Consider the following 57,671-nt stretch of genomic DNA (forward strand, 5'->3'; position numbering starts at 1 on the left):
CGTCATCTGAAATAAATTCTTTGACAACATCCCCTACTTCCTCAAATTCACCGATAGACATATCAAGGCCAGCAGTGATATTCACCAGAATTCCGCGAGCGCCCGAAAAATTAACATCTTCTAACAGTGGGGAAGCGATTGCTGCTTCAGCTGCTTGACGAGCTCTTTGCTCACCCGTAGCACTACCGGTGCCCATCATGGCCATACCCATTTCAGACATTACTGTACGAACGTCAGCAAAGTCCACGTTAATAAGGCCAGGGCGAGTAATTAAATCAGAAATGCCTTTTACTGCCCCAAGAAGAACATTATTAGCGGCTTTAAAAGCATTTAATAGACTAATATTTTTTCCCAGAACGCTAAGTAGTTTATTGTTTGGAATAGTGATTAATGAATCAACATGCTCACCTAAACGACGAATTCCCTCTTCAGCAGCCAAGGCGCGTTGCTTACCTTCAAAAGAGAAAGGTTTGGTGACAACTGCTACCGTGAGAATACCCAGTTCTTTCGCTACTTCAGCAAATACAGGGGCGGCTCCCGTTCCGGTCCCTCCCCCCATACCAGCGGTAATAAATACCATATCAGCACCAACTAATACTTCCTTAATTCTATCTCTGTCTTCTTCAGCAGCTTCACGACCTATTTGAGGATTAGCCCCAGCACCCAGGCCTTTGGTTAACTCTTCACCCAACTGAATATGAATTTTAGCATTTGAATTTTTGAGTGCTTGGGCATCAGTATTGGCACAAATAAATTCAACACCATCAATATTCTCAGCCACCATGTGTTGAACTGCATTACCACCACCGCCGCCAACACCAACAACTTTTATTACGGCATTGTCTGGTTGACTTTCCGTTAATTCAAACATTTGACCTCTCCCCTCAAAAATTCTGCCAATAACGAGGTTCTATCCCAACAAAATAATATCATTGTAACCTATCTGGATTAAACCTACTAGAGCACCTAATGACTTAAATTTAAACAATATTTCTCACTGCCCCACTTCCAGTAGCTTGACCGGGAAATCCATAATTGAATGTTCCCAATGCTTAATGATTTATTTTTGTTGTGCCTATTTTAATCATAAAGTATCTAAAAATTACCATTAAACCATTCTTTCATACGCGCCCACATTCCTTTACCGCTATCATTTAAATGGGCTACATTGTAACCACCTTCATATTGTTGCTGAAAACCATGTAACAATAAACCCACACCTGTCGTCATCGATGGATTAACTGTGGCCTCTACCAATCCTGAGACATGGTGAGCACAACCTTGACGCACAGGCATTTCAAAACACATTTCGGCCAACTCAATAGCCCCTTGAACACAAGAGCCACCGCCTGTCATTACCATACCAGCGGCAACACGAGATTCAAAACCGCTTCGTCGCAATTCATTGCGTACAAGAGAAAATAATTCTTCATAGCGCGCAGAGACTACTTCGGAAAGAACCTTAGTAGAAATTTTTCGGCCAGGCCGTTCGTTGACACTTAGTACTTCTATCATTTCGTTCGCATTACACATCTCAGGCATGGCGCAAGCGTGCTTCACTTTAATTGCTTCTGCTGCCTTGGTAGGTGTCCGTAAAGCCATGGCAATATCATTGGTCACTTGATCGCCTGCAATAGGAATCACAGCTGTGTATTGAATAGCACCTTCAGCAAACACTGCGATATCCGTAGTACCACCGCCAATGTCAATTAAACAAACGCCCAGTTCCTTTTCATCTTCAGTTAACACTGCATGGCTGGATGCTAATTGCTCAAGAATAATATCATTGACTTCTAGACCGCAGCGCCGTACACACTTAGCTATATTTTGTGCAGCACTCACAGCCCCAGTTACAATATGCACACGAGCTTCGAGACGCACGCCAGCCATACCAACCGGTTCACGAATGCTACCCTGGTTGTCAATAATGAATTCCTGAGGAAGGATATGTAAAATTTTCTGATCGGCAGGTATTGCTACGGCTTTCGCGGCATCAAGTACGCGTTCCACATCTATTTGGGAAACTTCCAGATCTTTAATGGCAACGATACCATGTGAATTTAAACTGCGTATATGACTGCCAGCAATCCCTGCATACACTGTACGTACTTCACAACCTGCCATTAATTCTGCTTCCTGCACAGCCCGCTGGATAGAGTTCACCGTTGCTTCAATGTCAACAACCACACCTCTTTTTAATCCGCGGGAGGGATGACGCCCAATACCTATAATCTCAATTGCACCATCCGCAGCTACTTCGCCGATAAGAGCTACTACTTTTGAAGTACCAATATCTAAACCGGTGATGATATTTTTTTCTAATTTTTTTGCCATTATTTTCCCGCTTATTTTTTCCATTGCACCGCCATGCCCCGTGGATAACGCAAATCTACACTTACCAACTGCTCCGATTTTTCTGCAAAAACAGCAGGATACGCTTTACAGAATCGGATTATTTTTGTTTCCAAATCGCGCTTCCCCAAGCGTAACTGCACACCATTCGCTAAAGTAAGCTCCCAAGCCCGATTATCACGCCACTCTAATGAGGCTGCATGCAACCCATATACTGATAATATCTTACTCATTTTTTTATAAACTTGTAAGACTTCCTTCTGTTGATTCACAGGACCGCTTAAGTGAGGAAGAGAAGTATCCAGTCTCCCCCCTTGATTGAACAGCTCACCCTTCTCAGTAATCATAGCGTTATTCCATGTCGCTACCGGCACTTTTTCTACTAATATTATTTTTAATGTATCCGGCCAAATGCGTTCCACTTGAATTTTGTTTGACCAATCAAAAGCGCTAAGATCAGCATATAGTTTACCAACAGGTAATGAAAAGAAGCTGGAGTTTAAATATTTGGTCAATACCGATTCGAGATCTTTATGAGTAATATGATGGTAGCTTGCAGCGATTTTAACGGTGCTGATAGGAAATCTTTTTGGATCCGCCAGGTATAAATAAACTAATCTGGCAGCCAAAAAGAGAGCAACAATGATTAATAGCGTTAAAAAGCTTGCGTAACGCAACTTTCCTGTATCAGCATCCATCCACGTATCCTATCACCTCTTACCTTATCGTTGCTTAGCCTTTGGTTTGTTTACTGATAATCCGTGACTAATTGTTGTCGACAATGTTGATGGCTTATCGCCAAGTTAATTAGTTCATCTAGGAGTTGTGGATATTCAAGGCCACTAGCCTGCCACATTTTGGGATACATACTAATGGGTGTAAATCCAGGAATAGTATTAATTTCATTAAAATAGATTTTGTCTCGTTGTTCATCGACAAAAAAGTCTACCCTTGCCATCCCTTTACATTTTAAACGGGTAAAAATGTCGGCAGCAATTGTTTGTAAACGTTTTATCATTTCTGGTGAAAGTTGGGCAGGAACTTCAAGTTCTGTCTGGTTGCTTTCTAAATATTTGGCCGAGTAAGAGTAAAACCCATCCGTATGATGAACGCAAATTTCACCTGGCAGACTGACTCTAGGTCTCTCACAAGGTGAAGTATTTTCCAATACGGACAACTCAATCTCTCGTCCGGAAATACCTTCTTCAACCAGAATAGTTTCATCATAGCGTAAAGCATCTTCTACTGCTGCAGTTAATTCTGCCATGCCCTTAACTTTATGGATACCCACACTCGAGCCTAATGAACAGGGTTTAACAAACAAAGGCCAGTTTAAATCGGCTGCAGTTTGCCGACAGAATTGCTGTCTTTCGGAAGGAGAGCTATACCAAGATAGCGTGCGATAACGTGCTGATTGAATTGTTTCATTACAAGCCAAACGCCTTGCTATATCTTTATCCATACCAATTGCAGATGCCAATACATTGCAGCCAACATAGGCGACACCAGCTAACTCCAAAAGACCCTGCAAGCACCCATCTTCATACAACGGACCATGGGCCACAGGAAAAACCACCTGTGCATCAACGGCCAAACGGCCATTCACCAACAGGCTAGGCATACTACGCGATTGAGCTGTTTTTACAGGTAAACTTTCTTTGAAAGTTTTTAATTCTTCATAATTATTAAGGTAGAATTGCCCTGCTTTATCCATTCCAACAGGAATAATATTGTATTTATTGGCATCCAACTCTCTTAAGACAGAAGCAGCAGAAACTAATGAAACTTCATGCTCACCCGACTTTCCACCATAAAGTAATAATAAATTAATCAATTTAGCCATTAAAGGTCTCCGATGATATGCACTTCGCGAATTAATTCGACATTGGTTTGTTGATGAACAGTATCACGCACGAATTCAATTAATGATTCAATGTCGCTAGCTAAGGCAACACCATGTTGGTTAATTATAAAATTGGCATGTTTTTCTGAAACAATTGCCCCTCCAATCTGCTTTCCTTTAAGCCCACAAGACTCAATCAAGCGAGCAGCAAAATTACCAGGAGGATTTCTAAACACCGAACCACAATTAAATTCGCTGGTTGGTTGTGTATTGGCTCGATGTGTTAATAACTCCTTAATCAGGTTTAAGGATTTTTCCTTCTCACCCTTTATCAATCGGCAGGTTGCTGCAACGAACCATTCATCTTGTAATCCTGCCACATGACGGTAGGCTATTTCAAATTCTTCAGGTTTTCGTATGCGCAATTCACCATGGCGAGTTATTGTTTCTACTTCCACTACAGACTGCCAGGTTTCCCCCCCAAAACAACCTGCATTCATTCGTAAAGCGCCTCCCATTGTCCCAGGAATACCAGCCCAAAATTCACCGCCCGTCAAATTGGCCCGAGCACAAAATCTGGCCATCGTAGCGCACGAGACACCAGCCTCAACATGAACCAGTTCCTCGCTAATCAAGCGAATTTCTTTAAGGCAGCCCTGAGTTAAGATAACGGTCCCTTTAAATCCTTTGTCTCTAATTAAGGAATTGCTTCCCAATCCTAACCATAGTAAAGGTTCATTCTTGGGTAACTGCCTAAGAAAAACAGCTAAATCAGCAATACTGGCAGGCTTATACAATTTACTCGCAAGGCCACCGACTCGCCAAGTTGTATAATCAGCCAGTGGTTCATTAATCAGCAACTGTCCCTTGTAGGCTTCTGTATTGACGATGTCTATCGTTTTCATGCGGATTCTCGCACTGAAGTCTGCATTAAATTAAGTGCCAACTGTCCAATATTACCGGCGCCTTGCATTAAAATAACACTATCATCCGTAATTAACTCATCTAATATCTGGGTAAGGTTTTTATCATTTACCAGCCTGGCATTAGGATTATTTTGACTAATCTGTGTGAGCAACGTTTCGCTGGTTAAACCAGGAATTGCCTGCTCCCCTGCTGAATAAATATCCATCAGGAGTAATTCATCTGATAAGCTGAGGGCATCGACAAACTGGTTGAACAATGACTGTGTACGACTGTAGCGATGAGGTTGAAATACATGCACTAACCGTTTGTTGGGCCAAACACGACGAAATGCGTCAATCGTGGAACGGATTTCTTGTGGATGGTGGCCATAATCATCCACAACAATAGCGGAACCCCGTTCGAAGCGACGTTCACCAAGCATTTGAAAGCGTCGGCCGACTCCCTGGAATTTCATTAATCCTTTAACAATCGATTCATCATCAACGCCTAGTTCCGTGGCAATCGCAATGGCAGCTAATGCATTTAAAACATTATGGCGCCCTGGCCATTGGAATTGTATGTTCAAGGGTTTAAAAGGAGCTGGCCTTTGTACTGTAAATTCACTTAGTAAGCCATTTTGCGTCCAATTAAGCGCTCGATACTGCGCTTCTTCACGAAATCCATAAGTCCGTGTTGGTCGTTGCACTGCAGAAAGGATGCGATGAACTTCCGGGTCTTCTATGCACAATACCGCCAAGCCATAGAAAGGCAGATGATGCAAAAACTCAATGAAAGTATTGCGTAATTTATCGAAGTTATCATCATAAGTACCCATGTGGTCAGCATCAATATTAGTAACCACCGCCATCATAGGCTTTAAAAATAAAAAGGAGGCATCACTTTCATCTGCTTCTGCAACAAAGTAAGCCGAGGTGCCCAATTGAGCATTGGTACCACAGCTATTCAATTTTCCACCAATAACAAAGCTCGGATCAAGACCACCTTCAGCCAGGAGGCTACTCACTAGACTTGTTGTGGTTGTTTTTCCATGAGTACCTGCAATAGCAATACCATGTCGAAAACGCATCAACTCTGCAAGCATGGCAGCGCGCGGGATCACCGGAATCAGTTGGTCATTAGCTGCAGTAATTTCTGGATTGTCTGTGCTAACGGCCGTTGAGCGCACAACCACATCCGCACCAACAATATTGTCCACCCGGTGGCCAATAAAAACTTGAATACCCAACGATTGTAATCGCTGTACTGAGCGGCTTTCGCTGAGATCAGAGCCTGTTATGCGATAACCCTGGTTATGCAACACTTCGGCTATTCCACACATTCCAGCGCCACCAATCCCAACAAAATGTATTTGTTCTACTCGTCCCATCCTTGGTGATAGAAACTGCCCTATGTTATTCACAAAATTCCCCTTTAGTATGAACAGTATTCGGTTGCACAACAACATTTAACCAATACTGTCCTCTGTTGTTAGGTTGGCGCTCTTAATCCTAAAGATTGCCAACGATTTTCATGATCAATACGCAATAACAGTGCCATAACTACACAATTTACTACCATACTAGCGCCCCCATAACTTAATAGCGGCAATGTCAATCCTTTTGTAGGCAGTAGACCCGAATTGACTCCCATGTTAATTGCTGCTTGCAACCCTATCCAGAATGTTAGTCCATAAGCCGTAAAAGCGGCGAACAAACGATCCTGGCTGTAAGCAGTAAAACCAATAGCCATACCCCTTATCACCAGTATACTATACAAAATTAATACCAACAGTACGCCAACCAAACCTAATTCTTCAGCTAATACCGCAAATAGAAAATCGGTATGTGCTTCTGGCAGGTAAAATAATTTTTGCACACTATCACCTAAACCGACGCCAAGCCAACCTCCACGCCCAAATGCGATCAATGATTGGGTCAACTGATACCCACTATTAAATTGATCAGCCCACGGATCCAGAAAAGCAGTGATGCGTGCCACGCGGTAAGGGGATGAAAGTGCAAGCATCGCTAAGCAACAAATCACAATAACTAACAGCCCAACATAATAGCGAAATTTTACGCCCGCCAAGAATAAAAGGGCCATAACAGTACCTGAAATAACAACCGTGGCTCCAAAATCAGGCTCTTTTAATAGTAACAGCGATACTAAACCTAAAATTATCATGGGCTTGATAAAGCCTATGATACTGTGTCGTACACTCTCTTGCTGGCGTACCAAATAACCCGAAACATAAAAAACCATGGTTAACTTGGCTAATTCAGAAACTTGAATCCCTATAGGACCAAATGCAAGCCAGCGTCTTGAACCGTTGACGATACGACCGATTCCAGGGATTAAAACCAGCAGTAACATCAATAGACAAATGAGTAGTAGGGGAACACCCGCTTTTTCCCAAAACGTGCTATCTATACGCATGACTACCAGGGCTGCTAGAAAACCGGCGAAGAGATAGCACGCCTGTCTAATTAAAAAATGGAAAGGCTGATGATAATATTTGGTAGAAATCATAATAGAACTGGAAGCTACCATCATTAGACCAATAATAATTAACCCCAGAACAGCCCCCATTAACCATTTGTCATAAAGTGCTATGGGCTTGTGAGTGGGTTTACCACGCAAGTTGTAATGTCGAGGATGCATCGTACTCACAATTTTCCTACTAACTCAGTAAATACTTCACCACGGTGATTAAAATCACGAAACATGTCAAGGCTTGCACAAGCCGGTGATAACAGTACCACATCTCCTGGTTTGGCTTGCTCCTTCGCCATTACTACAGCACCGTCCAAGGAAGGGGCTCGCAATACAGGCACCACATCAGCAAGCGCTGCTTCAAGTTTATCGGCATCTTCGCCAATAAGCACAACGGAGCGGACATAATCAGCTACTGGCGTGCGTAATTCAGTAAAATCTGCTCCCTTTCCTTGCCCACCGGCAATCAATACAATTTTTCCTTGCATGGATCCTCCTATCCCAGAAATGGCAGAAAGAGTAGCTCCAATGTTGGTGCCCTTAGAATCATTAATCCAATTAACCTGATTTAAAGTTCTAACCCATTGACACCGATGAGGTAGACCCTTAAACGATTGGAGCACGCTAATGATAGGTTTAAAATCTATGCCTGCTGCACGAGCCAAAGCACAAGCAGCTAATGCATTCTGCCAATTGTGTTTTCCTTTAATACGTAATTCATCCACTGCTAAAAAACAGTATTCACCCTGTGCAAGATAATTAATACCCTCTTTCTCCACAATTCCCCAATTTAAAGCATCAGGCTTATCCAGACCATAATTGGCTTTGCTACCTTGATTTAATATCTTGCTAGGGTAGGTATGCTCATCTTGTCGATTGTATAAAAGAAATTGTGCGTTCTGATAAATTCGTTGTTTTGAATCAATATAGGCCTCATACGTATGATGCCTGTCTAAGTGATCAGGAGAGAGATTTAAAATAGTGGCAGCGACTGGCTTAAGAGAATGGGTTAGATCCAATTGAAAACTGGATAATTCCAATACCCAAAGCTCATACTCTTGATCATTATCCAAAAGGTCAAGAACCGGTAAGCCAATATTTCCAGCGACTGCCACTGATAATCCAGCCGCTTGAGCCATTTCACCCACCAGAGTGGTGACGGTTGATTTACCATTGGTTCCTGTGATTGCAACAACTGGAGACGTAGTTTCTCGAGCCAGACATTCAATATCTCCAAACACAGGAATATTGAGGCGAAAAGCTTCCTGGAGAAAAGGTTCGTCCAGTGATATTCCCGGACTTGTGATAATGCCTGCCAACTGTTGATAAATGGTATTAGGTAATTTTTCTAAAAAGACATCAACACCTGGAAACATCGCAGTAAATTCAGTCAATCCCTTTACTTCTGGACGGGTATCAAAAACTACAAAAGGCAAATTTCGCCGTCGCAAATAACCGGCGATGGAATGCCCTGTTTTTCCTAAACCTGCAACTAAATAAAGAGATTGGTTCATGATAGCACCTAACGAAGTTTTAAGGTTGCCAACCCACAGAGCACAAACACGACTGTCATAATCCAAAACCGTACGATAACTTTAGGTTCAGACCATCCTTTCAATTCAAAATGATGGTGTAGTGGTGCCATGCGGAACAAACGCTTACCGCCTGTATATTTAAAATAACCGACTTGTAAAATGACGGATACCGTTTCAATTACAAACAATCCCCCCATAATCAAAAGCACCAGTTCCTGTCTTACTATAACCGCAACCATTCCAAGAGCAGCACCAAGGGCTAAAGAACCAACATCCCCCATAAATACCTGGGCTGGATAACTGTTATACCATAAGAAGCCTAACCCCGCCCCCACAATTGCCGAACAAAAAATAGTTAACTCACCAGTATCGGGGACAAAGGGAATCGCCAAATAATGCGCATAGATTGAATTGGAGCTTGCATAGGCAAAAATACCTAATGCCCCTGCTACCATTATAATGGGAACAATTGCCAAACCATCTAATCCATCTGTAAGATTAACAGCATTACTACTGCCAACAATGACAAAATAGGCCAGCACGGGAAATAATGGCCCCAGATCAATTAGCAACTCTTTAAAAAAGGGGACCGTGAGTTGTGTTTGCACAGGAATTTCGGCATTCAGGTAAAGATATAACACTGCACCAAGCGCAATGAGTGATTGCCAAAAATATTTCCACCGCCCAGGCAACCCTTTACTATTTTTACGTACCAACTTACGATAATCATCAATCCATCCCACGAGACCAAAACCCGTGGTCACTAATAATACCAACCATAAGGCAACCTGCCTTAAATCTCCCCACAATAAGCAACTTACAATAATGGCCAACAGTATTAACACCCCTCCCATTGTAGGAGTGCCTGCTTTGGATAAATGGGTTTTCGGCCCATCATCACGCACCATTTGTCCTATTTGTAAATTTCTTAGCCATTTAATCATCAGAGGGCCACAAAACAGCCCTACAAGTAATGCCGTTAAAGCAGCCAAAATAGAACGAAAGGTTAGGTACTGAAATACTCTAAACGCATGATACTGTCCTTGTAATAGCTGCGTTAACCAGTAAAGCATATTATTAATACCTCATAAAAAAGTTAGGATGTCACCCGAAATATCCACGAGTATTCCAGGCCGCGCAAAAAGCTGCCAAGCATATCATATTCTTAGTAGTTCAACCCACCAGTCGATGCACAATTTTTTCCATTGCTGCAGAACGCGAACCTTTTACTAATACGGTTGTATTGGCATCAAGTTTGTTGAGCAAATCTAAAGCCAGCTCTTCTTGACTTGCGTAGTGTCTGGCGCTATCTCCAAAAGCTTTACTGCTATGAGCACTATGGGTACCACAAGTCATTAACAAATCAATTCCTTGGCGCTGGGCGGCATAACCTACTTCTTCATGATGTTCTTGAGTCCAGTTGCCAAGCTCCCCCATATCCCCTAAAACCAGAATGCGGCGACCCCGGCGTTTAGCTAATACAGAAACAGCTGTTAATACGGAGCGTAAATTGGCGTTATAAGTGTCATCAATGACCAACGATTGATTTTTACCGGGCAGAAAAGTCATGCGCCCAGGAACTCCACGAAATTGGTTTAAACCCTCAGTGATATCGGTCAAACTGATACCAGCAGCGTAACAACAACTTGCTGCCGCCAATGCATTGGCAATGGTATGTTCTCCAGGAACTTGCAGCATCACCTGTGCATGGGCTGTAGGCAATACTAACTCAAACCTAGCACAATCTTGGTCATTAAACTGAATATTTCTTGCATAAATATCAACTGGCTTGCCAAGGGAAAAACGTAAGACTTTTTTATCTACCAGGTTGTCATCCCAAAAATGAGCATAGTTATCATCTTCGTTAATAACGGCTATACCACCGGGTGGCAATGCCTGATAAATTTCACCTTTCGCACGCGCAACCCCATCAATTGAACCAAATTCGCCAATATGAGCAGGCGCAATATTGTTGATTAGCGCCACCTGAGGTCGTACGATGGCTGCAGTATAGGCAATTTCCCCCACATGGTTAGCCCCTAACTCAAAGACAGCATAACGATGGTTGGCATTTAACTGCAGCACACTCAATGGCGCACCAATATGATTGTTTAAATTACCAGGGGTTGCATGCGCAGGTTTAGGCAAAATGGAGGCAATCATTTCTTTTACAGTAGTCTTGCCATTACTACCTGTTAACGCAATGATGGGGCAATGAATAGTTTGGCGATGGGAAATCGCAATTTTTGCCAAGGCTTTTAACGTATCAGGGACGTTAAACTGTGGTATAGGTATTTCTTCATTCGATTTACTGCATATAATCGCTATTGCCCCTTTTGAAGCAGCCTCAGCCATAAAATCATGTCCGTCAAAACGCTCTCCTTGAACAGCGATGAATAGATTACCGGGCCGGACTTGGCGACTGTCAATACAAAAGCCAGTAACTGATTCGTTGCTAGCACAAGGCACATTAAGTAAGTTCGCAATATTTTTTAGATTCATAGCAGTCTAAAATAGTTAAAACCTTAGTGTACTGATTATTAGCCGAAGTCACCAGAGAGAGCTCTAATTTTATACAATTTTTATAATTATATAATCCTTCATGGTTTCCCGCTTTCAGGTATCGATCCGTCAAAGGCATGAAAGTTCATATTATCTTGATATACCAAGTAAAATTTCAATTAATCTATCTTGTTCCATCGTGGGGATTTTTATGCCAATCAGCTTATTGCGTGAGGTGGTACCATGAAGAAGAGATATTTGTTTTTGTGGGACGCGCAATAGTTTTGCTAAATAAACTACAAGCATTTTATTAGCCTTGCCTTCCTGGGGGCTCGCTTGCAGGCTAATCTGCAAGCCTCCAGTTGTGTTAAAAGAGATTTTATTCTGTTTGGCTCCAGGTTTAACTTTAACTCGTAGTGTAAGTTGCTCAGCACTACGTTTAAGCCAAAGCGGGCAACTCATAAGATTCACTAAGATTAAGGATCCGATAATATCGCGCTAAACTTGCTTCCGTTAAAGGCTGCCGTTGATCATCTAACAAGTAGGTATCCAGACCCTCACATAGTTGTTTCGCAGTGTCATACATAATACCAAAACGCTCTGCATCAATCGTTGGGCTACCTGATGATTGCATGAAAAGACAAAGTCCTCTTACGCTAAACGCGCCAATATTTTGTAAATCAAACACACCATTTGCAGTCGCTGCTGCAAGGCTACAAAGAACAGGGCCTTGACCATTTGCATACTGATGCCTATGGAACAATTGTCCTTCGCCAAAACGCAAACCCGCAGATAATACTGTTTGCAATAGTTCATAGCCGGCCAATTGACGATTTTCTTTAGCGAGTAAAAACATCATTAAAGATTTGCCAGATTCATTGGTTGAGATAGAATCCTCTTCGATTTTCCCCATCATTGGCCTTTTGTGTGCGCCATTAGTTTCATTAGGTTCTGTCGTTTCTGTGGGGAAATCCTGGTTTACTTTACGCACCGCAATAATGTCATCAAAATGCTTGCTTTCCGTTTGCCCTAACGAGGGTTGGTAATTAATGGGATTTAAGCTTTGACGTCTTGCCTTCATTAAGCGTCCTATGGCAATCACAACCCCAATGAGCAATAACACATTAAGGATAAGACTCCAATTTGCCTGCATTTTTAACTCCTCAATTAAAGAACTCTTACCATCATCAGGACGAGCTCATAGACAAAGCCTGCTCGACATCTACTGCAACCACTCGGGAAACACCTGGTTCACGCATGGTTACCCCAATCAAGTGAGCTGCCAATTCCATAGTTACTTTGTTATGGGTAATAAACAGGAATTGTACGAATTGTGACATCTCTTTTACTAAAGTACAAAATCGACCAACATTGACATCGTCCAGTGGCGCATCCACTTCATCCAACATACAAAATGGAGATGGGTTTAATTGAAAAATAGCGAATACCAACGCCACAGCAGTCATTGCTTTTTCACCCCCCGATAACAAGTGAATCGTACTATTTCGTTTGCCTGGGGGTTGAGCCATGACTAAAATACCCGCTTCCAATAGATTATCACAGGTTAACTCTAACATAGCACGCCCGCCTCCGAAAAGACGTGGAAACAGTGTCTGAAATGCCGTATTGACTTCGTCAAATGTTGTTTTAAAGCGCTGCTGCGTTTCTTTATCCATTTTCTCAATCGCAGCTTCAAGAGTGGCTAAAGCCTCCGTTAAATCTTGATATTGCTCATCCAAATGCTGTTTACGTTGTGATTCACTGTCATACTCTTCAATAGCAGCCAGGTTAATTGCCCCTAAACGTTTAATTTTTTCAACAACATCCCCCAACATTTGTTCGCGTACTCCCTGAGACATACCTTCTGGCAAATTAGCAATTAAATCGTGTAATTGCACATTCAGTTCAGCCAGCGACTCAATAATCCCACTCGCCCGAACCGAAAGCGCTTGTTCTTGCATTTGCTCTTGCTGCATTTTTTCTTGGATTACCTGCGCCTGCTTTTCTTCAGTACGAACCAAGCTTTCAAAAGAGTCCAACTCTTTTGAAAGTGCATTTAAATGTTCTCTGCAAACCGTTAATTGCGTTTCTAACTCATTATGTTGCAGAATTTTTTCTTGCAATTTTTCTTCGAGTTGCATTCCAGGTGTTTCCAAAGCCATCAGACGGGCAGCCAGAATTTCCCTCCGTTCTTTTAGCGTGTCCAGACGTAGCTGTTCACGTTTTATATTTTCCTCAAGCTGTTGGATTTTAGTTTTTTCCCTGTCATAAACCAGTTGGTTTTGATGCAGAGCCGTTCTTGCTTCCTCAAGCGCATTATGATGGGATAATAAGGTGTCATCCCAAACACTTTTTTGTGCACTTGTATTTCTTTGCTCTTCTTCATAGCGGTTTACTGCTTCAATTGCCAGTGCTAGGGACGTCTCTGCTTTCTCTTTCTCGCTTGCAAGTTCTTCCAGTTTTATGGCAAGTTCTTCCTGCTCAATGAGTAATAAGTTTCTTCTTGCTTCCACTTGTTGAAGTGAACGTTCTTTATTATTAATCACCACTTCGCAGGTTTTATGATCATCCCGTACCTTTGACAAATCCTGTTTGGCCATTTCCAGATGCTTCTCAAACTCTTTAAGCTGCTCATGCAATTGATCGCGAGTATTTTTTAACTCAGACTGTTGTTTTTGTGCTAAAGCAAGGCTTTCATTCAGCGTTAGTAACTCCTCCTGTCTTAGCAATAATCCATGTTGTTCTTGCTGGTGGGTAGGCACGCCAATTTTGGCCCAGGTTTTAGCTAACCAATACCCATCAGGGGTAATAACTGATTCTGTATCGAGCAAATTAGGTAGCCACCTTAATGCTTCGTCCAAATCTGTAGCAGTATAGATATTATCGAGCGAAAACAATCCCTCCGGTAAAAACCCTGTGACTTTTTCACTTAAACGTGGATAACGGCTTATTGAGGAATGAGCTGTTTTAGATGTTAGGAATATTGCTGAGGCCGTAGGCCGTTCTTTTAGTGTTGGCCAAAACTCTTCGATAGAATCAAGAACTATTGCCTGTAAATTGTCGCCTAACACCAATTCGCAGGCATATTGCCATTCTTTAACAACCGTCAGTTTCTCAACTAACCTGGGACTTTCTTTCCAAAGCGCCAGGTTAGAGGTCGTTTGAGCACGCCCCAAGGCCGCCTGCTGCATGGCCAATACCGTTGCCTGTTTTGTTGCTAAAGAATGAATCTCATCTTGAGTCTTTAACACCAATGTTTCAGTTTCTAAAAATTGTTCTCGACATCGGGCAAGCGCTGTCGAAGTTTGATGATAGACATGTTCTCTATGTTGTATTAGTGTAGCCAGCGTTGTTAGTGACTCTTGTTGGGCTTTGATCTCTTCAACAAGCGTATCAATTTCATTAACTTGCTGTTCCTCGGTAATTTTTTCCAGTCGAGTTAACACCTGTTGACGTTGTTCCGCAATATGTTGTAGACGCATTTGCTCCATCTGCATTTCTCGCAGGGCTTTATTAAATTCAGCCTGAATAGTCTGTATCTTGCCATTCCAGATTGTTTGCTGTGCTTGCGCCCCTAACAATTCTTGTTGCTTGCCATTAAATTCTGCTTGAAATTTTTCTCCCTGCTCAAGCAAAGCTTTCAATGAGTTTTCACTCTGCTGCAACACGTCTGTGTCTTGCTGTATTTGACTATTGGCTGCTTGCCAATCTACTTCTATTTGCTGCTTATCTGCTTGTAACCGTTGTTTTTCACGCTGATTTTGTTGAATAGTTTCTTCCAGACGAGCGATATCGGTCGCTAATTGATAGAAACCCGTCTGAATTTGTTGGAAAATGTCATTATCATCTTGAAGTTTTTCCCGAAGCGCGGTGCTTTGTTTAAAGGCCTCAGTGGCATTAGCCTGATGTTTTTCATAATCTGCCATAAGTTGCTTTATCAACGCTTGTTTAATGGCTTGTTCCTCAGTCAGTGATTGCCACTTAAAGGCTAAAATTTCGGCCTTGTACAGTCGCTCTTCTGCTTTTAAAATTTTATACCGTTCAGCAGCTTTTGCTTGTCGTTCAAGTCGTTGTAATTGCTTATCCAGCTCGTCTCTTATATCTGCTACCCGTGCCAGATTTTCCCGAGTGTGGTTGATGCGCAACAGTGTTTCCCGGCGTCGCTCTTTGTACTTTGAAACGCCTGCTGCTTCTTCCAAATAAGCCCTTAGCTCTTCTGGTCTTGCTTCAACAATGCGGGAGATGGTTCCCTGACCAATAATGGAGTAGCCTTTGGCTCCGGCACCCGTCCCTAAAAATATATCGGTAATATCGCGACGTCGACAGCGGCTACCATTTAAGTAATAAGAAGACTCTCCATCGCGGGTAACCACTCGTTTTACTGAAATTTCCTGGTAACTGCCATACTGTCCGGTTAAACGTCCCAGACTGTTATCAAAAACCAGTTCCACGGATGCCTGCCCCACAGCTTTTCGCTGTGTTGAGCCATTAAAAATCACATCGGTCATCGATTCCCCGCGCAAATTTTTGGCGGAGCTCTCCCCCATAACCCAACGCACAGCGTCGATAACATTGGATTTCCCGCAACCATTAGGACCAACAACAGCCACTAATTGACTGGGAAAAGGTATAACGGTGGGATCAACAAATGATTTAAATCCTGCTAACTTTAACTCTTTTAGCTGCATTTATTAGGCAATAAAAATAAATTGGCTGAATTGTAACCTACAAATAGTGCGCAGGAGAAGAATTGTTATTTAACTTTAAAACAAATAATCTAAAATTCAAAAATCGTGGTGCCCCAAGTATATCCAGCACCAAATCCGCACAACAATACCAAATCTCCTCGCTTGATTTTTCCCTCCTGATACGCTGCATTGAAAGCAAGTGGAATCGAAGCTGCTGAGGTATTGGCATGTTTATCGAGAGATACAATAAATTTTTCCATAGGTATATTTAGGCCAGTAGCCACTGCTTGTAAAATGCGGATATTGGCCTGATGGGGGATATAGTGCTGGACATCTGCAACAGTTAAATGCGTACTCTCCAAAGCTTCCTTGATTTCCTGCGTAAAACGAGAAACTGCATGTTTAAAGACTTGTTTGCCATTCATAGTAATAAAAGGCTTTTTTTCTGCAACAGCCTTTATGCCTTGACCAATTCCCCAGGGAATGTATAAATCATTAATACCTTGCCCATCGGAACCTAATCGGCAATAAAAAATTCCTTTCTTGCTCATATTTTTTGAGCGCTTCAGTAAAAAAGCTCCAAAACCGTCCCCAAAAAGGATTCCTGTTGTTCTATCGGTATGATCGATCACATTGGAAAAAGCATCACACCCTAAAACCAAAGCATATTCAAACTGAGAACTCGCTTCCATCAGGTAATTAGCAGTACCTAATGCATAGATAAACCCTGAACAGGCTGCTTGCATGTCAAAAGCCACACAATTAGCTATTCCAAGCTTTTGTTGAAGCATGGCTGCTGTGCTGGGCATAAGCTGAAAGGGGGTTGTGGTTGCAACAATAATCAAGTTAACCACCTGGGGTGAAACTTTTGCCTCCATAAGGGCTGCGAGGGCTGCTTTGTAACTACAATCTAAAAAATCTTCATCTTCAGAAAGCATATGGCGCTGTTTAATACCCGTCATTTGAGTTATCCAGGCATCCGAGGTAGCCATTGATGATTCAAGATCTTGATTAAAAACTATTTTTTTTGGTAAATAACCACCGCATGCTAAAAGCTCTATATTATTACTCATTATCAACTCCTTTGGCATGGTCATGCTAAAATAGTTGTCAACATCTAAACCAAAATCTGGTATAAATCTTCTAATACTTAGGTTAAAAAGACTTTCTTAGTTCCCATTTGGCAATACTGCCACTAAAACCCACCCCAAAAGAAATCAATAAAAAATTACCCTGTTTTTTATCTTTATTCAGTGCTTCCTCAAGCATAAATCCAATGGAGCATGACGATAAATTTCCAAAATTATTAATGATTGAATAGGAGTGTGATACTTTCTCGGTTTCTTCTAAACAAAAGTTATGTCGAATCCCGTCAATAATTTTTTTACTTCCGGTATGTATTAGAAAAAAATCAATATCATCGATGTAATCCTCTCTAGAATCGCTACAAAGCTTTTCAAATAAGCATTTGCTGTAAAAAAGTCCTCTAGCAGGCACTACTTTACTTAAAAAATATTGAGGAAATCCATCATACAGGGGCTTATAGCTACCGCCTTCATCCATATGCAAAATCTCCGTATCTTTACAAGAGTAATTAGTTAGGTGGTAACATTTGAAATTTTGTTCTTTATCAGCAGCTTGTAGCAATATTGAAACTGCGCCGTCACCAAACAAATAACTATTAATTAGATTGTTCAATTTAAGTCTGGCAGTTTCTTTTTCTTCCCCATCAGGCATTGCCTTTATCTCATTAAAACCAATTGCATTTTCCGTTAAAGTGGGCGGAAGCATCGCCGTGTGGGCCTCAGCGATGGTAATTAAGGCTTGTTTCCCGGGATTTGTTATTAAAAAAGATTGAGCGATTTCAATAGCCTTAACCATCGAAGAGCAGCCCTGATTTTGCATATTAATAACACTGACCTCTCGAGGAAGGATTGCGGGATTTACTTTAGCGATAACTTCATAAGCCATACAAGGCAAAGGCCTTAATGCCGTATTGGTGACAGTAATAAATAGGCAAATATCTAGTGTCTTATTAGCTGCATCCACGCATTTATGAATGGATTTCACCGCGAGCTCATTGATGTCTTCAATTAATTTTCTGGGTTTTTTCCCTGTTAAATAGCGTGGATAATCGTCCACCACTGCGTAACGTTGGTTGATAAACATTGAGTCAAGCATATTGTGAATCTCAGGACTAAGGTTTCCATTCGCTTCACGAATTATTTCTTGGCTAGAGACAGATTGCTCGGGTACAACCGAAGCTATACTTAAGATATCAACTGCTTTCATAACTGAATTATTATTATCCAAAGTGGTTAAGTAATTTTCAGTGTAGAAGAGAGAGTTCTACTTTTCAATGGTGACTGGACTTAAATCTCGAATCTAAAAATATTTCTTGACGAGCACTACCTGGCAATCTATTGAATTAAAAACAAAAATAAACTTTTATCGCTTAAAAATAAGCATCAGAAATAAAAAAATAGACTATATTTTGAATTTATCTCGATAAATATACTATTTTTAGAGATAAATTTAATTTTGCATTTATTCAGCTTTTGTTAATATAAGTTTAACAATTTGTAGGAGCTCGGATGACCCACGATACAGAACTTAGTGATCTCATGCACTCTGTTGCAATGAAAAGCCTTCAATTAATCGATGGAATGAAGAAACAACCGGCGCAGTTTCCTACGCTTATCAAGCAATATATGGATCTCACCACCGATTTTCAGGCTTTACTAACAGTCATGTTAAAAAATCCTGAACAAATTTGGGAAATGCAGCTTGCTTATTGGCAAGACGCCATGAGCTTAATGCAGGAGCAGTTTAATCATTGGCTGGAAGGGAAACCAATGCCAATTGAGGACAGACGCTTTAATAGTGAAGAGTGGATCAACAATCCCTTTTTTAACTTGCTAAGCCAACATTATCTTTTAGCAAGTGAGCATTTAAATTCCCTCTTTGAACATTTAGATTATGGTGATAAACAACTTGCTAAAAGAGTACAGTTTTTTACTAGACAATATCTTGATGCCTTATCACCAGCAAATTTTCTCCATACCAATCCCCAATTAATGGCAGAAACCATTCAAAGTCATGGCAAAAATTTATTACGTGGCTTGCAAAATTTACTAACGGATTTGGAAACAGGCTCTTCCCGTTTGATTATTAAAATGACTGATACTGATGCGTTTAAAATTGGGGAAAATATAGCTACGACACCTGGAAAAGTTATTTTTCGTAATGAAATGATGGAACTTATCCAATATAGTCCTCAGACTGAAGAGGTGAATGCTATACCTTTATTGATTGTCCCTCCCTGGATTAACAAATACTACATTCTTGATTTAAGTCCAAATAATTCATTTATTGGTTGGCTAGTTAAGCAGGGAATCACTGTATTTGTGATCTCCTGGATCAATCCTGATTCCAGTTATGCTGACAAGGGTTTGTTTGATTACTTAAATGAAGGCCCTCTTACTGCAATTAAAACCATCCAAAGACAACTCAAGGTAGAGCAAGTTAATTTGCTTGGATTTTGCATAGGTGGAACATTAATTGCTTGCTTACTTGCCTATTTGAATGCATTGAATGAACATCCTGTTCGAAGTGCGACGTTTCTTGCCTCAATGATTGATTTTAGCGACCCAGGTGACATTTCTGTGTTCATTGACGAACAGCAGATTCGGCGCATTGAAGAAGAAATGCATGCCAAGGGATTTTTAGATGGCCGCTTTATGGCAAGTACTTTCAATTCACTACGAGCCAATGACCTGGTTTGGTCTTTTTTTATTAAAAATTACTTGCAAGGGAAAAACCCTGTGCCTTTTGATATCTTGTATTGGAATGCAGATGCCACGAATATGCCTGCAAAAATGCATTCCCAGTACTTACGTTGGATGTACCTGCACAATAATTTAATTAAGCCTGGTAAAATTCATTTAAATCATGTGCCTTTAGATGTGACCCAAATTAAAGTGCCTACTTTTTTCGTGTCTACCCAAAAAGATCATATTGCCCCTTGGCAAACTACTTATTTGGGATTCCAACTGATGAAAGGAAAAAAACGCTTTTTACTTGGGGGTTCAGGACATATCGCGGGTATTGTCAATCCGCCCAGCAGCGAAAAATATGGCTTCTATAGTAATACAAGAACTGACCAAACGGCGGAAGATTGGTTGGCGAATGCTGTTCACTATCCTGGTTCCTGGTGGCCTGAATGGTTGGATTGGTTGAAAAAAGAATCAGGTCGTCTTGTAAAAGCCCTTGATTTCGACAAGCTGCCTTTTAAACCCATTATCGATGCACCTGGCAAGTATGTTTTTAAAACCTACAAGACAGCACCGCAAGAAGCAGAGCAAAATAAAAATAGTTTTAGTCCTGGGGCATTCATAGATAAGACTGCCTCTGCACCTGAAGAAGAAACGGTCTCTTGAAAGTAGTGCTTTAAATTCTTCGTGAATTATCACCACGAATTTGAAGCGAACTCTATCTAAAATACGGAAAATTACTCTTTAGTAATTTCATTTAGAAATACCACTGGCAAAATCTTTGAAAACGCATATTAATCGGGGCGTGTTTATCATTTACTCTATTGGTAAACATAAATTGAAGATTTTTTACATTGCTTAAATTTCGGGAGGAAAAAAGCTACTACTTTCGTAGTAGCTAACACATGGACTATTACTTTTTAATATCTGTCTTATTTTTTACTTCTTGGACAAGAGACAGCATTGTCTTTTCCATGATTTGGAATGATTTTTGTAAATAGTCCAATGCCTTATGTCCGTTCTCGATAGCCAAATGAATTTGTTTCTCGAGTAACTCTTCTGGCTTTTTAGTATTAGCCAGCTCATCAGGTTTTAAATAACTAAGACTTTGTAAAGTTTTTACATTAAGTTCTGTCAGAGCCTGAAATGGTTCTTGCATTTTTTTTGCGATTTCACTCCAGTTTTCAAAATAAGCTTGTGTCATGATTCTCTCTCCACATTTATGTTGCACTGCACAATTTAAGAATAGTACTTTTATATGCAAATTGTCAAGAAGTTAGAGTAATTTATTTTGCAATGCAACAATATTTTGAGAATTAGTTCGGAATTCTCTAAATAAGGGGAAATCACTATTTAACCCCAAAAAAACCCTGCCATTGCTTAAAGAATTGTTGCATTTGCTGATCCCATAACATGGTTGCTTTTTTATAGTCATTCAAATAAGGATTTGATTGTAATAATTTTTCCATATTTGCAAAGGTTTGCTCTAACATGGCTCTAAAAGAGAGATGCATTGGGTGATTAGCAAACGTAATGAGTTGTCTTAATAGTTCCGGAGATAGAAACTGCGTGGCTCCACTCTCCATTTCAACGAAAATCTGTAACAACGTGGCATTTGTAATATCTTTGCCAGTAGTAGAGTCTTCGACCTTAAAGGGTAGCCCCTCAACGACATAACGTTGTAACTCTTCCACAGTAATATACTGACTCTTTTCAGTGTCATATAATCTGCGATTTTTATATTTTTTTATCAGTCTTGCCATAGTCCTCTCAACCTGGGCCATCCGGTCTTTCTACTGATCATAAAGCTAAGATCTGTCGGCATTTTATTATCTTGCCGAAAGCCTTTGTTCTCTGCCGCCCAGTAGTACAACAATTAAACAAGTTTAGTTAGTCAAATGAACAGCCTTAATACATATGTAAGCCACCATTAATACTTAAATTTGCACCGGTAATGTAACGGCTTTTTTCATTGACTAAAAACTCCACAACCCAAGCAACTTCCTCAGGTTCTGCCAAACGCTTGGCTGGAATTAATTCAATAATGGAATCCAGAATGTCCGGTCTAATTCCTTTCATTAGGCGAGTATTGACATACCCTGGTGAAATACTATTCACAGTTATATTTTTTAACATCAACTCCTGCGCGAGACTTTTGGTAAATCCGTAAATGCCCGCCTTGGATGCTGCATAGTTGGTTTGGGAAAACTGCCCTTTTTGAGCATTAACTGAAGAAATATTAATAATGCGCCCACTTTCCTGGTTCCGCATTTGCTCAACTACCTGGTGAGTAACATTGTACATACTGTCAAGATTGACCCTTAACACTTCATCCCATTGTTGTTTGGTCATCTTGGTAAATACTGCATCTCTGGTAATACCAGCATTGTTAACCAAAACATCAACGCGGCCATACCCCGCAATAATATTTTCAATTACTTGCTGACATTGGTCGTAATCAGAAACATCCATTTGACGATAATGAATATTATGGCAATCATCCTGAGTTAATTCATCTAGCCAATGTTTAGCCTTTTCTTTGGCAATAATATCTAGAGCGATAATATGTCCATACAATGGCCTTAGCTGTTTAATAATGGCAGTACCTATATCTCCAGTACCACCAGTTACAAGGACAACTTTTTCTTTTTGCATTCTTTTCCCTATTCAATGAATACTGCGCAGGATTACATGTATTGACCGCCGTTAATATCCAAATTAGCCCCGGTAATAAATCCGGATGATGTAGAGGCCAAAAATGCAACGGCTTCAGCAACCTCCTGCGGTGTGCCTAAACGACCAACGGGAATATTGGCAATAATACTTTTTAACACCTCGTCTTTCATCGCCGCGAGCATTGGCGTTTCAATATAGCCAGGTGAAACAGTATTCACTGTAATCCCCTTGGAAGCGACTTCTTGTGCCAAGCTTTTAGTAAAGCCAAAAAGCGCAGCTTTCGAAGCAGCATAATTGCATTGACCAAACTGTCCTTTCCGCCCATTAATAGAAGAGATGGTAATAATACGTCCATAACCTTTTTCGAGCATGGCAGGCAAAATGTTACGGGTCACGTTGAACACACTTGTTAAATTGGCATCGATCACTTGTTGCCACTGTTGTGCACTCATTTTTTTTAAGCTGGTATCTACCGTAATGCCAGCATTATTAATTAATACATCAACATGATTATATTTTTCTAATACAAGTGCTGCTAATTTTTCACAATCAGCAAAATTGGCAATATTGGCATAAACGATATCGATCTCATAACCTGCTGCGCGTTGCTCTGCTTGCCAGCGCTTGGCTTCTTCATGGTTTCCATCTTTGAAATAGCAAGCAATAACTTGATAATCAGCAGCCAGGCGTTGACAAATGGCTGTACCAATCCCACCTGTTCCCCCAGTAACTACGGCCGTCATTTTTTCCATAAAACAATCTCTCCATAACTATATGATTGGATCTATTACTTCAAAGCAAAAGCACACAAATGTCAACCTTGCCAACATTATAATTTTAGCATTCAAATGCTTCTTTGCTCGCCCAAAATGCCGAATTTAATTGGATATTACTATTTTCTTTTGAGGATATGTAAAGAAAACGGAAAAACTCCGCTTTCGTTACATTTTAACAGGATGAGGCACATAACCTTTGAGTTGTTGAGCAAACTGATGCAATACCTCCAAACCTGATTCTTCAGCTTGTTTACACCATTGCTGTAATGCCTCGACCAATTCTTTTTGTGAGCTGGCTGTTTTTAGCCAAATATTTTGTAAAGATTGACGAAAACTATAAACTACACGGAGCTGCTCACGACTTGCTAATAAAGCTTGCAACCCTGCTTTGGCACGAGGAGTCAACAAACTATCTTGCAGACGTAATAAACGCCCTGCCCGCTGGAGAAGATGCTTATCAGATGCTTGCGCTACGCTACGTTTCTCATCTTTAATAATAGGACGAACCACGCGCTTATAGTACTGGGACATAACATGAAAGCGATTGCTCACTACGGCTCTGACTGTTTCAAGATCAACATGAAGTTTTCCTTCTTCTCTTGCAAGTTTCGGGGGCAATTTTTTAACTTTAGCAAGTTTTAGGAAACATAAGCAGCGAATATATAACCAACCAATATCAAATTCCCACCATTTAACAGAAAATTTAGCAGAAGATGCAAACGTGTGGTGATTGTTATGCAGCTCTTCGCCACCTATCCAAAAACCAAAGGGAAAAATGTTAGTGGCTGCGTCAGGACATTCAAAGTTTCTATAACCCCAATGATGACCGATACCATTAACAACACCGGCTGCATGAAGTGGGATCCACATCATTTGCAGCGCCCACACAGTTATACCCGGAAGGCCAAACAGAAACAAATCTACTAAAAACATTAATAAAATGCCTCTTGATGAAAAACGCGAATATACATTACGCTCAATCCAATCATTTGGAGTACCATGGGAATATTTAGCAATCATTTCCTTGTCTTTAGAAGCCTCTTTATAAAGCTCTGCTCCTTGCCAAAATACTTTTTTCAATCCTAATACTTTAGGACTGTGTGGATCACCCTCAATATCTGTTGTCGCATGATGCTTACGATGGATGGCCACCCACTCGGCTGTAACCATTCCTGTTGTTAGCCACAACCAGAAACGAAAAAAATGACTTATTATTGGATGTAAGGTTAATGCACGGTGAGTCTGATGGCGATGAAGATAAATGGTAACAGCAGCAATTGTGATTTGCGTTAAGATGATAGTTGCTAACACATACCCCCAAAACGACAAGTTCAAAACGCCATAAATCATAGGGTTTACTCCACTAAAATAAAATTCATTGCGAAATTAAAGTTACTTAAACTATAGTACTGTTTCCTATGATACCACAAATTGTACAATTCGCATTGCATCCTAAGGACTTGTGGACGATAATTTCAAATAGGTTAAGAAAATAACCGCCTTTTCCTTGAGTAGGGACTTATTCATGAACGAAAAAATTGAACATCTTATACAACAGCTTGTTCCTTTCCTGATTGCAGGTATTGCGATAGCGCTGGTAATCGGTCTATTTATTATGTTTTCCTATGTCCTCGTATGGGGTTTAATCATTGGGGCGATTCTTTGGGTGGCTTCTTTCATAAAAAATCTTCTCTTTTCAAGTAAGGAAATTGAGAACCCCAAAAAGGGACGAGTAATTGAACACAACGACAAAGATTAATGCCTGAACTACCTGAAGTAGAAACCACGAGGCTTGGTATAAGCCCATTTTTAATGAATAAAACGATTACCGCTGTGCATGTGAGACAACAACAACTTCGGTTTACAGTACCGCCATTACAAGAGCTTTGCTGTGGGCAGCAAGTACAGGCGACTACACGTCGCGCCAAGTATTTGTTGATTCATTTAACGCAAGGATACCTCCTCATCCATTTAGGGATGTCAGGTCATTTGCGGATAGTTAAACCTGGTTTGCCAACCAACAAACACGATCACATTGACTTGATCGTCGATGAAGAATATTCGCTGCGCTATAATGATCCACGACGTTTCGGTCTTTGGCTTTACGCTACTGGCAAACCGGAAAAACATCCTCTTTTGGCACATTTAGGACCAGAGCCACTCTCCGACAACTTTAATCTAAGTTATCTAAGTTCACGCGCCGTCAACAAACAACAAACCGTTAAAACATTTATCATGTGCAATGAAATAGTGGTGGGCGTGGGTAATATCTATGCAACGGAAAGTCTTTTTTTAGCGGGAATTCATCCACAAACTCCTGCCCGACTTTTGTCCGAAAATCAGCTCACTAAATTAATAGCCTCCATCAAACAGGTATTACAACAAGCCATTGATGCAGGCGGTACGACCCTGCGTGATTTCTTTGCCAGCGATGGAAAACCTGGGTATTTTGCCAATCATCTTCAAGTTTATGGTCGGAAAAACCAATCCTGTTTTCAATGCCACCACCGGATACAAGCAGTAGTTATAGGTGGCCGAAACTCCTCCTTTTGTCCACAATGCCAACCCTTGATAATCCCTTAATTCAATAAGAGTATTACTGTGAAACTAGTTAAACATACAGTATCATCTATCCAAACGCATTTATTTCTTAAGCTTTATGAAAATTAGCAAACTTCGCACCCAGTGGATCATTTTATTATCAATCCTTTACACCGCGAATGCTTGTTTTAAATCGATAATAAAACGCTTAACGGGCAGAACCAGTCGAGCCTGGGTCGATAAAACAATCCGCCAGTGGACCGAAAACTTACTGGGTTTAGTAGGCGTAAAATGCAAAGTAGTTAATCCACATGAGGTTGCGCCTAAACAAGGTGAAGCAACCATTATTATGTGCAATCACAGTAGTTTGTATGATATTCCTCTTAGCTTTAAAGCCTTCCCTAACCACTCTATTCGCATGTTGGCTAAAAAGGAATTATCAAAAATTCCTATCATGGGAAAAGGAATGATGGCTGCTGAGTTTCCTTTTATCGACCGAAAAAACAGGCATCAAGCGATCAAAGACTTGGGGGCTGTTCGCAAATTGCTGGAAAGCGGCATTGTCATGTGGATTGCACCTGAAGGAACCCGCTCCAAAAGTGGTAAGCTTGCCCCCTTTAAAAAAGGGGCTTTTATTACAGCAATTGAAGCCAAGGCGACTATTATTCCCATTGGTATTCGCGGTGCCTATGATATCTTGCCAGCAAAAACAACCCAATTTAACATTAATCAAACTGCCGAAGTACATATCGGTCAAGCAATTGATGCATCGGAATACACCCTTGCAAATAAAGATGAATTAATAAATCGAGTACACCAATCTATAAAAGAATTAATTGGTGAATCAGGCAGTTAATGCTTAAATCCATAGCCTTGGGGTTCTGCGGTTATCACTGCTGCAAGGCCTATATGTCTTGGATCAGAAGCAGCAGTCACTATATTTGCTTCTTTATCCCAGGTAATAGCCTGCATGTCCCCATAGTACTGTTTTAACGCCATTAACTTGTACCCCATTTTTTTCAGATCAAATTGCAGTTGAGGCGAGAAAGTTTCCGGTTCGAATTGTAGCCAATCTGGCAAATACTGATGGTGAAATCGCATGGCGGAAACCATCGATATCGCCCCCTGATAATCATAAAACACCAATGATGCCAGTAATACCATTGTCGGAATACGACTGCCGCCTGGCGTTCCAACAATTGCAACGCGTCCAGGCATTTCAAGAAAAGTAGGTGTCATGCTGGACACCGGTCTTTTACCCGGAGCAATACTATTTTTTTCACTGCCAACAATGCCAAAAATATTCCTTGAACCTGGCTTCACTGAAAAATCATCCATTTCATCATTTAGCAATACCCCCGTACCTCCTGCAACCACACTGGAGCCGAAAATAAAATTAACTGTAAGTGTTGCAGCCACCCGATTGCCTTCTCGATCCAGAATAGAAATCTGCGTTGTGCTTTTTTTGTCCTGTGATTCAATTTTTCCCTGAAACCGCTCACTGGGTGTCGCCTTATCTTTAAAAATTAACGAGCGCAATTGCTTGGCATTGTCCGCAGACAACAATCTAGCAAGTGGTACTTTAACAAAATCAGGGTCTGCTAGTGCTTGCTCTCGTTGCCAGAATGAAAGCCGCATGGCTTCGGTTAGATAATGCACCCATTGCACTTTTGACATGGTTTGCAAAGGATACTCGGCCAAAATATTTAACATGGTAATTAATGCGACTCCTCCCGCAGAGGGGGGCGGGGCCGTAATAATAAGCATATTATGATAAGCGCTTTGCAAAGGTTCACGAATTTTTATTTGATAGCGAGCCAAATCAGTTAGCGTCCAAATACCCCCTGAGGCACGTACCGCTTTTACTAATTGTTCAGCCACCTTTCCGCGGTAAAAACCATCATGACCTTTGGTTGCCAATAATCTAAGTGTTTTGGCTAAATCGGGTTGCTTTAAATGCTCGCCCAATTGATAAGGTTGATTATTATGTAAAAAAACAGCCGCCGTATCGGGAAAATGACGTAGCATCTGCAATCGATCAGCCATCGTTGAAAAATAGTTAAACTGATAATCAACAGCAAAGCCTTCTTCGGCAAGGCGAATAGCAGGATCTAACGATTTTGATAATGGAAGACGACCATAATGTTCGGCAATATACACCAAAGCAGCTGGCTCTCCTGGAATGGCAGCTGCCAACCCTCCATTCAATGACAAACCAAGCACTGGTTTTCCATCGGCACCAAGAAACATATTTTTATGGGCTGCTAAAGGTGCTGTTTCACGACTGTCTATGAAAATATTTTTTTTACTTTTTGCTTCGAATAGCAACCAAAATCCGCCACCCCCTAAACCTGAATGATAGGGCGCTACAACAGACAACGTAGCTGCAACTGCAATTGCAGCATCAAAAGCATTGCCACCGGCGGCAAGAACTTCCAAGCCAGCATTAGTAGCCAGTGGATGAGCACTTGCAACAGCATAAGCAGAAGGTGTAGACGCATATTCTGCGGCATTTCCCATCCCGGTATCGAAAGCCAGGCATGATGCCAGCAAAAATGGGTAGATTTTCATAAACTTATTTTCTCTGTAGGAATGCTCGCTCAACAGAAGGCGGTACAAATTGCGATACGTCTCCACCAAGTTGAGCAATCTCTCGAACCAAGGTTGAGGAGATAAATAGGACATGCTCAGAGGGGGTAAGAAATACGGTCTCGATATCCCGTGAGAGTTTCCGATTCATCCCTGCCAATTGAAACTCATATTCAAAATCATTAACGGCACGTAATCCGCGTAAAATGATCCCGGCTTTTTGTTCATGAACAAAGTCAATTAACAAGCAGTCAAAGCCTATTACCTCAACGCCAGGTAAACTTCCCAATGTTTCCTTAATCAGTGCTATGCGTGTTTCAAGGGGAAAATGCGGGCGCTTAGTCTCGTTGCTTGCTACAGCAACGACTAACTCTGGAAAAATTTTTGCAGCCCTTGTAATGATATCAATATGACCATTAGTAACCGGATCAAACGTTCCGGGATACACTGCTTTATGTTTCATCAATATACCTGGCAATTGCAACTTTTTGAAGTCTATCGTATTGTGCAGCTAAAAACTATTGCCTGAATAACTTCCTGGTCCATTTAAAGGAAATTTTTTAACTTGCAGACTATTATAAGATCTGACACTCACGGAAAACGGAATTAGGAGAAGCAATGAATGCGATTAAATTAACTTTATTAGGCTCGATTCTGTTAACTGCCTGTACTCCTCGCCCAACCACAATGGATGGCACTTCCTCTTATTATCCCAACAGAACTGCTAAGGCAGAAGCGATTACGCCAGGCTCAACGACAACTACCACCGCTGAAACTTTTTCAGCAACAGGCAATAACAAAAATGTTGATAAAAAACAAGCATCAGAAACCGTTGCCGAAACAAAGGGAAATACAGCCGAAACCGCCAAAATTGCCGCAACGTCCTCTGCTAGTGCGATTTCTTCCTGGGAAATCTCAGGCGCCATGGCAGCACGTAGTAAAAATAAAGGATGGAATGCTTCTGTCAATTGGCTGCAACGCGGTATAGGACACTATCAAATTCGTTTGTTTGGCCCCTTAGGGAGTGGAACTGTTCTAATTAATAAAAAAGGCGGGCTTGTGACGCTTCGTGACGGCCCTAAAACTGCCTCATCTTCCAATGCTGAAGAATTACTAAAGAAACAAACAGGGATTCGTCTACCCGTCAATAATCTTTATTATTGGGTTAGGGGATTACCAGCGCCAGGACATGTACAATCTGCAAAGCGCGACTCTGCCAATCATCTCCTAGTTTTAAAACAAAGTGGGTATGTCATTGATTACGGGCAGTATACTTCTGTAGGAAAGACTGTCCTCCCCAGCGTCATTCGATTACAAGGAAACGGCGTATTTATAAAACTTGTCATTAAGCGTTGGAGGATCTAAGCTTATTCTAATAATATCCAGGAGCTTGAAATTTAAGCCCTGGATAATTCAATTTGAAGTTTCTGTATTCTATCGGTCATATTGTCCACGATTTTTTAAAATCGACAATTGGAACAATCCAAGTAAAAATTGTTTGACAAGACCTTAAATAGTTTGCAAAATACGCTCGTTTGCAGCAATGCACGTTCAAGGATGATTAAGAAGAATCTACAACTTATTGGGGTGTCGCCAAGCGGTAAGGCACAGGGTTTTGATCCCTGCATACCTAGGTTCGAATCCTAGCACCCCAGCCACAATCTTGTTGATTCAAGTAAACAGACGGCAGAAGATACCCGGGAAGGATGCGTCACCGGATCGCTCAAATAATAACTATATCTTTCTGGCTGTCTTCTGCTATGTGTTTAAAAGTTACCTGATTAAACTAAAATCAAAGGTTTTTTGCACATGTCGACAATGATGATCTTTACTGGCAACGCTACACCAGAGCTCGCCCTTAATATAGCTTCACACTTACAGATTCCTATTGGTCAAGCATCCGTAGGTACATTTAGTGATGGTGAAACCATGGTTGAAATACTTGAGAATGTCCGTGGTCGTGACGTTTTCATTATTCAATCTACTTGCTCTCCAGCCAATAATAATTTGATGGAGCTAATGATCATGGCTGATGCGTTACGACGCTCTTCTGCTGGGAGAATAACAGCGGTCATTCCTTATTTTGGTTACGCACGTCAAGACAGACGAGTTCGCTCAGCCCGTGTTCCTATTACAGCCAAGGTTGTGGCAGACATGATGGCTTCCGTTGGGATTTGTCGTGTTCTTACTGTCGATTTGCACGCCGACCAAATACAGGGCTTTTTCTACATGCCCGTAGATAACGTGTATTCAACGCCAATTTTGTTGGAAGATATCAAACAACAAAATCTTTGCAACCTAATGGTCGTCTCGCCCGATGTAGGGGGAGTGGTACGCGCTAGAGCCATGGCTAAGCAACTTAATGATGCCGATTTGTCTATTATTGATAAACGACGCAGTGGCCCCAATAAGTCAGAAGTAATGCATATTATCGGTGAGCCTGCGGGTAGACATTGTATTATTATTGACGATATTGTTGATACTGCAGGCACACTTTGTTCGGCCGCTTATCAGTTGAAGCAGAATGGGGCTACCAGCGTTCGAGCTTATATAACCCACCCTGTTTTATCTGGACCGGCCGTAAATAATATTACCAACTCCTCATTAGATGAGGTAGTAGTGACTGATACCATTCCCCTCTCGGAGGCAGCCAAAAATTGTAAAAAAATCAGGGTTGTTAGCCTCGCTGATATGTTGGCTCAAGCAATTAAACGCGTCAATGTTGAGGAATCTGTTAGTTCTATGTTTGCCGAATAATTGCTGAGCTAGCTATAGTCGTCAGGTTAAGGCTTTGCTCAACTATTCAAACAGCAAAAAATCCTAAGTTGGGTCGCTTTCGACCCAACACAAACCTTACGGTTCACAATATTGATCGATGAACAAGCTACACAAATGAAAACCCTATATTCATTCACTGGAAAAATTTCTAAAACCTTACTAACGGTAAGAATTCAATCAGCCGAGAAATTCCTCAATAGCAGAAGATTTATTGAATAAAAAAAAGGGAAGATTTGTCTTCCCTTTTTTGCCTACACAGCAAAAAATTAGTCTCTTGTACCAACGTACTTGTCGTCAAAATAACGACGTAGCTTAGTTCTTAACGTTCCTCTGCTAATGCCAAGCATTATTGCTGCACGTGATTGGTTGTATTTGCAATGCTCCATAACAGCACGGAACAATGGTGTTTCAATCTCTTCAAGAACAAATTGGTACAGATCAACAGGATCAGTTCCCTTGAGCTCGGCGAAATATTTCTGCACTGATTGAGTCACGCTCTCGGCCAGTGACATTGTTACATCCCCAGCTTCATTACTGATTGTTGTCATTCTTTTTAACTCCTCCTTTAAAAACGAGCATATTACCGAATCAGCTAATTCCTGACAAGTCTAGAATCGAATTGATTTAAAATCAGGGACAAGCATCGAACCATGACTAGCATGGTTCATGGTAATAATTTCCTTGCTTTATTAAAATTTCATCATTTCAGGTCTATAAGGCTTACCATTAATCATAAATTGACCTTGATTAAGGCTAACCTCAATTACGTAATCGGTGCCTTGTTGTGCCAATACACCATTCTGTACCAATGTCGCCAATTGCTTGTCAGCTAAAGCAACAGCTTGTTGAGAAATATCTGATGAGCCGGCTGCTGCTTGAGCAGAAGCATCAGGGTTACTCTGCGGCTGTATTTGTTGAGCAAGATTTTGCTGGCCGTTTTGTTGCGGCTGTTGAGGCGACATCATCTTTTGTTTAATGGATTCTGTAACTAGCTCTTTAACCACCACGGCTGGCATTTTTAATTTTCCATTACCTTGAATTTTTTGTATTAACTCAAATGGATTACCCATCTCACCCTTAGGGAGAGATATCATTAAATTACCTTCAACAGTGCCTTGAGGCATTACGAAATTCATTTCTGTAACTTCAAACTCAGCTCCTTTACTGAATAACTTTGGTAATTCAGGCAGCATTGCCAACATTGCCCGCTGACGTTCTGCATCCGTACCTTGCTGCACTTGTTGTGCTTGCTGATTCAGTTTTGCCAAAGCATCAGCATCGAGATTGCGGATAGCTACTTCCAGACTCCCGGGACCGTAAGTTTTACCATTAGCTACTATTTTCTCAACGGAGGTTTTAACATGAGAGCTAAATAAGCCATCTTCTATATCAGAATCAGAATGAATATCAAATTGCCCTAATTCAAACAATTTTTTATCACTGTCCATCACAACAAAAGATGGGAAAGATAGGCTCGCGTCTCCTAAGAATAATCCCGTGTCTGTTCTATGAAGATTATATTCGCTAGTAACGGCGGACATTTTTGTATTGACTTGATCTTTCTTGAAAGTCAATCCTTCAATAGTGATGTTACCTCCGACTTTATCGTGATCAGAAGAGACATTGGTTGAGGTTGACATTCCCATCCATTCAAAAGTTGCATTACCATCTTTTGCAAATAATTTAAATGCTGGCACAGACATATCAATGCTGCTGTTACCCAAGTAATTTACAAAAAAGTTAATTACTACATTGGGTTGTGTTGATTGATTTGTAAATAAACTATTAAATTGTTCTGCATATTCTGCGGGCATAGTTAAATTAGTATGGGCATAACCCAAGCCAAATTTTACACCTTGTTCAGAAAATATGACCGGACCATGATAAATGGTGACAGGCATTTGTATTTTATAATCTTTTGCAGGAATTGTTTGAGTTTGGCCATTGTTTTGAATGGTCTGCTCAGGAACATGAACGCGCCAATCGAATTTGGCTTTAGAGGTAAACCAACCGCGATCATATTCAACGATCGTAGCAGCTAGTCCATTTGATCGATTCACAAAATTAAGACTTTCTTTAACTTTCTGCTCAGTAAGATAGCCCATACCATAATAAGAACCGAGGACTAGAACGGCTAGAATAACCACTAATCCTATGAATTTTTTCATATTATCTCCGTGTTAATGTTCGCCTCTATAACTAATCACGTCGGACGAGAGGCACCGCCTTAATTAAAACACGAGATTCACCAACTCGCCAAGCCATTACAAAAAAAATTCATAAATACAGCCAGTTATTATAGTTTACGTATAGGCTGGCAATACGTTTCTTTGACCATGAGTGCTAAAATTAAAGCGACCAAAGAACAGAGAGGTAGGATTTTTAAGCCGGCCTGAAAATCAGAAAGTAACAGTGCCTCTAGATTATAGGCGCGGGCACCAGCAGTGAGGTCAACCAAACGCCCCACCAGTGGCTGCATCAGCGCACCAACAAAGATTGATATCATGTTGGTAAAAGCAATGCAAGTCCCTATTACCTGACTTTCACAAATTTCGGTGGATACCGCATAGGCTATAGCCACCCCAGTATTAGTAACACCAAAAATAAAAAAGATCACATAGGCGAACGTTTGATCCATTCCCGGATAAAATACAAACAGAGAGGTCAATATAATTCCACTTAAGGCTGAAAAAACCATGAGTGGTTTTCTGCGTCCTATTTTATCAGATAACCACCCTGATAAAGGGCCACTTATTCCCCAACCGATAAAAATTAATCCTGTTGCAAAAGCGGCTGCATGTGCTGTTAAACCACGACCATATTGCAAATAGGCAGGTCCTATCGCTTCACCAATTACCGCTGTAGGGCCAAATAAAAAGCCAGCATAAAGGGCATTAATCCAAATTTGACGATGGGATAAAATAATGCGCAAACTACCAAGAATGCTAATCCCTGGTTCAGTCTTTTTCATTTCATGACGCTTAGTGCCAGGTTTATCCTGAACAAATTGGTAGAGAAGTCCAGCCAAAGCAATGAATAAAAAGGCAATGATAAGCATACTATGCCGCCAACCCACATTGGCAACCAAGAATGAAACAGGGGCTTCCCCCGCTGCGGCACCCAACATCCCTAAAGCCTGGGTTAATCCAGCCAATAAACCAAGCATGGCTGGTGGAAACCACGACGTTGCCAAACGCAAAGCACTCACAAATGCAAAAGCGGCGCTAAAACCAATTAACATACGGCCTACAGACGCCATCGCCAAACCATCTGCAAGACCGAATACACCACAGCCTAGTGCGGTTACCAGCGACATAATCGTTAATATTGCGCGTATACTCACACGATCAACAGTAAGGCCAACTGGAATCTGCATAAGAATATAAGGAACATAAAAAGAGGCGGTTAAGATGCCAAACCCTGCTTCATTAATACCAAAGTCAATTTGTAAGCTACGGTGCATTACTCCCGGGGCTACCCGGGCCATATAATCAGAAAAATAAAAGGCTGCAGCTAATCCCCAAACAATCCAGGCAAAACCTAATTGACTGATACGGCCCTCTTTTTGACTCCGAGACATTGCTATCATATTCATAAATTCACTCTGTTACCGTTTCCATCCTAGACGACTTGAATTAATAAAATTGCATTTAAAACAGTAGGTTGGTCATTAAATTGGCAAAAATCAATTCTACATTATACTGCTACCGACAATTATTTCAACACATTGCCCGATCCAGGGCTTAAGGAGTGCCGGGGCCTTTAAGGGAAGTGTCTTTGTACTGTACAAAGTGAAGCCTATAATTTTACAGAAATTAGTCTTTATTTTAGATATACTAATAGTTTTTACTTGAGTAACACAATGAACGAACTTGAACAAGCGATCAAGAATGCATACGACTCATTAGGAGGGAATAATGAGTCAAATAAAGCCTATCTTGAATTTATTAAGGCTAACTTTATTATTCCCATTGATAAAAATTCTAATCCTGATCTCCCTGAAGTTCTATATCTTGAAGAGAACGGCCAGGTATTTCTGCCCGTTTTTACTAATAAAGATTATCTGGATCAGTGGGCCCAAGAAATTCGTAATGAGATTCATGTGCTACATTTGTCTGGCGTTGATTTATTAAAAGGTATAGGGGATAACGTCACAGTCTGCCTAAATATTGGTAGTTCGTTGTATAAAGAGTTTAATCCGGCTGAATTAGCCAGGATGAGAAGCATGGTTTTGAAATTATTTAAATAGATTGTATTTTTATAAAATTCTAGATCCGCGAGATATCGCGTCTCTAGAATAATTAAAATAAATCAAATTTGGACAACTGGAGCATGGACAACATAAGTCTATGCGACCAAATCCAGAACTTGATAACCTACCACAGCCGTTGCGGCAATAGCACCGGTAATTTTTAGTACCGTTGAAAGAAAACTTGGGCTTACTTTGTGGTTCGTGTTGTAAACGTAATCATTGGCAGCTTCTTTTTCATTAGCCTCAGGTTCTATTAATAATTCAGCAAGCTCATAAAGTGGTTTTTCACCATAAAAGCCAGCCCACCAACCTTCAGTCCATTGCTCGTATTCCGCACTCCCGTACTGATAGGGATTAGCTTCTTCACTGACTTCTGCCAAAGCACATTCATAACCATAAGCATAACATTCTTCAAGGTTTGGATGTTCGATGTTAAAACGCAATTTAATGTGTGGTAACAACGCATTTTTTTCATTCATATTGATACCCTCTCTTAGCGTCTGCGTAAATCTTGTCATTCTAAATTTCCCAAACTGAAGTGTCTCCATTTCAATATCATTCACACTTCATTTATCCCTCATTCTACGCCTCGTAAATTTAACTTACATTTATGTATAACTTTTTTACTCTTTCTTGACAAAACAACTGCTAACAAACCTGAAATTGTTAATGCATTTATGGTGCCAAACGGTAATAAATCCATTTGCCTTTTTTCTTGTGGTAATAAATTCTATCGTGCAAACGGTTATTTCGCCCTTGCCAAAACTCTATTTCATCAGGAATTATCATATATCCCCCCCAATTCACAGGACGAACAATAGGCTCCTGGCCATGTTCTGCAATTAAACGATTTAACGCATCCTCCAGGGTCTTTCTGTCAGGAATGGGCTTACTTTGCGCAGAAATAACAGCACTCAGCTGGCTAGTTAAAGGTCTTGAGGCAAAATAACTGTCTGATTGCCGCCTGCTTGTCTTCTTAACACGTCCTCGAACACGTACTTGGCGTGCCATCTGGGGCCAATAAAAATTTAAACATGCATAAGGCGTGTGGCTTAATTGCAGTGACTTGGTACTTTGATAATTGGTGTAGAATATAAACGCCCCTTCCTCCAGTCCCTTTAGTAAAACGACCCTTGAATCCGGGAAACCTTTCTCATCAACCGTTGAAAGAACCATAGCGGTGGGATCACTTTTTTCAACTGGCAATACTTCTTCAAACCACACCCTAAATTGCTCTATGGGTGAATCCGGCAAATTTTCTTCTGATAAAGCCAGCTCACCATATTCTCGTCGTATATCCGCTAGCGTTCTCCAGTTTTTCATTTTTAAGCCTTTTTTATCATCCAGGTAATAGATGGTATACAAAAACGGTATTCTTACAATAAAGAAACTCTGTGTTAGACAAAATTTTTTATATAGTCGTTGCTAACAAAGTGAAGCAAATCCAGAACAAATTTTTGTTCAAAAGTCGTATTAATTGCTTCAGCGAAGAAATCCGTAACGATCTTTTTATTATTTATTCAACTTTTTCCTACCTACCGCGACTCGTTCGGGTACCAGAAGTCCAAAGTGAGGGAGTGGAACCTATGGATACTGCCGACCAGCCGCAGTAGATAGGGATAAGATTATTTCAAAATGGCTTCACTTGCAGCTCACAAAGACGCGACTCCAATTTTTTTCCGGCACAAAAAAAGAAACAGATTTTAAGACAGTTAATGTTTTCTTAATAAAAATCCTATAGTATTAGAACGCAAAAACATGTGCATATTAATTACAGAATGATAGAGAAATACCTTAAGCTCCTTGACAACTTCAAAGAAGAAGATATCGCCAGTTTTTTAAAAAGCTTAAGGGAAAAATTTATCCTTACCCTGCAGGGGTCTTATTTCAGTAGCAAAGCCTCATGTTTTTTCAGTCAACCCAATAAAGAAGGTGAACCCTTTACCAATTTTGAGTCACAACCGAAACAAATTGTCCAACTTAAACAAGTTATCAACGCGCTATACCACGCCCAATTAGCTTTTGAAGATTTACAATCGGTAAACCTAAGAAATGGCGATAAAAAATTTCAGGATCTTAAAAAGCTCTATTACAAAACTATTGAACATGGTTACAAGGCAAGTTATTTATTAACTCATCTTGACATAGACTTTCCTGAACTGTTCCGAAGCGAGATTCAGCAAGCCTTGCAAATTTTAGCTCCTATAAAGACATTTGCTGATTCACATAAAGACAGTGCCATTGAATTTTCTTCTATTTTAAAAAACTATCCTATTGGCCACAAGGCTGGTGTTATAAGTGGTACTGCCATTGCACAAATGAAACCCAATGATGGGAATTATGATTATGATTTTCTTGCCCATTTTGGCGCAGTTTTGCCAGGATATATTCATCAATTAACCACATACATTCAACAATATGGACCACAGATTTCTACTTATCAGCCTACAATAAATAAAGCAAAGCTTGATGAGTTGCAGGAACAGGCATTTAGACTGTTAAATTCAATTGAAAATTTACAAAGCGATGACATTTTTATCTCCTTCAAAGCACTTAATTATATAAAAATAATTCGTGAAATCATAAGCTTATCTATGACCAGTCTTGAACAAATAGGCTATGCGAATGACTCTTCACAAGATGTCATTCGCCATAACCTGAGAAGGCTAAAATATGAGCTACTCCCAGAATTATTTAGTCTCGCTGATCGTTTGGAAGACGAAGGGTTATTAAATCCAGGCACTCTTTCCCAACCTATGATGGCTCAAATTAAGCCGCTCTATGAGCTAATGGCGTTTTATGCTGCAAAATTTGTTGATTTTCCTAAAGAAGGTGAAGAATTACTAACCATTGAGGATGCCCAATTTGCTGACAGACGCCTTGAAAAAACCAGACAACGAATAGCGATTGCTCATTGGAATTTAACAAAACAAACCTCAGCCCAAATCGCATTAGACAATTTTTTTGCCATCATCGAGAACAAACAGTATTCTAACTATTCTTTATTAAACCTTCCTGAAGCAGAAAAAGATGCGTTAAAGCGAGAATTGAAATTCTTACTACCCTATGTTAAAGCCATTAACCCTGAGTTATCTAATCTGATTATAAGAGACTTAACATCAGAAAATAGTTATTCCCGCAACTTGCAAAGACCTTGGCATTGGTTAACAGGTACCGCAGGCCCAGTCGCTGTAACAAGTTTAATCCCATTGAAAACGAAACTACAAACGGCCCTAGCAAAGGAACGAGCTACTCAGCGACTTCATATTGAATTGAATAAAGACATTATTAGTTTCGTTGAAAATAATACCGATATTGATATTTATCCTTATCAACGTAGGGCGGAACTTAATTGTTTTGATGAAGCCAAACTTTTAGGTATTAATCCTACAGCACCTGAACATCAGCATCTGCAATTTAGTAAGGATACTGAAAATGTATGGATAACCAATAATGAAGCACTTACTGTTGGTCAGGCAGAAACCCTAGCACATTATTACCAAAAAAGATGTTTGCAATTAAACGAAGCTCAAATGGCCTTGCATTCATTTTTAAATTTCCTTTATGAGGATGAGCACGACTCAAAGAAAAATATCAACCCTAAAACAAAGCGGCAACTCCGCCTTTGGTATAGTCTGTTTCAACCTTATCTGGTAGAGAGTCTTCTTTCCGTCGAGGAAGCCGAAAGAAAAGATAGGACAATGGTTGATCTTTTAAGCGAGAAGCCTTTACTTGGGCAGAAAATACCCAAGCTCGATATGATTATTGATTATTCTGCGACTGATTATATCCTCCTTGTTTCAACTGTGTTTAAACAGCTATTCACAGAAGATGACATTATCCCAATTTTAGCTCAGCTTGAATGTTTAATTGCTCTTACTGCAGAAAGAGCAAAACAATATACTTCACTTGCCGAGCAGAAATACGTAGCAGGCGTAGTTTCACGAGATTTGATTCCTGATATAAATACAGACAAACGAGCCAATTTTGTTCTTAAACATACCAACTACTCCCAAATGGTAGCGGCTTATCGCTCTTCTTTATTTAATTTGATTGAAATTTTTAACACGCCCTTTAGAGAAAAATTGAAAGATGAGCCACCCTTCCCTGAAATAGTAGGCCAAAAACCACACTTACAAGGTAGTGAACTAAAAATTAAACGCAGTTTTAATCAGCTCTATTTTCTTAGAAAAAGATTGCAGCTCGCTGAAAAAGAGATTTTCCCTAGTGAGACAGAAAACCATGGCCACCTCCCACTTAAGAATGAACAACTTCTTGGTATTAAGCGTATTTTTAATTGCCGCTATCAGCTTATTCAAATTTGTATTGAATTCGAAAATCTTGATATAGTCAGAAAGCAATTGCAACCTGCAAAAGAGGGAGTACCCTTCCCAGAGGTAGGTATCCAAGAATTTGATTTGCTTGATACTCAATTTAATAATAAGCAGGTTTTTAATCGTATATATTATTTAAAAAGACAATTACAACTTGCAGAAAAAGAAATTTTCTTCTTGGAAAAGGACAGTCAAACGCCTAAAACAGACAATCCAGAACTAGCCCTGACCGAAAAACAAATTCTTGCGATAAAGCGTGTTTTTAACATTCAATATCATCTAGAACAAACCTGCGCCGAGCTGAAAACAATTGATAATATAGGAAAGCAATTACAGTTTGCAGAAAATGGTATACCCTTTCCTGAAGCGGAAAATCAACACGCAGACACTAATACTAAATCGCTGTTTAATAGTTTAAAACGCCAATCTGCTGAAAAAGTTGTACCCTTTCCAGAAATAGAAGATGCAGAATTAGCTCAACTTGAAATTCATCAGGTCATAGCGGTCAAACGTATTTTTAATAGCTTGTACCATCTTGAGCAAATTTGTATCCAACTTGAAAGCCTGGATCAAAAAAGCAGCCAATCTCTCTATGTCTATCACCTCATACAGGCCAAAAATCATGTTGATGAGTTAGTTACCCATGCTAAGACATTAGCCCGCGATCCTCATTTATCTTTATTCGCAGCTGAATTAAAAGAGAAAGGATTAGCAATTTACCAAGCATTTGCAGAGCAACAGGAAAATTATGTCGTAGGAAGCGAGGAAGTTGAGCTAAAGGATCCCAAATACCAAGGAAAAGTGGTCCAATACAGTGGCTTATGGTATACCTTAAGAAGCTTTATGTTAATACCCGAACATATTAAAGCTGCAGTACAGAATGAAGAGTTATCAGCAAACACCAAAGACCATGTAAACCAGCGTACAAAGCAGGCTGCCTTAAATATTGAAGCTATTATTGTAAGCTCCAATTCTTATTTCCAATTATTTTTGCAAACGCCTACCATGTACCGCCTTTATAAAGAGCTAAAGGCCAAGCTCGAGCAATTTACCCATCTTTCTCACTCTGCTGCGATGGATCACTTAGAAGAGCTCAGTCATGATCTTTTCGTCCGCATATTAATAACCACGGATGAATGGGAAGATAAACTTGGGTTAAGACCAGGGTTGCTATCGGATCCCATGAAAGCACTGTTGGATGAATTTCATAAAGGCTTGCTCGAACATCTTCATTTAAACTCTCAAGAACACTTGGCCCTTTTAAGCTCACATGCCCCTCTAAATTATCGCATAGAAGCCGCTAAAAATAGAAAACAGATTGCGACGGGACTCTTAAAACGAGATGATGCTTTAATCACTAGTAATATAGACGATTTAGACATTGATAAAGAACGTCTATTAACGCTGCCTCTTAACAGCAAAATAACATTGCTTAAATTATTCACTAATGAGGTAAATACATACAACCATTCGAATCATATTTTGCCTGCCTCACCTCTTGTCCAGGAAATCTTAAGCGCTCGTTTAGTTAAATTATACAAACTATTACAACCTCTTCTTTTAGCAGAACAAAACCGTTTAAACCTAATAAGTCGACCGATAGAGACAAAACATCAAACCATTGAATCTCTTCTACAGCAAGAAGTACCTCTTCCTCCCATGGCAGAAGACAAGAGTAAGAACGAGGAGCAAGAAATAGAATTAAATGGGGAAAAGAACAAGGAAGAATCACAATTAGATGAGGAAGGATATATTATTGAATTTAAGTCGGATAAGTTCGTAACAAAAGAAGATGGCGTAATTGAACTTGAGTTAGATGATTTTTCCCCAAGCAAATCAAGTTCAGAAGCCCTGGCATCTTCGACAAAACAAAAGCCAGCTGAGTTAAAAAATATTGTATACATTGCAAATGCTGTGCTTAGCCATTATCAGGGTTGTAAAAACTCCATCGAATTTGAAATTGCCACCGCCAATGAACGAATTGCTTACCTTGAAGAATGTATCGGAATTCAAGAAAAAGAAAGTGAAAAATATAGGCTTGAATATACGAAACATGTCTTTGAACGCGAACTTACAGAGATAATCTCTGATAACCGGGACTATCATTACACCCGGGCTGAATATAATTCTTTATTACAAGCCTTTCTACAGACTTATGCAATTGAAATTATTCAACAGTCTCAATACAAACAAGACATTAATGCGGAAGTAAAATCATTACTGGCTGTAAAAGCTGAAGAGTTTGAGCGCATTAATGGTGCAAAATTTATTCAACTTGAAGCGGTTAGAAAAGCGTTAGCACAATTTGATATTTATTTTAGTAATGCGCCAAAAACAAATGAAAATCGTGATAATGAAAATGGGACATTAAAGAAAAGTTACTTCTTTGAAACTAAAGATACATTGAGAGCTAAGATTCGATTAATTGATAATTTAACAACAATAGCCGAAAGTAACCGACCTGTCGAAGAACGTTTGGCTGAGATTGCATTTGAAGTAAAAAAGCCCATTTTTGTGGCTACCATGCACCGCCATCGCCATTATAATACTCTAAGCTTTGCCTGGATTGGCCAATGTATTATCTCTTTACTCTCAGCACTACACCTTTATACCCCTAAATATAAGTTGCTTTTTCAGCGTCTTGAAAAAGCGGCTACACATGCCCCGACAACTGAACCTGCAACTGCTAACTCCGTTTATATAGCCGCAAATCGCTTGGGAATATTTGCACCGGCTAATTCTGCTGTTTCCGAGCCACCCTTGCCAGAACCTATAGTTGCTGCGCCTAGTAATGAGCTATCTACTGTTCCTTAATAAATTACTAACCTAGCTCATCCTAAAAGCCGACACATTCGGACACCTCAGAAAAAGAACTCACAAACATAGTTCTTAGTGCCACATTCAGGAGATTCTTCATGCAGCCATGCTGCATTCAGAATGACGAAATGTAGCCACCCCTAAAACTCCAACGTCATCCTGAAAGCGACATAGTCGCTTGAAGGATCCCCTGAAGGTGGCACAATCGCTCAATGTCTTTTACAATCATTCGTTTTTAAGTATGTATGCATTTATTTTATTTTTGACAGGATTCATAATGACCACTTGTACACAAGCCCTGGAAATCGTTTCGATTGAGCAAAAACAATTTACATCCATACTAAAAACCCCTGCCCAACCCGTTACCTTTCCACTGAATGCAGACAATCTGATTCTAATCCAGAGAATGAAAGAAAAATTATTTCAATTAGGTGGCGTAGGTTTGGCAGCACCTCAAGTTAATTCTAATCTACAAATAGTGGCAATCTATATTCCTGAAGAAGCAGCCTTACTTCGTAATAATGTAAAACCTTATCCCATGCATACTCTGCTTAATCCTAGCTATAAGGGGATAGAAGCCAAGGGGTTCTATAGTGATTTTGAAGCGTGTTACTCCGTTTCAAGCCGTGCGGGAAAAGTTTCCCGGTATCAACAAATACAGCTTAGCTTTTATGATGAAGAAGGAACCCAGCACCAGACGATAGAAACTGGATTTTATGCGCGTGTACTACAACATGAAATTGATCATCTGAATGGCTTACTGATAACCGATCGCCTAACACCTGACTGTATCCAGGGAAGTATTGAAGAGATGATGGCTTTACGTCGTGCTGAATTATCCGACGAGCAAAAGGTGCTATTTGATAAAGCTATTAAGAGAAAATTTAAAGAAAAATAATACTCTCTAGTGAATAGATAGGAATAGTTTCTTTCAAAAATAGAGGACATGTAGGACATTGATTTAACACCAACACCTACATACCCAAATCCTTTAAATACTAAGAGACACCTCTTTTGACGCTTCAGAACTAACTGCATCTTGAGTCACTGGACCAAAATTTTCAAAAAAAATCCCCGGATAAGAACCCTCTGCAGCATAATTATTAATATGCTGCATTACTTCTAGAGGCAGTAAGCCCAATAGACATGTCTCATCTAGTTCAGCAGTGCGTTTGGCCTGGGCAAATAAACGCGCATTGATTTTCGTCTGCTGCTTTCTAAAAATAGTCCGTCCTATTTCTTTTTTATCTAATATAGTAATGTTTTGAATGCTTGGAAAACGCTCATAAATAGCCCGCCGCTGACCTATAGTCATTTTTTTTAATTCAGCAAAAGACAAGCCTATTGAGCTAACGCTTTCTGGTATCGCCTTGAATGATTTTTTCAACGTTTCCTCAGATGCTTTCCATATACAATTATTAGTCAAGTTAATATATTGCACGGAAGAACCTTGCAAGGCTTCAAAAACTCGCGTAGGGTCATCGTTCTGAAGTTTATTGGAGCTAAAATCAAGAGCTCTATCACTGCCCCAAAGCCTATTGCCTGCTAAATCAAGGTGCGTAACAAAAGTATCTATTAAACCCATAAGAGCGTGACTCATTTCGCTCTTCGATGAGAAGTTAGCACGTAGATCAAGGTGTTTAATTTTCGTATGCTTTAACGTAGATAATCCTGCTGCTATTTTTTGACCGGTTATTAAAGGTATCACTTGTAAAGGCTCTCCATAGGGAGCTCGTCTTATCATGACTTCTGACTCTTTGCAGAAGTAGTTGTTGGACAAACAAAGATGGGTCAATTCCATGCCTTGTAAACTAGCAAGTATCTGGGGTAGTTCATCTAATTTTAACCAAAGTGCATTAAAGCCTAAACCTAGAAAGATTAAATTCTTTTTCTCTTTAAATGTATTTAAGATGGCTATAATGTCTTTTGTCGGCAAGTCCCCAAGGCAATCCTCATATAGTAAATCATAGTGTGTAGTATCTTCAGCAAGGGCTTTTATTCGATTAATTAATTCTCTTGTACTTAACATGCTATGCTTCTCCTCCAAACAAAAGCTAACGCTTTCTTACGATGTAAAAAATATTGTCTTGAGGTAAAAAAGGAGAGACATGATGGTTCGCTGAACTAAAGATACAAGTAGCCCGTTCTTTACCTCAGCGACCAACCCGTTTATTCATTAAAACTTGGCAATTAAACCAGTTCTTCTGTCATCCTGGAGAAGAAGACAGGTCGCATTAAAGTGAAAATTATAAACAACAATCAAAAAGACTTATCATTGTACACAAAGAAGGGGGTTTGTCAATACTTCGAGAGAATAAAGCGAAATTTGATTAGAAATTGCCAGGATACTGCAGATTTTTTATCATTCTTTTATTAAAGACCATGCACCAAAGGGCATGGTCTGACATGATTATTCTATGCGGTTATTACCAACCAGTAACCTCAGCAATTGCATCCCCTAAATCAGCTGGTGAGCGTACTGTTTTAACGCCAGCAGCCTCAAGAGCAGCAAATTTTTCTGCAGCGGTTCCTTTTCCGCCAGAGATAATGGCACCAGCATGTCCCATGCGTTTGCCAGCAGGAGCCGTAACACCTGCGATGTAAGAGACAACAGGTTTCTTAACCTGTGATTTAATGAATTCTGCTGCTTCCTCTTCTGCCGAACCACCAATTTCACCGACCATGATAATGGCTTCGGTTTGAGGGTCTTTTTCGAAAAGTGTTAACGCATCAATGAAATTAGTACCTGGGATAGGGTCTCCACCTATTCCAATACAAGTACTCTGGCCAAAACCTTTATCGGTTGTTTGTTTAACCGCTTCATAAGTTAAAGTACCGGAGCGGGATACAATACCTACTTTACCCGGCAGATGAATAGAGCCTGGCATAATTCCGATTTTGCACTCGCCAGGTGTAATAATACCAGGACAATTAGGACCGATTAAACGAGCATCGGTATTGTTTTCCAGATAAACTTTTACTTCAAGCATATCAAGAACGGGAACACCCTCCGTAATACAGACAATCAACTTAATACCCGCGTCTGCTGCTTCAAGAATAGAATCTTTGCAAAAGGGCGCAGGGACATAAATGACTGAAGCATCAGCTCCTGTTTCATTAACAGCATCGCGAACTGTATTAAATACTGGCAAACCCAGATGTGTCTGGCCGCCTTTGCCAGGAGTAACGCCACCCACCATACGAGTACCATAGGCAATTGCTTGTTCTGAATGAAAGGTACCTTGCTTACCAGTAAAACCCTGGCAAATTACTTTTGTTTGTTTGTTAACTAATACACTCATTGTTAGCCTCAAAATGAAGTTCAGAAGCTTCCATCATTATCAATTGGAAGCCTTCTTATGTTAATTAGGCAACTGCTGCCACAATCTTTTTCGCTGCGTCCGTCAAACTGTTTGCGGCGATAACGTTCAAATCGCTTTTATTTAAAATTTCAGCACCCAGTTGAGCATTATTGCCTTCGAGACGCACTACGACAGGAACTTTTACATCCACTTCTTTTACGGCTGCGATGATACCTTCAGCAATTAGATCGCAACGAACAATACCACCAAAGATATTTACTAAAATGCCTTTAACGTTTTTATCAGAGAGAATAATTTTGAATGCCTCGCTAACACGTTCTTTAGTAGCCCCACCGCCAACATCCAAAAAGTTTGCAGGTTCACCACCATGTAGTTTAATGACATCCATAGTAGCCATGGCAAGGCCTGCGCCATTCACCATGCAGCCGATTGTACCATCCAAAGGAATATAATTTAATTCCCAATCAGTCGCTCTGTTTTCCCGCTCGTCTTCCTGTGTTGCATCGCGCATCCCTTTTAATTTAGGCTGACGGTAAAGTGCATTGCCATCGACATTGACTTTGCCATCCAAACAAAGCAAACGGTCGTTTTTAGTCACTACCAGCGGGTTAATTTCAAGAAGACTTAAATCACACTCAACAAACATTTTACCCAAGGCAATCATGAGTTGGGTAAATTGCTTAACTTGTTCATCCGTTAAGCCTAATTTGAAGCCTACTTCACGACATTGAAAGGGCATAACCCCTACAAGTGGATCCACAATCACTTTGAAAATTTTCTCAGGGGTTTCATGGGCAACTTTTTCAATTTCAACCCCACCTTCTGTAGAAGCCATAATAACCACACGACGCGTTGCTCTATCGACCACCGCTCCCAAATACAATTCACGGGCAATATCACAAGTTTCTTCAACCAGGACAGCATTGACTGGTTGTCCTTTAGCATCTGTTTGATAAGTTACCAGCCGTGTGCCCAGCAATGATTTGGTGACGGTTGCCAATTCATCTTTAGTAGACACCAGTTTTACACCACCAGCTTTACCGCGGCCACCAGCATGGACTTGTGCTTTAACCACCCATCTTGGTGTTGATAACTGCGTAGCCACTTGTAGTGCATCTTCTACACTATAAGCAACCTGGCCGTTTGGAACTGGCAATCCGTAGCTGGCAAACAATTGCTTTGCCTGGTATTCATGTAAATTCATCGTTAACACCCTTTAAAAAAGCAAAACCCGTCAATGCGGGTCTTGCGGTTAAACTTCGTTCAAAATTACACATTGAGCAGCAATCGAGAAGGATCTTCAAGTAACTCCTTCACGCTTACTAAAAACTGTACTGATTCTCTACCATCAATTAAGCGATGGTCATAAGATAAGGCGACGTACATCATGGGACGAATCACTATCTGTCCCTTTTCTACCACCGGCCTTTCCTCAATCTTATGCATGCCCAGAATACCGGTTTGCGGGGGATTAATAATTGGTGTTGCTAATAAAGAACCGAATACACCACCATTCGTAATAGTGAACGTTCCACCCTGCATCTCTTCCATGGACAATTTACCTTGTCTGGCACGATTTGCCGAATCACCAATTGATTTTTCGATATCAGCCATACTCATTTGATCGGCATCACGAAGTACAGGAACCACCAAACCACGCTCAGTGGATACAGCAATACCGATATCGTAATAACCATGATAAACAATATCTTGATCATCAATTGATGCATTAACCGCTGGAAAACGTTTTAGTGATTCAACTACGGCTTTGGTAAAAAATGACATAAAGCCTAATTTAACACCATGTTTTTTCTCAAAACTATCCTTGTATTGAGACCGTAAATCCATAACAGCTTTTAAATTAACTTCATTAAAAGTCGTTAACATGGCTGCATTATGTTGAGCTTGGACCAAGCGCTCAGCTATTTTGGCACGCAGTCTTGTCATGGGAACACGGCGCTCTTCACGCGCCCCCATTGGAACTGGCTGAGGTTGTTTATCTGGAGTAGATTTTGCCGTTTTCTCTCGATTCGTCTCGATATAAGCAATCACATCTTCTTTAGTAATTCTACCATCTTTTCCTGAACCTGAAATTTGCCCAGGTTGTAAATTATGCTCTGCGAGCATTCGTCTTACAGCAGGACCAGCGGCTTTTTCCTCAGCATCTACCACAGGTTCTTCTTTAGTGGCTGATTTTTCTTCTTTGGCTGGCTGCTGATTCTTGTCAGAAGCAGCACCCGCCTCAATTTTAGCCAATATTTGCGCAGACTCAACAGTATCCCCTTCGTTGAAGAAAATCTCTTTAAGCACCCCGTCAGCGGGAGCAGGGACTTCAAGAACAACTTTATCCGTTTCCAAATCCAGGAGATTTTCATCACGCGTGACCATATCACCAATTTTTTTGTGCCAGGCGGCAATTGTGGCATCTGCTACCGACTCAGGTAAGGCAGGTACTTTAACTTCAATAGACATGGTTATACCTTCTTCTGTTATATTATTACTCAATCAATCTAATAACGCCTGCTCAACTAATTCCTGTTGCTGTTGTGCATGTAATATTGGGCTACCAACCGCAGGGGCAGCAGCAAACCCTCTTCCCGCATAGCTTAAAGATTGATCATCGTTTAAGCAATCTTTTATATTATGTTGCGATGAAAACCACACGCCTTGATTCTGAGGCTCTTCCTGGCACCAAACCACTTTTTTCGCATGAGGGAACTTATTCAGTTCCTGCGTTAGTGCTTTTTTAGGGAAAGGATACAGTTGCTCAATCCTGATAATAGCAATATGGTTGAGTTTATCATCACGGCGCCTTTGCAACAGATCATAATAAACCTTGCCGCAGCATAAAACTATTTTCGTTACTTTATTTGCCTCCAGTTTATCAATTTCGGGCAATACTGTTTGAAATTGACCTTTCGTCAACTCATTCAATGAGGAAATGGCCAATTTATGGCGTAATAAACTTTTTGGTGTCATCACAATCAATGGCTTGCGGAATTTGCGTAACATTTGCCGCCGCAACATATGAAACATTTGTGCAGGGGTTGTGGGGGTACAAACCTGTATATTATGTTGGGCACATAATTGCATAAACCGCTCCAGCCTTGCTGAAGAATGCTCAGGACCCTGACCTTCATAGCCATGCGGAAGCAACATAACAAGACCACACAAACGGCCCCACTTTTGTTCGCCCGAGCTTATGAATTGATCAATAACAACCTGCGCACCATTGGCGAAATCACCGAACTGGGCTTCCCATAATACCAGTGAGGTAGGTTCAGAAGAGGCAAAACCGTATTCAAAAGCCAGAACTGCTTCTTCAGAAAGCACCGAGTCAATAATAGACACGGGCTTATGAGGATTGGAGACTGTTTTTTCCAGAGGTACATAAGTCTCACCGGTTTGAATATCATGTAATACTGCATGACGATGGGCAAACGTTCCTCGGCCAGAATCTTGGCCTGAAAGGCGAACTCCATAACCCTCATGTAGCAAACTGGCATAGGCCATGGTTTCTGCATAGCCCCAATTCATGGGAATGTCGCCGGCAGTCATTTTTTCCCGTTCTGCTAATAAACGTTTTACTACAGGATGGAGCTCAAAACCTTTCGGTAAATCAAGAAGTTTTTTGGATAACTCTTGCAAAGTACTTAATGAAATAGTGGTATCTACTTTATCAGTCCATTTGGCATTAATATAAGGAGACCAATCGATGGAAATTTTTCCTTCATAATCACCTTGTACGATATCGACAACGGCTTGCCCTTTGTCTAATTTATTACGGTAAGCTTCAACCAGCTTCTCAACGTCTTGCTTTGAAATTAACCCTTGGGCAATTAATGCTTCAGCATATACTTCACGTAAAGGACGCATCGACTTAATTTTTTTATACATTGCAGGCTGGGTTACAGATGGCTCGTCCGCTTCATTATGTCCATGTCGGCGATAACAGACGAGATCCACTACCACATCGCGTTTGAATTTCATACGAAATTCAAAGGCAATTTGTGTAGCAAAAACAACTGCTTCCGGATCATCACCATTGACATGAATCACAGGCGCCTGCACCATTTTTGCGACATCTGTACAATATAAGGTGGATCGTGCATCCAAGGGATTGCTGGTGGTAAAACCAATTTGGTTATTAATCACTATATGAATAGTCCCACCAGTGGCATAACCACGCGCTTGTGAGAAATTAAACGTTTCCATGACAACCCCTTGACCTGCAAAAGCAGCATCCCCGTGGATTACCACAGGTACCACTTTATTTTTTTTCTCAAGATCATCACGTCGGCGCAGCCTGGAACGCGCTGAACCCTCAACAACAGGGCCTATAATTTCCAAATGGGATGGGTTAAACGCTAAGGCTACGTGAACAATGGCATTATTTCCTGTACGTAAATCTGAAGAAAAACCCATGTGGTATTTAACATCTCCAGTACGCTCTGATTTAACTTTTCCTTCAAACTCTTGGAATAATTGATTAGGTTCTTTACCTAAAACATTAACTAATACATTTAAACGACCACGATGGGCCATTCCTATTACAAGCTCTTTTACTGCATTGGCACCACCAAGCCGTATAAGTTCCTTCATCATGGGGATGAGGGAGTCCCCACCCTCCAGGGAGAATCGTTTTTGCCCGACATAGCGTGTACCTAAATAACGCTCAAGACCATCGGCAGCAATTAGATCATCCAAAATGTCACGTTTCTTATCCGTATTAAAATCAGGACGTCCACGAGCAGTTTCTAACTTTTCCTGCAACCATTCCGTTTCTTCATTGTTAGAAATATGCATGTATTCAATACCGATGCTACCACAATAGGTATCGCGTAATGCTTGATAAATTTCACGCAATGGCATTTGTGTGCCATTAAAATATTTACCAGCAAAAAATTGGCGATCCATGTCCGCATCACTTAGCTGGTGATAACCTAATTCAAGACTGGGGACATGTATCCTCTCTGCCATCTCCAGAGGATCTAATTTGGCCGCATGATGACCATGGGCACGATAGGCATTGATTAAATGGGCCACCTGATATTGTTTGCTGTCCTCTGAAACAGCAACTGGCATTCGCTTTCGTTGAGCATTTTCCAGGAAATAATTACGAATATTACGGTGGGCAATATCTTTTGCTGCACCATTAGTTGTTGGAAGTGCATCAAAGGCTTCACGCCAATCTGCTGGTACTGAGTCAGGATCAGCAAGATAGTCTTCATATAAGCCATCAACATATGCCATGCTCCCGCCTGATAAATAGGAAGAAGCCCATTGCTTTTGCAGGTCACTACCGCTCATATTTGTCTCCAAAGGGCGTACTTGCTGCTAGCAAGCACTAGAATCTATCAAGTTTCCTGAGTCAGCATTTGCTTACGAATATCAGCAATTGCCTTTGTTGGATTGAGTCCCTTCGGGCAAACATTCGCACAATTCATGATTGAGCGACAACGAAATACACTGAAAGGATCTTGTAACTTATCCAAACGGTGTTGCGTAGCTGTGTCCCTGCTATCTGCCAAGAAGCGCCGCGCTTGTAAAAGACCAGCTGGCCCTACAAATTTATCTGGGTTCCACCAAAATGAAGGGCAAGAGCTGGTACAGCAGGCGCATAAAATACATTCATACAAACCATCGAGCTGAGCACGCTCCGCAGGGGATTGCAGGCGTTCGCGAGCAGGAGCAACCGTATCATTTTGTAAATAGGGCTCGATACGTTCATATTGTTGATAAAATTGCGTTAAATCAACCACCAAATCGCGCACCACCGGAAATCCAGGTAAAGGGCGTACAATAATTTTATCCGTTTTCAACTGTGATAGGGATGTAATACAGGCCAAACCATTCGTACCATTGATATTCATACCGTCAGAGCCACATACCCCTTCTCGGCAAGAGCGCCTATAGGCTAAAGTAGGATCTTGTTCAGCCTTAATTCGTTCAAGCAAGGTTAATAGCATAGGATCACTTTTGGCCGGGATTGCTATTTCATAATCCTGCATGTAAGGCTCAAGATTCGCCTCTGGATTATATCGGTAAATAGACAGGCTCAAATTTCTTATGTCAGCCACGGGTATATCCTCTCTAGTAAACGCGTTCTTTAGGCTCAAATGCCTTCACATATTTAGGTGATGTATTCACAGGACGAAAATCAATGGTATCACCTTGCTCAAAATACAATGTATGTTTAATCCAGTTTGCATCATCACGGGCAGGATAGTCTTCGCGGCTATGTGCGCCACGACTTTCGGTACGTGCAAGTGCTGAATGTGCTGTCGCACAAGCAGTAGCCATTAAGTTATCCAATTCTAATGCAGCAATTCGTTCCGTGTTAAAAATTTTACTTTTATCACTAAGCATAGCGTTATTTAAGCGCTCACGCAGTGCTTCCAAACGGTGAAGACCTTTTGCCATAACTTCACCTGTGCGGAACACGCCAAAATCCTCCTGCATCACACGTTGCATTTCATCGTGAATCACCGTCAAGCTTTCGCCTTCTGTTGAATTTTCCCAACGATAATACCGTGCAAGTGAGGCCTCAACGTCTTCATTAGTAACATAAGGCATATCGGGTAATTGATCGGATTGCCATAGCTCTTCAACATGAAGGCCTGCCGCTCGACCAAAGACAACAAGGTCAAGAAGCGAGTTGCCACCCAAGCGATTAGCACCATGAACAGAAACGCAAGCACACTCACCCACAGCATAAAGACCTTCAACAACCTGTTCTGCACCATTTTCCTTAGTAAGAACTTGTCCATGCATGTTAGTGGGAATACCCCCCATACTGTAATGACAGGTAGGCACAACAGGAATAGGTTCAACAATGGGATCGACGCCAGCAAATTTCATTGATAGTTCGCGAATTCCAGGCAGACGTGATTTAATTAAATCGGCACCTAAATGATCCAACTTCAACTTAACATGATCCACCCCTTTAGGATCAAACCCTTTCCCAGCGCGAATTTCCAATGCCATGGAACGCGCAACGACATCTCGAGAAGCTAAATCTTTTACTCGTGGTGCGTACCGCTCCATAAAGCGCTCACCATCTTTATTAATTAAATAGCCACCTTCACCACGACAACCTTCTGTGACTAAAACCCCTGCACCAGCGATGCCTGTAGGATGGAATTGCCACATTTCCATATCTTGAAGGGCCAAACCTGCACGCAGAGCCATACCGAACCCGTCACCGGTATTGATATGAGCATTGGTGGTGGATTGATAAATACGACCAGCACCACCAGTCGCGAGAATACAAACTCGGGTTTGATAAAAAACAATTTCCCCGGTTTCAATACACAGGGCAGTAACGCCGGCAATGCGTCCATGAGCATCTTTGACGAGATCGAGTGCATACCATTCACTAAATACATGGGTTTTCGCTTTTAGATTTTGCTGATAGAGTGTATGCAATAAAGCATGTCCCGTTCTATCGGCTGCTGCACAGGTACGCGCCGCTTGTTCGCCACCAAAGTTCTTGGATTGGCCACCAAAGGGACGTTGATAAATTTTGCCATTGTCCATGCGCGAAAAAGGGAGTCCCATATGCTCAAGTTCATAAACAGCCTCAGGACCTGTTTTACATAAATACTCAATACTATCTTGATCACCAATATAATCAGCACCCTTGACCGTATCATACATATGCCAACGCCAATCGTCTTCGTCAGCATTTCCAAGTGCCGCAGTAATACCACCTTGTGCAGACACCGTATGTGAGCGTGTTGGAAATACTTTAGATAATAATGCAACTTTCAAACCTGAATTGGCTAATTGCAACGCAGCACGCATTCCAGCGCCACCTGCACCAATAATTACTGCATCAAATTTATTACGTGCAATTGCCATGCTTATTGCCCCCACAAAATTATTATGCCCCAAACAAATTGGCCCAACAGCCACAAAAGAACCCACATTTGCACAGTGAGCCTTATTGCTGTACATTTAATATAGTCGGTCGTTACCGTCCAAACTCCAATCCAGGCATGCAAGGAAATGGCAAATAGAGCAATGAGACTTGCCACTTTAAAACCAAGGTGATGAAACAATTGGTGCCATTCCATGTAACTCAAATCGGGATGAAACAACAAATAGCCCAGTAGAAATAGCGAGTAGAAGGCAAAATAAATAGAGGTAACTCGTTGAATCAACCAATCTTTTAAACCATTTCCAGTTAAACTTGTAATATTGGTTACCATATCCAGATTCCTAGAAGAAGAGTCAATATTATTGACAGAACAATCACAAAAATAGCACTCCGACGGCCGGATTTAAGATGCTCTCCATAACCTAAATCCATAAGCAAATGGCGAATACCTGCCAGCAGATGATAAACCAGTGCTGCACTGAATGCCCACAACACCAGTTTGTGGAAAGGATGAGCTAGCTTTTGTTGTAATTCCATAAAAGAATTGACACTCTGAAGTGACAACGCCAGAAAGTAAAGCATCGCAGGCATTAATAAGAACAGAACCAAGCCCGAAATTCGATGTAAAATCGAAGCAATGGCCATTGGTGGAAATTTCATTGTTCCCAAATCAAGATTTATTGGTCTTTTTTGATTCACAGTCAAACTCTTCCTTAAAAAGAAAATGCTATTCAATATAGCATAATCACTCTTTATCAGTCATAGTCAAATTAATTTAAACCGGCTTTGAATATCTAATTATCTTTTTAGAAAGCTTCAGGCGCAAGTTCAAATTAAAAACTCATGTAGCCGTACAGTCCCTCTGGCAGGTTTGGGCATTTGAAATTTTCAAAATACGTCCAAAAGTGGCAAAAAGATGCCGCCACGTAACATGGGTTAGAACGTGGGGAGTATACCATTCTATATTTTTTGCGCAAAGTTTCAGCCTGCTCTGAGCCTAAAGTTTTTAGCCATCTTTCAATTACCGTACTATGCTTTTAATAAAGCCTATAGGGAATTAGCTATGCTAATTAAGCGCACTATCTACAATCAACGATTGGAATGTGCCGGCATTGAAATTATTGCTAACAAAAAAGCAAAGGAACATAGTGAACTTTTTGAGCATTTTGCAACCATTCAACGGAATACCGCAAAACATCTTCCCTTATTTATTCCCTATGCACTTCGCTTTTTAATTGAAAAAGCAGAGTCCCCTATCGAACAACCTATTGTCCTCAAACTTCATGCAGGTGATATTAATAATAGCTGTCCCCGTGAAGAGTTAGAATCATCCCCGCATCGCCTGGCTTTATTAATTGATAGTCCACAGCAACTCGCATGGTTAAATTTTGCAGACTACATTGCTTTAAGTGAACATTTAATGACAGCAGCCAACGTTTCCAAAGTCGTCAAATACAGTCAAGAGCGACAGCGAAAAGTCATTGCTTATGATCTTAGTCATCCCAATAGCTTTGAGCGTTCAAAAGCAATGGGTATGGATTTTTATTGTGGTGACTTTCTTTTTCATCCACAAGCCCCTGAAAAAACAGAGATTGCCGCGAATAAGTTAAATTTGCTGGAACTAATAACAAAATTGCAAGAACAAGACATTAACATGGAGATGGTCATTGAACTTATTCAGACAGACCCCATGCTAAGTTATCAATTACTTAAAGTAGCAAATTCCGTTGCTTTTTCTGGATATCAAGATATCGAATCTATTCAGCAAGCCGTTGTACGACTAGGCATTTGTAACCTAAAAAATTGGGTTATGGTATTATCCATGACTAATGTCTCCAATAAGCCGTTGGAAATAGTCGAATCCGGTTTAATTCGCGCCCATATGGCACAAAAATTGGCTGAGACGCAACCTGATCTTTGTGCACAAAGCGCTTACACAGCCGGGCTACTTTCAGTATTAGACAGTCTAATGGACAGCCCTTTAGAGAATTTAATTGACAAAATCACCCTGGCAAACGACATTAAACTAGCCTTGCTGTCTCGGAAAGGACCTTTTGGCAAAATTCTTGATATTGTTATTGCTTATGAGGAAGGACATTGGGAAAATTTGAAAGAAACAGAATACTTTGGCCTGGACTTAAGCAAGGTCTACATTGAGTGTCTTGAACAAGTTTCTTTAGGAACAAAAGCCATGAGCGAACAAAAGTAGTTATGTTATTCAGATATCTTGCTGCACAAGTTTACGATAGCTTTATCATCCTTGCTCTATTTTTCGGCTTTACTGCTATTTGCCTTTTAACCACCCATGGTGTGGCGATTACCCCGGCGACCAGGTGGTATCAGCTTGGTTTAGTTGTAGTTTTTATAAGTTATTACCAAGTTTCTTTCATCTACGGAGGCCAGACCATTGGCATGCGAGCCTGGCGCTTACGACTCATCGCAGATAATGGCAACCCCGGCTGGTGGCAAGCTGCAAAACGTTTAATTTTGGTCTTACCAGCACTGGTGGTCGGGTTATTTAGTTTTAACAATCCGCAACGACTCCTTTTTCACTGGACAAACACCCGCCTGCAGTTAGTTTCTACCTAACTGTTTTGTTTCGTTTTCCCCTAAACAAAAATAGGGGACAGTTTCTAAATTTTTTGCTTGTAGCATTTCCTTTTTTAATTCCTCGACAACATTTGTAATCAAAGGCTCTATTTCATGAGGTATAGAAGAATTAAGTACTTCCCTTAATTCGTATTGCTGGGGAGAGAAAAAGGCTTGCCAATCCCTTTTTTCAAAACATAAGAGTAACCATTTTAATGCCTTTTGTGTTAGTGTGGGGGGTGTAAAAAATGAGGGGGCTTGTCGGGCTTCGATTAGTGGTCGCAAACAAAGTTTTACCAAATCATTAAGCACAGTATTATTCGCTTTACTAAAGCTGTAAAGATGATGTCTTTCTTCTTGAGACATCAAACCAACCAAGCGATGTTGCAAATTTTCATCCAGTGAAAAAAATAATTGTTGCATTGCCTTATCACACAACCAAAGCGAATTATTAGCAGCAATCATCATGCGTAAAAGATGAAAGTTTGTTTCTTCCTTTCTGTGGCTATATAAACACCATTGCCGCAGTGCTGTAAAAAACTCTAATACTGCGTCAGGAGATGGGCGCTGTGCTTTTTCTCGGGCAACCATCTTCAGAATAAAGGCTTTCAGTAACTGACAAATAAACGTATTGGGCTTATCGTTGGTAAAATGACTAAATAACCCTTCGGTATTGTAACCTATCTGTGCATAATGTCTTATTAAAAGCCTGGAATCGATAGAAGGATTAGCATCTCTAAAGGCTAACATGTCCTTGAAGGGATTTTTAGCCCCTAGAATGCTTAACATCAGAGGACCCAAAGCATAAAAGTCGCTAACTTCAGAATAATAGCCGTCAAGAAGTTCCTGCGCAAAATGCTCAGGGGTTCCTTGAATTATTTGTGGCATAGCCAGTATAGGCTTACTGTAATCATCATCAAGATAAGCAACCTCAATTTTTACTTTAACGGGACCATGACTTTCTGATGTTTTTTCTTCCTTTATTAATTTAATTTTTACATTTGTTCCTTTAATATCCCCAT

The 57,671-nt window shown here is 40.6% G+C and carries 48 protein-coding genes and 1 tRNA gene (2 of these 49 cut by a window edge); 12 read left to right on the forward strand and 37 right to left on the reverse strand.

The window, feature by feature from the left end; translation table 11 throughout:
* The 15 genes from ftsZ to Ljam_RS07965 form a co-directional block, all read right to left on the reverse strand.
* On the reverse strand, positions 1–871 hold the 5' portion of the coding sequence (gene ftsZ, locus Ljam_RS07895) for a cell division protein FtsZ (RefSeq protein ID WP_058449510.1). Its footprint begins 308 nt before the window's first position; 871 of the gene's 1,179 nt are visible here — the first part of the coding sequence; it begins with the start codon at positions 869–871; its stop codon lies beyond the left edge, outside the window.
* Between the two features lie 224 nt (positions 872–1,095).
* Positions 1,096–2,334, reverse strand: a complete 1,239-nt coding sequence (gene ftsA, locus Ljam_RS07900) for a cell division protein FtsA (protein WP_058450760.1) — start codon at positions 2,332–2,334, stop codon at positions 1,096–1,098.
* An 11-nt stretch (positions 2,335–2,345) separates the two neighbouring features.
* Positions 2,346–3,050, reverse strand: coding sequence for a cell division protein FtsQ/DivIB (locus tag Ljam_RS07905; RefSeq protein ID WP_058449511.1), 705 nt, complete (start codon positions 3,048–3,050; stop codon positions 2,346–2,348).
* A 50-nt stretch (positions 3,051–3,100) separates the two neighbouring features.
* The gene (locus Ljam_RS07910) at positions 3,101–4,195 is read right to left on the reverse strand and encodes a D-alanine--D-alanine ligase family protein (RefSeq protein ID WP_058449512.1); all 1,095 of its coding nucleotides are present in this window, start codon (positions 4,193–4,195) and stop codon (positions 3,101–3,103) included.
* A complete protein-coding gene (murB, locus tag Ljam_RS07915; RefSeq protein ID WP_058449513.1) occupies positions 4,195–5,100 on the reverse strand; it encodes a UDP-N-acetylmuramate dehydrogenase in 906 nt (301 codons plus the stop codon). The genes Ljam_RS07910 and murB overlap by 1 nt, the downstream gene beginning before the upstream one ends.
* Entirely contained in the window at positions 5,097–6,521 is a 1,425-nt protein-coding gene (murC, locus tag Ljam_RS07920) for a UDP-N-acetylmuramate--L-alanine ligase (RefSeq protein WP_058449514.1), read from the reverse strand. Before murC ends, murB begins: the two co-directional genes overlap by 4 nt.
* A gap of 68 nt (positions 6,522–6,589) precedes the next feature.
* Positions 6,590–7,762, reverse strand: a complete 1,173-nt coding sequence (ftsW, locus tag Ljam_RS07925; protein WP_058449515.1) for a putative lipid II flippase FtsW — start codon at positions 7,760–7,762, stop codon at positions 6,590–6,592.
* Between the two features lie 5 nt (positions 7,763–7,767).
* The gene (murD, locus tag Ljam_RS07930; protein ID WP_058449516.1) at positions 7,768–9,108 is read right to left on the reverse strand and encodes a UDP-N-acetylmuramoyl-L-alanine--D-glutamate ligase; all 1,341 of its coding nucleotides are present in this window, start codon (positions 9,106–9,108) and stop codon (positions 7,768–7,770) included.
* Between the two features lie 8 nt (positions 9,109–9,116).
* Positions 9,117–10,202: a phospho-N-acetylmuramoyl-pentapeptide-transferase gene (gene mraY / locus Ljam_RS07935; RefSeq protein WP_058449517.1), complete on the reverse strand. Its 1,086-nt coding sequence runs from the start codon at positions 10,200–10,202 to the stop codon at positions 9,117–9,119.
* Positions 10,203–10,302: 100 nt separating this feature from the next.
* On the reverse strand, positions 10,303–11,631 hold the full coding sequence (locus Ljam_RS07940) for a UDP-N-acetylmuramoyl-tripeptide--D-alanyl-D-alanine ligase (RefSeq protein ID WP_058449518.1): 1,329 nt from the start codon (positions 11,629–11,631) through the stop codon (positions 10,303–10,305).
* A 150-nt stretch (positions 11,632–11,781) separates the two neighbouring features.
* Positions 11,782–12,093, reverse strand: a complete 312-nt coding sequence (locus Ljam_RS07945) for a DUF167 domain-containing protein (protein WP_058449519.1) — start codon at positions 12,091–12,093, stop codon at positions 11,782–11,784.
* Positions 12,071–12,784: a cell division protein ZipA C-terminal FtsZ-binding domain-containing protein gene (locus tag Ljam_RS07950; RefSeq protein WP_058449520.1), complete on the reverse strand. Its 714-nt coding sequence runs from the start codon at positions 12,782–12,784 to the stop codon at positions 12,071–12,073. The genes Ljam_RS07945 and Ljam_RS07950 overlap by 23 nt, the downstream gene beginning before the upstream one ends.
* Before the next feature lie 34 nt (positions 12,785–12,818).
* Entirely contained in the window at positions 12,819–16,319 is a 3,501-nt protein-coding gene (gene smc / locus Ljam_RS07955) for a chromosome segregation protein SMC (protein WP_058449521.1), read from the reverse strand.
* A gap of 89 nt (positions 16,320–16,408) precedes the next feature.
* On the reverse strand, positions 16,409–17,392 hold the full coding sequence (locus Ljam_RS07960) for a beta-ketoacyl-ACP synthase III (protein ID WP_058449522.1): 984 nt from the start codon (positions 17,390–17,392) through the stop codon (positions 16,409–16,411).
* Positions 17,393–17,474: 82 nt separating this feature from the next.
* Positions 17,475–18,611, reverse strand: a complete 1,137-nt coding sequence (locus Ljam_RS07965) for a 3-oxoacyl-[acyl-carrier-protein] synthase III C-terminal domain-containing protein (RefSeq protein ID WP_058449523.1) — start codon at positions 18,609–18,611, stop codon at positions 17,475–17,477.
* A 302-nt stretch (positions 18,612–18,913) separates the two neighbouring features.
* Here Ljam_RS07965 and Ljam_RS07970 point away from each other — a divergent pair, with 302 nt between their 5' ends.
* Positions 18,914–20,758 (forward strand): PHA/PHB synthase family protein, encoded by a 1,845-nt coding sequence (locus Ljam_RS07970; RefSeq protein WP_082651602.1) that lies wholly within the window; start codon positions 18,914–18,916, stop codon positions 20,756–20,758.
* A gap of 247 nt (positions 20,759–21,005) precedes the next feature.
* On the opposite strand, the gene Ljam_RS07975 is transcribed toward Ljam_RS07970, so the two are convergent.
* The 5 genes from Ljam_RS07975 to Ljam_RS07995 form a co-directional block, all read right to left on the reverse strand.
* Positions 21,006–21,296 (reverse strand): phasin family protein, encoded by a 291-nt coding sequence (locus tag Ljam_RS07975; RefSeq protein WP_058449524.1) that lies wholly within the window; start codon positions 21,294–21,296, stop codon positions 21,006–21,008.
* A 145-nt stretch (positions 21,297–21,441) separates the two neighbouring features.
* Positions 21,442–21,855, reverse strand: a complete 414-nt coding sequence (locus Ljam_RS07980) for a polyhydroxyalkanoate synthesis regulator DNA-binding domain-containing protein (protein ID WP_058449525.1) — start codon at positions 21,853–21,855, stop codon at positions 21,442–21,444.
* Between the two features lie 145 nt (positions 21,856–22,000).
* Complete coding sequence (gene phbB, locus Ljam_RS07985; protein WP_058449526.1) at positions 22,001–22,747, reverse strand: acetoacetyl-CoA reductase; 747 nt, start codon at positions 22,745–22,747, stop codon at positions 22,001–22,003.
* A gap of 32 nt (positions 22,748–22,779) precedes the next feature.
* Positions 22,780–23,520 (reverse strand): acetoacetyl-CoA reductase, encoded by a 741-nt coding sequence (gene phbB, locus Ljam_RS07990; RefSeq protein ID WP_058449527.1) that lies wholly within the window; start codon positions 23,518–23,520, stop codon positions 22,780–22,782.
* Positions 23,521–23,709: 189 nt separating this feature from the next.
* Entirely contained in the window at positions 23,710–24,894 is a 1,185-nt protein-coding gene (locus Ljam_RS07995; RefSeq protein WP_058449528.1) for a DesA family fatty acid desaturase, read from the reverse strand.
* A gap of 175 nt (positions 24,895–25,069) precedes the next feature.
* Here Ljam_RS07995 and Ljam_RS08000 point away from each other — a divergent pair, with 175 nt between their 5' ends.
* The 3 genes from Ljam_RS08000 to Ljam_RS08010 all read left to right on the forward strand — a co-directional run bounded on the left by Ljam_RS08000 (position 25,070) and on the right by Ljam_RS08010 (position 26,941).
* Positions 25,070–25,303, forward strand: a complete 234-nt coding sequence (locus Ljam_RS08000; protein WP_058449529.1) for a hypothetical protein — start codon at positions 25,070–25,072, stop codon at positions 25,301–25,303.
* Positions 25,303–26,127, forward strand: a complete 825-nt coding sequence (gene mutM, locus Ljam_RS08005) for a bifunctional DNA-formamidopyrimidine glycosylase/DNA-(apurinic or apyrimidinic site) lyase (protein ID WP_058449530.1) — start codon at positions 25,303–25,305, stop codon at positions 26,125–26,127. The genes Ljam_RS08000 and mutM overlap by 1 nt, the downstream gene beginning before the upstream one ends.
* 76 nt (positions 26,128–26,203) lie before the next feature.
* Positions 26,204–26,941 (forward strand): lysophospholipid acyltransferase family protein, encoded by a 738-nt coding sequence (locus tag Ljam_RS08010; RefSeq protein WP_058449531.1) that lies wholly within the window; start codon positions 26,204–26,206, stop codon positions 26,939–26,941.
* Here the strand turns inward: Ljam_RS08010 and ggt are convergent.
* Positions 26,938–28,656 (reverse strand): gamma-glutamyltransferase, encoded by a 1,719-nt coding sequence (gene ggt, locus Ljam_RS08015; protein ID WP_058449532.1) that lies wholly within the window; start codon positions 28,654–28,656, stop codon positions 26,938–26,940. The genes Ljam_RS08010 and ggt overlap by 4 nt on opposite strands.
* A gap of 4 nt (positions 28,657–28,660) precedes the next feature.
* Entirely contained in the window at positions 28,661–29,137 is a 477-nt protein-coding gene (gene coaD / locus Ljam_RS08020) for a pantetheine-phosphate adenylyltransferase (RefSeq protein ID WP_176713843.1), read from the reverse strand.
* A gap of 155 nt (positions 29,138–29,292) precedes the next feature.
* On the opposite strand from coaD, the gene lolB reads away from it, so the two are divergent.
* From lolB to Ljam_RS08035, 3 genes are all read left to right on the forward strand, one after another.
* Positions 29,293–30,039 (forward strand): lipoprotein insertase outer membrane protein LolB, encoded by a 747-nt coding sequence (gene lolB / locus Ljam_RS14950; RefSeq protein ID WP_238583709.1) that lies wholly within the window; start codon positions 29,293–29,295, stop codon positions 30,037–30,039.
* 218 nt (positions 30,040–30,257) lie between these two features.
* Positions 30,258–30,332 (forward strand) — tRNA-Gln (locus Ljam_RS08030).
* A 151-nt stretch (positions 30,333–30,483) separates the two neighbouring features.
* Positions 30,484–31,431, forward strand: coding sequence for a ribose-phosphate pyrophosphokinase (locus Ljam_RS08035; protein WP_058449534.1), 948 nt, complete (start codon positions 30,484–30,486; stop codon positions 31,429–31,431).
* Between the two features lie 287 nt (positions 31,432–31,718).
* On the opposite strand, the gene Ljam_RS08040 is transcribed toward Ljam_RS08035, so the two are convergent.
* The 3 genes from Ljam_RS08040 to Ljam_RS08050 all read right to left on the reverse strand — a co-directional run bounded on the left by Ljam_RS08040 (position 31,719) and on the right by Ljam_RS08050 (position 35,032).
* Positions 31,719–32,000: a helix-turn-helix domain-containing protein gene (locus Ljam_RS08040; protein ID WP_058449535.1), complete on the reverse strand. Its 282-nt coding sequence runs from the start codon at positions 31,998–32,000 to the stop codon at positions 31,719–31,721.
* A gap of 141 nt (positions 32,001–32,141) precedes the next feature.
* Complete coding sequence (locus Ljam_RS08045) at positions 32,142–33,620, reverse strand: YdgA family protein (protein ID WP_058449536.1); 1,479 nt, start codon at positions 33,618–33,620, stop codon at positions 32,142–32,144.
* A gap of 128 nt (positions 33,621–33,748) precedes the next feature.
* Entirely contained in the window at positions 33,749–35,032 is a 1,284-nt protein-coding gene (locus Ljam_RS08050; protein ID WP_131762337.1) for an MFS transporter, read from the reverse strand.
* A gap of 282 nt (positions 35,033–35,314) precedes the next feature.
* On the opposite strand from Ljam_RS08050, the gene Ljam_RS08055 reads away from it, so the two are divergent.
* On the forward strand, positions 35,315–35,701 hold the full coding sequence (locus Ljam_RS08055; RefSeq protein WP_058449538.1) for an SseB family protein: 387 nt from the start codon (positions 35,315–35,317) through the stop codon (positions 35,699–35,701).
* A 98-nt stretch (positions 35,702–35,799) separates the two neighbouring features.
* Here Ljam_RS08055 and Ljam_RS08060 read toward each other — a convergent pair whose 3' ends face one another.
* Together Ljam_RS08060 and pdxH are read right to left on the reverse strand one after the other, a co-directional pair.
* Positions 35,800–36,183, reverse strand: a complete 384-nt coding sequence (locus tag Ljam_RS08060) for a hypothetical protein (RefSeq protein ID WP_058450762.1) — start codon at positions 36,181–36,183, stop codon at positions 35,800–35,802.
* A gap of 196 nt (positions 36,184–36,379) precedes the next feature.
* Positions 36,380–37,027, reverse strand: a complete 648-nt coding sequence (gene pdxH, locus Ljam_RS08065) for a pyridoxamine 5'-phosphate oxidase (protein WP_058449539.1) — start codon at positions 37,025–37,027, stop codon at positions 36,380–36,382.
* 455 nt (positions 37,028–37,482) lie between these two features.
* Here pdxH and Ljam_RS08075 point away from each other — a divergent pair, with 455 nt between their 5' ends.
* Entirely contained in the window at positions 37,483–42,852 is a 5,370-nt protein-coding gene (locus Ljam_RS08075) for a hypothetical protein (RefSeq protein ID WP_058449541.1), read from the forward strand.
* Between the two features lie 280 nt (positions 42,853–43,132).
* Positions 43,133–43,753 carry a peptide deformylase gene (locus tag Ljam_RS08080; protein ID WP_082651603.1) on the forward strand — a complete coding sequence of 207 codons (621 nt, stop codon included), beginning with the start codon at positions 43,133–43,135 and terminating at the stop codon, positions 43,751–43,753.
* Positions 43,754–43,846: 93 nt separating this feature from the next.
* Here the strand turns inward: Ljam_RS08080 and Ljam_RS08085 are convergent, their stop codons facing one another.
* From Ljam_RS08085 to sdhC, 9 genes are all read right to left on the reverse strand, one after another.
* The gene (locus Ljam_RS08085; RefSeq protein ID WP_058449542.1) at positions 43,847–44,884 is read right to left on the reverse strand and encodes a hypothetical protein; all 1,038 of its coding nucleotides are present in this window, start codon (positions 44,882–44,884) and stop codon (positions 43,847–43,849) included.
* 397 nt (positions 44,885–45,281) lie between these two features.
* Positions 45,282–46,157: a succinate--CoA ligase subunit alpha gene (gene sucD, locus Ljam_RS08090; RefSeq protein WP_058449543.1), complete on the reverse strand. Its 876-nt coding sequence runs from the start codon at positions 46,155–46,157 to the stop codon at positions 45,282–45,284.
* A 64-nt stretch (positions 46,158–46,221) separates the two neighbouring features.
* Positions 46,222–47,382 (reverse strand): ADP-forming succinate--CoA ligase subunit beta, encoded by a 1,161-nt coding sequence (gene sucC, locus Ljam_RS08095; protein ID WP_058449544.1) that lies wholly within the window; start codon positions 47,380–47,382, stop codon positions 46,222–46,224.
* A 65-nt stretch (positions 47,383–47,447) separates the two neighbouring features.
* Complete coding sequence (gene odhB / locus Ljam_RS08100) at positions 47,448–48,650, reverse strand: 2-oxoglutarate dehydrogenase complex dihydrolipoyllysine-residue succinyltransferase (protein WP_058449545.1); 1,203 nt, start codon at positions 48,648–48,650, stop codon at positions 47,448–47,450.
* A gap of 33 nt (positions 48,651–48,683) precedes the next feature.
* The gene (locus Ljam_RS08105) at positions 48,684–51,488 is read right to left on the reverse strand and encodes a 2-oxoglutarate dehydrogenase E1 component (RefSeq protein WP_058449546.1); all 2,805 of its coding nucleotides are present in this window, start codon (positions 51,486–51,488) and stop codon (positions 48,684–48,686) included.
* 47 nt (positions 51,489–51,535) lie between these two features.
* Entirely contained in the window at positions 51,536–52,258 is a 723-nt protein-coding gene (locus Ljam_RS08110) for a succinate dehydrogenase iron-sulfur subunit (RefSeq protein WP_058449547.1), read from the reverse strand.
* A gap of 13 nt (positions 52,259–52,271) precedes the next feature.
* Positions 52,272–54,041, reverse strand: a complete 1,770-nt coding sequence (sdhA, locus tag Ljam_RS08115) for a succinate dehydrogenase flavoprotein subunit (RefSeq protein ID WP_058449548.1) — start codon at positions 54,039–54,041, stop codon at positions 52,272–52,274.
* Between the two features lie 2 nt (positions 54,042–54,043).
* Positions 54,044–54,391, reverse strand: coding sequence for a succinate dehydrogenase, hydrophobic membrane anchor protein (gene sdhD, locus Ljam_RS08120; RefSeq protein ID WP_058449549.1), 348 nt, complete (start codon positions 54,389–54,391; stop codon positions 54,044–54,046).
* Complete coding sequence (gene sdhC, locus Ljam_RS08125) at positions 54,385–54,759, reverse strand: succinate dehydrogenase, cytochrome b556 subunit (protein WP_058449550.1); 375 nt, start codon at positions 54,757–54,759, stop codon at positions 54,385–54,387. Before sdhC ends, sdhD begins: the two co-directional genes overlap by 7 nt.
* Positions 54,760–55,123: 364 nt before the next feature.
* Here sdhC and Ljam_RS08130 point away from each other — a divergent pair, with 364 nt between their 5' ends.
* Together Ljam_RS08130 and Ljam_RS08135 are read left to right on the forward strand one after the other, a co-directional pair.
* Positions 55,124–56,269 carry an EAL and HDOD domain-containing protein gene (locus Ljam_RS08130; protein WP_058450764.1) on the forward strand — a complete coding sequence of 382 codons (1,146 nt, stop codon included), beginning with the start codon at positions 55,124–55,126 and terminating at the stop codon, positions 56,267–56,269.
* Between the two features lie 2 nt (positions 56,270–56,271).
* Entirely contained in the window at positions 56,272–56,649 is a 378-nt protein-coding gene (locus Ljam_RS08135; RefSeq protein WP_058449551.1) for an RDD family protein, read from the forward strand.
* Here Ljam_RS08135 and Ljam_RS08140 read toward each other — a convergent pair.
* On the reverse strand, positions 56,635–57,671 hold the 3' portion of the coding sequence (locus Ljam_RS08140) for a protein kinase domain-containing protein (protein WP_058449552.1). It continues 487 nt past the right edge of the window; only the last 1,037 of its 1,524 coding nucleotides appear in the window; the start codon falls outside the window, past its right edge; it ends in the stop codon at positions 56,635–56,637. The two genes, Ljam_RS08135 and Ljam_RS08140, sit on opposite strands and share 15 nt — an antisense overlap.

This window comes from Legionella jamestowniensis, assembly GCF_001467745.1.
Classification (GTDB): Bacteria; Pseudomonadota; Gammaproteobacteria; order Legionellales; family Legionellaceae; genus Tatlockia; species Tatlockia jamestowniensis.

Bases quoted from the DNA above. Each gene is read 5' to 3' on its own strand.
- ftsA (WP_058450760.1), bottom strand. From the start codon at position 2,334: ATGGCAAAAAAATTAGAAAAAAATATCATCACCGGTTTAGATATTGGT.
- Ljam_RS07905 (WP_058449511.1), bottom strand. From the start codon at position 3,050: ATGGATGCTGATACAGGAAAGTTGCGTTACGCAAGCTTTTTAACGCTA.
- Ljam_RS07910 (WP_058449512.1), bottom strand. From the start codon at position 4,195: ATGGCTAAATTGATTAATTTATTATTACTTTATGGTGGAAAGTCGGGT.
- murB (WP_058449513.1), bottom strand. From the start codon at position 5,100: ATGAAAACGATAGACATCGTCAATACAGAAGCCTACAAGGGACAGTTG.
- ftsW (WP_058449515.1), bottom strand. From the start codon at position 7,762: ATGCATCCTCGACATTACAACTTGCGTGGTAAACCCACTCACAAGCCC.
- murD (WP_058449516.1), bottom strand. From the start codon at position 9,108: ATGAACCAATCTCTTTATTTAGTTGCAGGTTTAGGAAAAACAGGGCAT.
- mraY (WP_058449517.1), bottom strand. From the start codon at position 10,202: ATGCTTTACTGGTTAACGCAGCTATTACAAGGACAGTATCATGCGTTT.
- Ljam_RS07940 (WP_058449518.1), bottom strand. From the start codon at position 11,631: ATGAATCTAAAAAATATTGCGAACTTACTTAATGTGCCTTGTGCTAGC.
- Ljam_RS07945 (WP_058449519.1), bottom strand. From the start codon at position 12,093: ATGAGTTGCCCGCTTTGGCTTAAACGTAGTGCTGAGCAACTTACACTA.
- Ljam_RS07950 (WP_058449520.1), bottom strand. From the start codon at position 12,784: ATGCAGGCAAATTGGAGTCTTATCCTTAATGTGTTATTGCTCATTGGG.
- smc (WP_058449521.1), bottom strand. From the start codon at position 16,319: ATGCAGCTAAAAGAGTTAAAGTTAGCAGGATTTAAATCATTTGTTGAT.
- Ljam_RS07960 (WP_058449522.1), bottom strand. From the start codon at position 17,392: ATGAGTAATAATATAGAGCTTTTAGCATGCGGTGGTTATTTACCAAAA.
- Ljam_RS07965 (WP_058449523.1), bottom strand. From the start codon at position 18,611: ATGAAAGCAGTTGATATCTTAAGTATAGCTTCGGTTGTACCCGAGCAA.
- Ljam_RS07970 (WP_082651602.1), top strand. From the start codon at position 18,914: ATGACCCACGATACAGAACTTAGTGATCTCATGCACTCTGTTGCAATG.
- Ljam_RS07975 (WP_058449524.1), bottom strand. From the start codon at position 21,296: ATGACACAAGCTTATTTTGAAAACTGGAGTGAAATCGCAAAAAAAATG.
- Ljam_RS07980 (WP_058449525.1), bottom strand. From the start codon at position 21,855: ATGGCAAGACTGATAAAAAAATATAAAAATCGCAGATTATATGACACT.
- phbB (WP_058449526.1), bottom strand. From the start codon at position 22,747: ATGCAAAAAGAAAAAGTTGTCCTTGTAACTGGTGGTACTGGAGATATA.
- phbB (WP_058449527.1), bottom strand. From the start codon at position 23,520: ATGGAAAAAATGACGGCCGTAGTTACTGGGGGAACAGGTGGGATTGGT.
- Ljam_RS07995 (WP_058449528.1), bottom strand. From the start codon at position 24,894: ATGATTTATGGCGTTTTGAACTTGTCGTTTTGGGGGTATGTGTTAGCA.
- Ljam_RS08000 (WP_058449529.1), top strand. From the start codon at position 25,070: ATGAACGAAAAAATTGAACATCTTATACAACAGCTTGTTCCTTTCCTG.
- mutM (WP_058449530.1), top strand. From the start codon at position 25,303: ATGCCTGAACTACCTGAAGTAGAAACCACGAGGCTTGGTATAAGCCCA.
- Ljam_RS08010 (WP_058449531.1), top strand. From the start codon at position 26,204: ATGAAAATTAGCAAACTTCGCACCCAGTGGATCATTTTATTATCAATC.
- ggt (WP_058449532.1), bottom strand. From the start codon at position 28,656: ATGAAAATCTACCCATTTTTGCTGGCATCATGCCTGGCTTTCGATACC.
- coaD (WP_176713843.1), bottom strand. From the start codon at position 29,137: ATGAAACATAAAGCAGTGTATCCCGGAACGTTTGATCCGGTTACTAAT.
- lolB (WP_238583709.1), top strand. From the start codon at position 29,293: ATGAATGCGATTAAATTAACTTTATTAGGCTCGATTCTGTTAACTGCC.
- Ljam_RS08035 (WP_058449534.1), top strand. From the start codon at position 30,484: ATGTCGACAATGATGATCTTTACTGGCAACGCTACACCAGAGCTCGCC.
- Ljam_RS08040 (WP_058449535.1), bottom strand. From the start codon at position 32,000: ATGACAACAATCAGTAATGAAGCTGGGGATGTAACAATGTCACTGGCC.
- Ljam_RS08045 (WP_058449536.1), bottom strand. From the start codon at position 33,620: ATGAAAAAATTCATAGGATTAGTGGTTATTCTAGCCGTTCTAGTCCTC.
- Ljam_RS08050 (WP_131762337.1), bottom strand. From the start codon at position 35,032: ATGTCTCGGAGTCAAAAAGAGGGCCGTATCAGTCAATTAGGTTTTGCC.
- Ljam_RS08055 (WP_058449538.1), top strand. From the start codon at position 35,315: ATGAACGAACTTGAACAAGCGATCAAGAATGCATACGACTCATTAGGA.
- Ljam_RS08060 (WP_058450762.1), bottom strand. From the start codon at position 36,183: ATGAATGAAAAAAATGCGTTGTTACCACACATTAAATTGCGTTTTAAC.
- pdxH (WP_058449539.1), bottom strand. From the start codon at position 37,027: ATGAAAAACTGGAGAACGCTAGCGGATATACGACGAGAATATGGTGAG.
- Ljam_RS08075 (WP_058449541.1), top strand. From the start codon at position 37,483: ATGATAGAGAAATACCTTAAGCTCCTTGACAACTTCAAAGAAGAAGAT.
- Ljam_RS08080 (WP_082651603.1), top strand. From the start codon at position 43,133: ATGACCACTTGTACACAAGCCCTGGAAATCGTTTCGATTGAGCAAAAA.
- Ljam_RS08085 (WP_058449542.1), bottom strand. From the start codon at position 44,884: ATGTTAAGTACAAGAGAATTAATTAATCGAATAAAAGCCCTTGCTGAA.
- sucD (WP_058449543.1), bottom strand. From the start codon at position 46,157: ATGAGTGTATTAGTTAACAAACAAACAAAAGTAATTTGCCAGGGTTTT.
- sucC (WP_058449544.1), bottom strand. From the start codon at position 47,382: ATGAATTTACATGAATACCAGGCAAAGCAATTGTTTGCCAGCTACGGA.
- odhB (WP_058449545.1), bottom strand. From the start codon at position 48,650: ATGTCTATTGAAGTTAAAGTACCTGCCTTACCTGAGTCGGTAGCAGAT.
- Ljam_RS08105 (WP_058449546.1), bottom strand. From the start codon at position 51,488: ATGAGCGGTAGTGACCTGCAAAAGCAATGGGCTTCTTCCTATTTATCA.
- sdhA (WP_058449548.1), bottom strand. From the start codon at position 54,041: ATGGCAATTGCACGTAATAAATTTGATGCAGTAATTATTGGTGCAGGT.
- sdhD (WP_058449549.1), bottom strand. From the start codon at position 54,391: ATGGTAACCAATATTACAAGTTTAACTGGAAATGGTTTAAAAGATTGG.
- Ljam_RS08130 (WP_058450764.1), top strand. From the start codon at position 55,124: ATGCTAATTAAGCGCACTATCTACAATCAACGATTGGAATGTGCCGGC.
- Ljam_RS08135 (WP_058449551.1), top strand. From the start codon at position 56,272: ATGTTATTCAGATATCTTGCTGCACAAGTTTACGATAGCTTTATCATC.